Annotated in this window: 50 protein-coding genes (2 of these 50 only partly in view); 25 read left to right on the forward strand and 25 right to left on the reverse strand. The window is 74.1% G+C overall.

Annotation, left to right across the window (positions count from 1 at the left end):
• From ACH4PU_RS04110 to argC, 8 genes are all read right to left on the reverse strand, one after another.
• Positions 1–3387, reverse strand: partial view of an amino acid adenylation domain-containing protein gene (locus tag ACH4PU_RS04110; protein WP_398265627.1) — the beginning only. It extends 9384 nt beyond the left edge of the window; only the first 3387 of its 12771 coding nucleotides appear in the window; it begins with the start codon at positions 3385–3387; its stop codon lies beyond the left edge, outside the window.
• A 122-nt stretch (positions 3388–3509) separates the two neighbouring features.
• On the reverse strand, positions 3510–4505 hold the full coding sequence (locus ACH4PU_RS04115) for an ABC transporter substrate-binding protein (protein WP_398265630.1): 996 nt from the start codon (positions 4503–4505) through the stop codon (positions 3510–3512).
• Between the two features lie 154 nt (positions 4506–4659).
• Positions 4660–4899: a phosphopantetheine-binding protein gene (locus ACH4PU_RS04120; protein ID WP_398265633.1), complete on the reverse strand. Its 240-nt coding sequence runs from the start codon at positions 4897–4899 to the stop codon at positions 4660–4662.
• 35 nt (positions 4900–4934) lie between these two features.
• Positions 4935–6350, reverse strand: coding sequence for a lysine N(6)-hydroxylase/L-ornithine N(5)-oxygenase family protein (locus tag ACH4PU_RS04125; protein WP_398266935.1), 1416 nt, complete (start codon positions 6348–6350; stop codon positions 4935–4937).
• Between the two features lie 247 nt (positions 6351–6597).
• Complete coding sequence (locus ACH4PU_RS04130) at positions 6598–7722, reverse strand: acetylornithine transaminase (protein ID WP_398266938.1); 1125 nt, start codon at positions 7720–7722, stop codon at positions 6598–6600.
• A gap of 59 nt (positions 7723–7781) precedes the next feature.
• Positions 7782–8714: an acetylglutamate kinase gene (gene argB / locus ACH4PU_RS04135; protein WP_398265636.1), complete on the reverse strand. Its 933-nt coding sequence runs from the start codon at positions 8712–8714 to the stop codon at positions 7782–7784.
• Complete coding sequence (gene argJ / locus ACH4PU_RS04140) at positions 8711–9862, reverse strand: bifunctional glutamate N-acetyltransferase/amino-acid acetyltransferase ArgJ (protein WP_398265639.1); 1152 nt, start codon at positions 9860–9862, stop codon at positions 8711–8713. The genes argB and argJ overlap by 4 nt, the downstream gene beginning before the upstream one ends.
• A complete protein-coding gene (argC, locus tag ACH4PU_RS04145; RefSeq protein ID WP_398265642.1) occupies positions 9859–10884 on the reverse strand; it encodes an N-acetyl-gamma-glutamyl-phosphate reductase in 1026 nt (341 codons plus the stop codon). The genes argJ and argC overlap by 4 nt, the downstream gene beginning before the upstream one ends.
• Before the next feature lie 372 nt (positions 10885–11256).
• Here argC and ACH4PU_RS04150 point away from each other — a divergent pair, with 372 nt between their 5' ends.
• Together ACH4PU_RS04150 and ACH4PU_RS04155 are read left to right on the forward strand one after the other, a co-directional pair.
• Positions 11257–11559, forward strand: a complete 303-nt coding sequence (locus ACH4PU_RS04150; RefSeq protein ID WP_398265645.1) for a hypothetical protein — start codon at positions 11257–11259, stop codon at positions 11557–11559.
• Positions 11560–12141: 582 nt separating this feature from the next.
• The gene (locus tag ACH4PU_RS04155) at positions 12142–13371 is read left to right on the forward strand and encodes a cation:proton antiporter (RefSeq protein ID WP_398265648.1); all 1230 of its coding nucleotides are present in this window, start codon (positions 12142–12144) and stop codon (positions 13369–13371) included.
• 8 nt (positions 13372–13379) lie between these two features.
• Here the strand turns inward: ACH4PU_RS04155 and ACH4PU_RS04160 are convergent, their stop codons facing one another.
• Positions 13380–15824: a SpoIIE family protein phosphatase gene (locus tag ACH4PU_RS04160; protein ID WP_398265651.1), complete on the reverse strand. Its 2445-nt coding sequence runs from the start codon at positions 15822–15824 to the stop codon at positions 13380–13382.
• Positions 15825–16034: 210 nt separating this feature from the next.
• Here ACH4PU_RS04160 and ACH4PU_RS04165 point away from each other — a divergent pair, with 210 nt between their 5' ends.
• Positions 16035–16793 carry a class I SAM-dependent methyltransferase gene (locus ACH4PU_RS04165; RefSeq protein WP_398265654.1) on the forward strand — a complete coding sequence of 253 codons (759 nt, stop codon included), beginning with the start codon at positions 16035–16037 and terminating at the stop codon, positions 16791–16793.
• A 68-nt stretch (positions 16794–16861) separates the two neighbouring features.
• On the opposite strand, the gene ACH4PU_RS04170 is transcribed toward ACH4PU_RS04165, so the two are convergent.
• Positions 16862–17146: an FG-GAP repeat domain-containing protein gene (locus ACH4PU_RS04170; RefSeq protein ID WP_398265657.1), complete on the reverse strand. Its 285-nt coding sequence runs from the start codon at positions 17144–17146 to the stop codon at positions 16862–16864.
• A 382-nt stretch (positions 17147–17528) separates the two neighbouring features.
• Between ACH4PU_RS04170 and ACH4PU_RS04175 the strand changes: the two genes are divergently transcribed.
• Positions 17529–18938, forward strand: a complete 1410-nt coding sequence (locus tag ACH4PU_RS04175; protein ID WP_398265660.1) for a hypothetical protein — start codon at positions 17529–17531, stop codon at positions 18936–18938.
• Between the two features lie 147 nt (positions 18939–19085).
• A complete protein-coding gene (locus ACH4PU_RS04180; protein WP_398265663.1) occupies positions 19086–19898 on the forward strand; it encodes a class I SAM-dependent methyltransferase in 813 nt (270 codons plus the stop codon).
• Here the strand turns inward: ACH4PU_RS04180 and ACH4PU_RS04185 are convergent.
• The 3 genes from ACH4PU_RS04185 to ACH4PU_RS04195 form a co-directional block, all read right to left on the reverse strand.
• A complete protein-coding gene (locus tag ACH4PU_RS04185; protein ID WP_398265666.1) occupies positions 19895–21109 on the reverse strand; it encodes an SMI1/KNR4 family protein in 1215 nt (404 codons plus the stop codon). The genes ACH4PU_RS04180 and ACH4PU_RS04185 overlap by 4 nt on opposite strands.
• Positions 21110–21230: 121 nt before the next feature.
• On the reverse strand, positions 21231–21515 hold the full coding sequence (locus ACH4PU_RS04190; protein WP_398265669.1) for a hypothetical protein: 285 nt from the start codon (positions 21513–21515) through the stop codon (positions 21231–21233).
• A complete protein-coding gene (locus tag ACH4PU_RS04195) occupies positions 21467–21895 on the reverse strand; it encodes a hypothetical protein (protein WP_398265672.1) in 429 nt (142 codons plus the stop codon). The genes ACH4PU_RS04190 and ACH4PU_RS04195 overlap by 49 nt, the downstream gene beginning before the upstream one ends.
• 226 nt (positions 21896–22121) lie before the next feature.
• Between ACH4PU_RS04195 and ACH4PU_RS04200 the strand changes: the two genes are divergently transcribed.
• Both ACH4PU_RS04200 and ACH4PU_RS04205 read left to right on the forward strand, forming a co-directional pair.
• Complete coding sequence (locus ACH4PU_RS04200; protein ID WP_398265675.1) at positions 22122–22577, forward strand: hypothetical protein; 456 nt, start codon at positions 22122–22124, stop codon at positions 22575–22577.
• A gap of 106 nt (positions 22578–22683) precedes the next feature.
• Positions 22684–22944, forward strand: coding sequence for a hypothetical protein (locus ACH4PU_RS04205; RefSeq protein WP_398265677.1), 261 nt, complete (start codon positions 22684–22686; stop codon positions 22942–22944).
• Positions 22945–22995: 51 nt separating this feature from the next.
• Here the strand turns inward: ACH4PU_RS04205 and ACH4PU_RS04210 are convergent, their stop codons facing one another.
• Positions 22996–24264 carry a globin domain-containing protein gene (locus ACH4PU_RS04210; protein WP_398265680.1) on the reverse strand — a complete coding sequence of 423 codons (1269 nt, stop codon included), beginning with the start codon at positions 24262–24264 and terminating at the stop codon, positions 22996–22998.
• A gap of 505 nt (positions 24265–24769) precedes the next feature.
• Between ACH4PU_RS04210 and ACH4PU_RS04215 the strand changes: the two genes are divergently transcribed.
• Positions 24770–25303, forward strand: coding sequence for a hypothetical protein (locus ACH4PU_RS04215; RefSeq protein ID WP_398265683.1), 534 nt, complete (start codon positions 24770–24772; stop codon positions 25301–25303).
• Positions 25304–25392: 89 nt separating this feature from the next.
• Positions 25393–25584 (forward strand): hypothetical protein, encoded by a 192-nt coding sequence (locus ACH4PU_RS04220; protein ID WP_185945408.1) that lies wholly within the window; start codon positions 25393–25395, stop codon positions 25582–25584.
• A 308-nt stretch (positions 25585–25892) separates the two neighbouring features.
• Here the strand turns inward: ACH4PU_RS04220 and ACH4PU_RS04225 are convergent, their stop codons facing one another.
• A complete protein-coding gene (locus ACH4PU_RS04225; protein WP_398265687.1) occupies positions 25893–26531 on the reverse strand; it encodes a hypothetical protein in 639 nt (212 codons plus the stop codon).
• Between the two features lie 184 nt (positions 26532–26715).
• Entirely contained in the window at positions 26716–28005 is a 1290-nt protein-coding gene (locus ACH4PU_RS04230) for an MFS transporter (protein WP_398266941.1), read from the reverse strand.
• A 120-nt stretch (positions 28006–28125) separates the two neighbouring features.
• On the opposite strand from ACH4PU_RS04230, the gene ACH4PU_RS04235 reads away from it, so the two are divergent.
• Positions 28126–28680, forward strand: a complete 555-nt coding sequence (locus ACH4PU_RS04235) for a CGNR zinc finger domain-containing protein (protein ID WP_398265690.1) — start codon at positions 28126–28128, stop codon at positions 28678–28680.
• Between the two features lie 483 nt (positions 28681–29163).
• The gene (locus ACH4PU_RS04240; protein WP_398265693.1) at positions 29164–30267 is read left to right on the forward strand and encodes a DNA alkylation repair protein; all 1104 of its coding nucleotides are present in this window, start codon (positions 29164–29166) and stop codon (positions 30265–30267) included.
• A 311-nt stretch (positions 30268–30578) separates the two neighbouring features.
• On the opposite strand, the gene ACH4PU_RS04245 is transcribed toward ACH4PU_RS04240, so the two are convergent.
• Both ACH4PU_RS04245 and ACH4PU_RS04250 read right to left on the reverse strand, forming a co-directional pair.
• The gene (locus tag ACH4PU_RS04245; protein WP_398265696.1) at positions 30579–32057 is read right to left on the reverse strand and encodes an MFS transporter; all 1479 of its coding nucleotides are present in this window, start codon (positions 32055–32057) and stop codon (positions 30579–30581) included.
• 429 nt (positions 32058–32486) lie between these two features.
• A complete protein-coding gene (locus ACH4PU_RS04250) occupies positions 32487–33776 on the reverse strand; it encodes a multidrug effflux MFS transporter (RefSeq protein ID WP_398265699.1) in 1290 nt (429 codons plus the stop codon).
• Between the two features lie 47 nt (positions 33777–33823).
• Here ACH4PU_RS04250 and ACH4PU_RS04255 point away from each other — a divergent pair, with 47 nt between their 5' ends.
• Entirely contained in the window at positions 33824–34381 is a 558-nt protein-coding gene (locus tag ACH4PU_RS04255; RefSeq protein WP_398265702.1) for a MarR family winged helix-turn-helix transcriptional regulator, read from the forward strand.
• 566 nt (positions 34382–34947) lie between these two features.
• Positions 34948–35946: an ADP-ribosylglycohydrolase family protein gene (locus tag ACH4PU_RS04260; RefSeq protein ID WP_398265705.1), complete on the forward strand. Its 999-nt coding sequence runs from the start codon at positions 34948–34950 to the stop codon at positions 35944–35946.
• A 157-nt stretch (positions 35947–36103) separates the two neighbouring features.
• On the opposite strand, the gene ACH4PU_RS04265 is transcribed toward ACH4PU_RS04260, so the two are convergent.
• Together ACH4PU_RS04265 and ACH4PU_RS04270 are read right to left on the reverse strand one after the other, a co-directional pair.
• Positions 36104–36454, reverse strand: a complete 351-nt coding sequence (locus tag ACH4PU_RS04265) for a transcriptional regulator (RefSeq protein ID WP_398265708.1) — start codon at positions 36452–36454, stop codon at positions 36104–36106.
• A complete protein-coding gene (locus ACH4PU_RS04270; protein WP_398265711.1) occupies positions 36451–36864 on the reverse strand; it encodes a hypothetical protein in 414 nt (137 codons plus the stop codon). Before ACH4PU_RS04270 ends, ACH4PU_RS04265 begins: the two co-directional genes overlap by 4 nt.
• 213 nt (positions 36865–37077) lie before the next feature.
• Here ACH4PU_RS04270 and ACH4PU_RS04275 point away from each other — a divergent pair, with 213 nt between their 5' ends.
• From ACH4PU_RS04275 to ACH4PU_RS04285, 3 genes are all read left to right on the forward strand, one after another.
• Positions 37078–38271, forward strand: a complete 1194-nt coding sequence (locus ACH4PU_RS04275) for an MFS transporter (RefSeq protein WP_398265714.1) — start codon at positions 37078–37080, stop codon at positions 38269–38271.
• Positions 38272–38371: 100 nt separating this feature from the next.
• Positions 38372–38965, forward strand: coding sequence for an RNA 2'-phosphotransferase (locus ACH4PU_RS04280; protein ID WP_398265717.1), 594 nt, complete (start codon positions 38372–38374; stop codon positions 38963–38965).
• A gap of 938 nt (positions 38966–39903) precedes the next feature.
• Positions 39904–41058 carry a methyltransferase gene (locus ACH4PU_RS04285; protein ID WP_398265720.1) on the forward strand — a complete coding sequence of 385 codons (1155 nt, stop codon included), beginning with the start codon at positions 39904–39906 and terminating at the stop codon, positions 41056–41058.
• 358 nt (positions 41059–41416) lie between these two features.
• Here ACH4PU_RS04285 and ACH4PU_RS04290 read toward each other — a convergent pair whose 3' ends face one another.
• On the reverse strand, positions 41417–42277 hold the full coding sequence (locus ACH4PU_RS04290; RefSeq protein ID WP_398265723.1) for a DMT family transporter: 861 nt from the start codon (positions 42275–42277) through the stop codon (positions 41417–41419).
• 237 nt (positions 42278–42514) lie between these two features.
• Here ACH4PU_RS04290 and ACH4PU_RS04295 point away from each other — a divergent pair, with 237 nt between their 5' ends.
• On the forward strand, positions 42515–43168 hold the full coding sequence (locus ACH4PU_RS04295; protein ID WP_398265726.1) for a hypothetical protein: 654 nt from the start codon (positions 42515–42517) through the stop codon (positions 43166–43168).
• A 238-nt stretch (positions 43169–43406) separates the two neighbouring features.
• Here the strand turns inward: ACH4PU_RS04295 and ACH4PU_RS04300 are convergent, their stop codons facing one another.
• Positions 43407–44969 (reverse strand): MFS transporter, encoded by a 1563-nt coding sequence (locus ACH4PU_RS04300; RefSeq protein WP_398266944.1) that lies wholly within the window; start codon positions 44967–44969, stop codon positions 43407–43409.
• 131 nt (positions 44970–45100) lie between these two features.
• On the opposite strand from ACH4PU_RS04300, the gene ACH4PU_RS04305 reads away from it, so the two are divergent.
• From ACH4PU_RS04305 to ACH4PU_RS04315, 3 genes are all read left to right on the forward strand, one after another.
• On the forward strand, positions 45101–46135 hold the full coding sequence (locus ACH4PU_RS04305) for an Lrp/AsnC family transcriptional regulator (RefSeq protein ID WP_398265728.1): 1035 nt from the start codon (positions 45101–45103) through the stop codon (positions 46133–46135).
• Positions 46136–46419: 284 nt separating this feature from the next.
• Positions 46420–46815, forward strand: a complete 396-nt coding sequence (locus tag ACH4PU_RS04310) for a roadblock/LC7 domain-containing protein (protein ID WP_051072525.1) — start codon at positions 46420–46422, stop codon at positions 46813–46815.
• A 95-nt stretch (positions 46816–46910) separates the two neighbouring features.
• On the forward strand, positions 46911–47285 hold the full coding sequence (locus tag ACH4PU_RS04315) for a hypothetical protein (protein ID WP_398265732.1): 375 nt from the start codon (positions 46911–46913) through the stop codon (positions 47283–47285).
• An 11-nt stretch (positions 47286–47296) separates the two neighbouring features.
• Here ACH4PU_RS04315 and ACH4PU_RS04320 read toward each other — a convergent pair whose 3' ends face one another.
• Together ACH4PU_RS04320 and ACH4PU_RS04325 are read right to left on the reverse strand one after the other, a co-directional pair.
• Positions 47297–48136, reverse strand: a complete 840-nt coding sequence (locus ACH4PU_RS04320; protein WP_398265735.1) for an alpha/beta fold hydrolase — start codon at positions 48134–48136, stop codon at positions 47297–47299.
• A 47-nt stretch (positions 48137–48183) separates the two neighbouring features.
• Entirely contained in the window at positions 48184–48966 is a 783-nt protein-coding gene (locus ACH4PU_RS04325) for an alpha/beta fold hydrolase (RefSeq protein WP_398265738.1), read from the reverse strand.
• A 149-nt stretch (positions 48967–49115) separates the two neighbouring features.
• On the opposite strand from ACH4PU_RS04325, the gene ACH4PU_RS04330 reads away from it, so the two are divergent.
• The gene (locus ACH4PU_RS04330; protein ID WP_398265741.1) at positions 49116–50000 is read left to right on the forward strand and encodes a LysR substrate-binding domain-containing protein; all 885 of its coding nucleotides are present in this window, start codon (positions 49116–49118) and stop codon (positions 49998–50000) included.
• Between the two features lie 85 nt (positions 50001–50085).
• The gene (locus ACH4PU_RS04335) at positions 50086–50643 is read left to right on the forward strand and encodes an NUDIX domain-containing protein (protein ID WP_398265744.1); all 558 of its coding nucleotides are present in this window, start codon (positions 50086–50088) and stop codon (positions 50641–50643) included.
• Positions 50644–51096: 453 nt separating this feature from the next.
• Here ACH4PU_RS04335 and ACH4PU_RS04340 read toward each other — a convergent pair whose 3' ends face one another.
• Entirely contained in the window at positions 51097–52110 is a 1014-nt protein-coding gene (locus ACH4PU_RS04340; RefSeq protein WP_398265747.1) for a DMT family transporter, read from the reverse strand.
• A 404-nt stretch (positions 52111–52514) separates the two neighbouring features.
• Between ACH4PU_RS04340 and ACH4PU_RS04345 the strand changes: the two genes are divergently transcribed.
• From ACH4PU_RS04345 to ACH4PU_RS04355, 3 genes are all read left to right on the forward strand, one after another.
• Positions 52515–53639 (forward strand): hypothetical protein, encoded by a 1125-nt coding sequence (locus ACH4PU_RS04345; protein ID WP_398265750.1) that lies wholly within the window; start codon positions 52515–52517, stop codon positions 53637–53639.
• A 56-nt stretch (positions 53640–53695) separates the two neighbouring features.
• The gene (locus ACH4PU_RS04350) at positions 53696–54241 is read left to right on the forward strand and encodes a type 1 glutamine amidotransferase domain-containing protein (RefSeq protein WP_398265753.1); all 546 of its coding nucleotides are present in this window, start codon (positions 53696–53698) and stop codon (positions 54239–54241) included.
• A 127-nt stretch (positions 54242–54368) separates the two neighbouring features.
• Positions 54369–55885 carry the 5' portion of an FUSC family protein gene (locus ACH4PU_RS04355; RefSeq protein WP_398265756.1) on the forward strand. 658 nt of this gene lie beyond the right edge of the window, so the window shows 1517 of its 2175 coding nt (coding positions 1–1517); its start codon is at positions 54369–54371; the stop codon falls past the right edge of the window.

Genomic DNA, 55885 nt, shown 5'->3' on the forward strand with positions numbered 1-55885 from the left:
GTACCCGCCGGACTCGGTGCCGACGGCACCGCCGGGCATCAGCCGTATCCGCAGCGCATCATGATAGTGCGTCAGCTTTTCCAGCGCCGCCGTGAGCCGCTCCGGGTCCAGGCCCGCGGGGACGGTGATGACGGTCGTCTGGGCGAAGCGCCGTACCGGGCCGCCGCGTTCGCGGAGCCACTCGGCGATGGGGGTCGCGGGGAGAGGGCCGGTCGCGTCCTCGCGGCGGTCTTCGGCCGCGGCGTCGTCGCCGGGCAGGCGTTCCGCGACGGCCGCGACGGCGGCGATCGTCTTGCGTTCGAAGACGGTCCGGGGCGTGATGCCCCAGCCCGCCCGGCGGGCGCGGCTGCCGAGCTGGATGGCGGAGATGCTGTCGCCGCCGAGGGAGAAGAAGTTGTCGTCGGCGCCGACGGCGTCCAGGCCGAGGACGTCGGCGGCGACCTCGGCGAGCACCCGCTCGGCCTCGGTGCGCGGTGCGCGGGACGTGGGCGCGGCGGCGGGGGCCGGGTCGGGCAGGGCCTTGCGGTCGAGCTTGCCGTTGAGGCTGAGCGGCAGGGCGTCGAGGAGGACGACGGCCGGCGGGACCATGTGCTCGGGCAGCGTGGCGGCGAGCCCGGCCCGCAGGTCCTCGGGGTCGAGGGTCCGGCCGGCGGCGGGCACGGCGTAGCCGACGAGGCGGCGGGTGCCGCCGGGGGTGGCCGCGCGGGCGGTGACGGCGGCCGCGGCGACGCCGGGCAGCGCCTCCAACGCGGCCTCGATCTCGCCGAGTTCGATGCGGAAGCCGCGCACCTTGACCTGGTCGTCGGTGCGGCCGAGGTATTCGACGACGCCGTCGCCGTGCTCGTCGACGGCCCACCGGACGAGGTCGCCGGTGCGGTACATGCGCGTACCGTCCGGGCGGTACGGGTCGGCGACGAAGCGGGAGGCGGTCAGGCCGGGGCGGTCTAGGTAGCCGCGGGCGAGCTGGACGCCGGCGAGGTACAGCTCGCCGGGGACGCCGACCGGGACCGGGCGCAGCTCGGCGTCCAGCACGTACAGGCGGGTGTTCCACACCGGCCGGCCGATCGGGACGACGCCGGCGCCGGGCCGGGTGCGGTGGTACGTGACGTCGACGGCGGCCTCGGTGGGCCCGTACAGGTTGTGCAGCGGCACCTCGGGCAGCGCGTCGTACCAGCGCTCGACGACGTCGCCGGGGAGGGCCTCGCCGGAGCAGAAGGCGCGGCGCAGTCCGGCGCAGGAGCGGGCGGCGGACGGCTCCTCGAGGAAGGCGCGGAGCATGGAGGGCACGAAGTGCAGGGTGGTGACGTGCCGTTCGGCGATGAGCCGGGCCAGGTAGGCGGGGTCCTTGTGGCCCTCGGGGCGGGCGAGGACGACGGTGGCGCCCTCGCACAGCGCCCAGAAGAACTCCCAGACGGAGACGTCGAAGCTGGCGGGGGTCTTCTGGAGCACCCGGTCGTCGGCGCGCAGCCGGTAGGCGTGCTGCATCCAGGCGAGGCGGTTGACGATGGCGCGGTGGGTGACGACGACGCCCTTGGGGCGGCCGGTGGAGCCGGAGGTGTAGATGACGTACGCGGCGTCGTCGGGGCCGGGGCGGGTGGCGGGCGCGTCATCGCCGTCGGCGGGGTCGTCGAGCAGGAGGGCGTTCTCACGGACGGCGGCCGGGAGCCGGTCCAGGACCGCGCGGACGGTGACGACGCGGACCGGGCGGGCGTCCTCGGCCATGGCGGCGAGCCGGTCGGCCGGGTAGTCGGTGTCGAGCGGCAGGTAGGCGGCGCCGGACTTGAGGACGCCGAGCAGGGCGGTCATCAGCTCGGCGGAGCGCGGCACGGCGACGGCGACGACCGTGTCGGGTCCGGCCCCGGCGGCGGCGAGCCGGCGGGCCAGGGCCTCGGCGCGGGCGTCGAGTTCGCGGTAGCTGAGGAGGGTGTCCTCGAAGACGACGGCGGTGGCGTCGGGGGTGGCGGCGGTCCGTTCGGCGATGCGCTCGACGAGGGTGGTGGCGGCGAGGGGCCGCTCGGTGGCGTTCCAGGTGCGCAGGACCGCCTCCCGCTCGCCGTCGGCGAGGAGTTCGGCGCGGTCGAGGGTGAGGTCGGGGTCGGCGGCGAGCCGGGCCATGAGGTCGGCGCAGCGCTCGGCGTGGCCGGCGAGCGTCGCGGCGTCGTACAGGGCCGGGTTGGCGTCGAATTCGAGGTGCAGCAGGCCGTCGGGGCTCTTGGTGACCGCCACCGACAGGTCCTCGACCGGGCCGGAGGCGAGGTTGACGGTGTGCCCGGGGACGCCCGCGAAGTCGAGGTCGAGGTCGAAGGGCTTGATGTTGAGCATGGGACCGTACAGCCGCGCCTCGCCGCCGACGAGGCCCAGGTCGCGGCGGATGTCCTCGCCGCGGTAGTGCTGGTGGCGGCGGGCGTCCTTGAGTTCTCCCGCGGCGCGCCGGACCAGGTCGGGGAAGGTGTCGGTGCCGGCGACGGACAGCCGGACGGGCAGCACGTTGACGGCCATGCCGGGGACGCGGAGCGTGCCGGGGGCGCTGCGGGCCATGAAGTGCATGCCGAGGACGGCGTCGGGGGTGCCGGTCATCCGGTGCAGGTACGCGGCGACGCCGGCGGTGGCGGCCTCGGCCCAGGTGGCGCGGACGCCGTCGGCGCGGGCCAGGACGGCGGCGGAGCGCTCGGCGCCGAGGGTGACGCGGTGCCGGAGGAAGGTGGAGGACGCCTGGGCGGTCTGCTCGGTGAGGCCGGTGGCGGCCGGGCGGCCGGTGTGCCGGCCGGCCCAGTAGGCGCGGTCGGCGGCGGGCCGGTCGGAGGCGAGGTAGGCGCGGTCGGCCTCGACGAGCCGGGCGACGGGTTCGAACGGCGAGGCGGGGACCGGCCCGCCGTGCACGAGGGCGGTGTAGACGGCGGCGACGCGGCGGGTGAACAGGGCGACGCTGTAGCCGTCGACGACCAGGTGGTGGAAGTACTGGAACCACAGGTGGTGGTCGGGGGCGACGGTGACCAGCAGGGAGCCGGTGAGCGCCGGGGGCTCACCGTCGGCGGCGTCGAGGCGGGGCGGGCAGGAGAGCTGGGCGCGGACCAGTTCGACGGCGGCGTCGACCGGGGAGGCGGCGCCGGTGGTGTCCAGCCGGGGCAGGTGCCAGGCGGCGGCGTCGAAGGGGACGGGGACCTGTACGGTGCGGCCGTCGCGCTCGGCGAGCCGGATGTGCAGGCCGTCGGCCTCGGCGAGGGTGCGGCGGAGGGCTTCCTCCAGGGCTGGGACGTCCAGCGGGCCCTTGAGTTCCACGTACTGGCCGACGTTGTAGCCGGGGTTGTCCGGGTCGATCCGCTGCGCCGAGAGCACGCCCTCCTGGGCTCGCGTGAGCTCCAGGGTCCGTCCTGCGTCGCTGGTCACCTCTGGCATGGCGCCTTCCGGGTCGTTCGTGGAGGGTGGGGAGGTACGGGTTCCGGGGCCCGCCGGCCGGACCGCCGGCGGGCCCCGGTGCGGGGTGGCCAGGGGGGTGAGCCCCCGTCGGCCTACAGGCCCTTGAGGATCTTGTCGATCTGGTCGAGGACGTCGATCGAGGTGCCGTAGCGGTCGCTGGTGGCGTAGGTGACGGGCAGCACGTGGTCGTCCTTGGCCGCCTTCAGCAGCTTCCAGGAGGGCTTGTCCTGGAGCTCCTTGGTCTCCTTGGGCACCTCGCCGGTGGCGGCCATGCGCGGGACGAGGATGACGTCGGCGTCGGAGAGGACGTCGATCTTCTCCTGGGAGTAGGTGACCTCGTGCTCCTTGCCCTCGGCGGACGCCTTGGAGAAGTTCGCGCCGACGTCGGCGAGGATGCGGCCCACCCAGGAGGTGCGGGTGTCCACGAGGAACTCGCCGTTGCCGTAGGAGGAGGCGAGGGACCACTTCACGGACTTGAGCTTGTCGGCGTAGGTCGACTTGATCTTGTCGGCCTTCTCCTTGTAGGTCGCCTTCAGCTTGCCGAGGGCGTCCTCCTTGCCGACGGCCTGGGCGATCTTCTCCTGGGCGTCGTAGAGGTCGCCGGGGGTCTTGATGCCGAAGTAGAGCGTGGGGGCGATGCCCTTGAGCCGGTTGATCTTCCAGTCGAACGCGGCGGCGCCCTCGACGATGATCAGGTCGGGCTTGAGCGAGGCGACCTTCTCGATGTTGGTCTCGATGCCGGAGCCGATCGAGGTGATCTTCTTGCCCTGTTCCTTCTGCGAAGGCAGCAGTTCCATCGGGTTGTTCTCGTCGATGGCACTGGTGCCGACCGGCTCGACGCCGAGGTCGAGCAGGGCGCCCGTGGCGTAGGAGACGCTGACGATGCGCTCGGCCTTCGCGGGGACCGTCACCTTGCCGTCGCTCGTCTCGATCACCCGCTTCCCGCCGTCGCCCGCCGCGGACTTGGCGTCGTCGGACGAGTCGTCGCTGCCGCAGGCGCTCACGGTGAGCAGGGCGGCCGCGGCGAGGACGGCCGCGACGCGGCTGCGGCCGGCCTTGCGGCCGCTACGGACGGGACGGGTGTTCATGGTTCTCCTTGAGCGGGTGCGGTACGGGCTCGGCGGGCGCTTGCCCGGCGTGGCGCAAAGGGCCCGACGTGGCGGGAAGGGCTCGACGTGGCGGGAAGGGCTCGAAGCGGTGCGAATGGCCCGGTGTGGTGCGAAGGGAGTGAGGCGGGGGGTGTCAGACGCCGGCGGTGAGGAGGGCGTGCCAGCCGCGCAGGGTGGGGTCGGCCTCGGCGAGTTCCATGAAGTCGGCGGCCAGGCCGCGGGCCCGCCAGCGTTCCACCAGGCTCATCAGCCGGATCGAGTCGAGGCCCAGGTCGCGCAGATCCTCGTCGTCCGGCAGGTCGGCGGGGTCCTCCCCGAGGACGTCGGCCACGTCGAGCCGGAGGGTGTCGATCGGGACGGGGGTCGCGGGCATACGGAGTCCTTAGGGGGCTTGGCGTGGAAGGGAGTTCAGCCGACGGGCGCGGCGACGGTACCCGCGGTGTCGGCGGACTCGGCGGTGCCGGCGGCGTCGGCCTGTCCCCCGGCCCGGCCCGCCAGGACGTCCCGCTCGGTGCGGCGCAGCAGCAGCGAGTCGCAGATCTCGCCGGAGCGGACGGCCAGGGTGGAGAGCAGGGAGGAGGTGATGCCGTGGGTGTGCTCGGTGCCGCCCTGGAGGTAGATGCCGACGCGGACGCGGTCGGTGGTCAGGACCCGGTGGTCCCGGTCCACGCGCAGCCGGCCCTGCTCGTCGGTGAGGCATTCGGCGGCGAGGTCGCCGAGGAGTTCGCGGGGGTCGGCCGAGTGGTAGCCGGTGGCGAACACCACGGCGTCGCAGTCCAGCGTGAACGTTTCCCCGGAGGTCAGCGAGCGGATCACCGCGCGGGCGCCGTCCGGCAGGTCCTCGACGGCGGTGAGCCGGCTGGTGTTGAGGATCCGCAGCCGCTCGCGGCCCTGGACCTTCTCCTGGTAGGCGGTGCGGTAGAGCTGCTCGATGAGCTCGCCGTCGACCACGGAGTAGTTGGTGTTGCGGTGGTAGCCCAGCAGCGTCCGCTTGACGTCCTCGGGGGCGTCGTAGAAGTGGTCGACGGCGGCCGGGTCGAAGATGCGGTTGGCGAAGGGGCTGTCGTCGGCCGGGCTGTAGCCGTAGCGGGAGAAGACCGCGCAGACCTCGGCGTCGGGGAAGGTGCGGTGCAGGTAGTCGGCGCTCTCGGCGGCGGACTGGCCGGCGCCCACGACCACGAACCGGCGGTGCCGGCGGGCGGCCGGCTCGGCGGCACGGAACAGCAGGTCGCGATTGTGCCAGAGGTGCGGCCCGAGGGCGACGCCTTCGGGGAGGCGGGGGGTGAGGCCGGTGCCGACGGAGAGGTTGCGGGTGCGCCGCACGGTCTCGTCGGCCGGGTCCCCGACGGACCGTGAGACGACGTCCACGGTCTCCACCGTGCCGCCGTCCCCGGCCGCGCGCACGGCGGTCGCGGTGCGGCCGTACTCCACGGCGGAGCCGAACTCGGCGGCGCACCACTCCAGGTAGTCGTGGAACTCGATGCGGGTGGGGAAGAACGTCTTCTGGTTGATGAAGTCGGCGAGCCGGCCGCGGTCCCGCAGGTAGCACAGGAAGGAGAAGCGGCTGCCGGGGTCCCGCATGGTGACCAGGTCCTTCAGGAAGGACACCTGCATGGTGGCGCCTTCGAGGAGCATCCCGCGGTGCCAGCCGAAGCGCTCCTGGCGCTCCAGGAAGCCCGCGCGGATCGCGCTGTCCGGGTCCCGGCGGTTGTGGTCGTCGATCGCGATGGCGAGGGCCAGGTTGGCGGGACCGAAGCCTATGCCGACCAGATCCTCGATGGGGGCGCCCGCCGTGTTCGCGCTGTCCCCGCGCCGTGCCGACATGCTCATCCTCTCGTCGTACCGCCCGTTCCCGGCCTTGACGGCCGTGTCGGCCGGGCATGGATCGGGAAGGGCAACCCGCGCAATCATTGATTAGGTATGCCTAACCTAACTTTCCCAGCAGGTCAGGTGTCAAGTCCACCGTCAGATCTCGCCTCCCGGAGGCCCCTTGGCGAGCGGCGCCCGGACGGCGAACGGGCCGGGAGGCACGCGTCACCGCGTCCCTCCCGGCCCGCCTTTCCCGGAGAGCTCAGACGTCCAGCATCCGGGGCAACGCCCGGACGAACGCGTCGACTTGCTCCCGCTCGATCACGAGCGGCGGCGCCAGCCGGACGACGTCCGGGCCCGTCGCGTTCACCAGGAAGCCCGCGTCCAGGGCCGCCCGCTGCACGTGTGCGGCCACCGGCCGGTCCAGGACGAGCCCGAGCAGCAGCCCGGCCCCGCGCACCGCGCGCAGCAGCGGATGACCGGACGCCCGGGCTCCGGCCGTCAACCGCTCCCCCATGCGCCGGACATGGGCGAGGACGTCCTCCTTCTCCAGCGTGTCGAGCACCGCGAGGGCGGCGGCGCAGGACACCGGGTTGCCGCCGAACGTCGAGCCGTGCTGACCGGGCGACAGCAGCCCGGCCGCGTCGCCGAAGGCCACGGTGGCCCCGATCGGCAGCCCGCCGCCCAGCCCCTTGGCCAGCGTCATCACATCGGGCACCACGCCGTCTGCCTGGTGAGCGAACCAGTAGCCGGTGCGGCCGATGCCCGTCTGGATCTCGTCCAGCACCAGCAGGGCGCCGGCCGCGTCGGTGATCTCGCGGGCCGCGGCGAGGTAGCCGGGCGGTGGGACGACGACGCCGTTCTCGCCCTGGACGGGTTCGAGGACGACCGCGGCGGTCCGCTCCGTCACGGCGGCGCGGAGGGCGTCGGTGTCGCCGTACGGGACGTGGGTGACGCCGCCGGGCAGCGGGAGGAAGGGTTCCTGTTTGGCCGGCTGGCCGGTGAGCGCGAGTGCGCCCATCGTCCGGCCGTGGAACCCGCCCTGGGCGGCGACGATGTGCGGCCGCCCGGTCCGCCGGGCGATCTTGAACGCGGCCTCGACCGCCTCCGCCCCGGAGTTGCAGAAGAACACCCGGCCGTCACGGCCGGCCAGCCCCAGCAGCCGCTCGGCCAGGGCCACCGGGGGCTCGGCCACGTAGAGGTTGGACACATGCCCGAGCGCGGCGATCTGCTCGGAGACCGCGCGGACGACGGCCGGGTGGGCGTGGCCGAGCGCGTTGACCGCGATGCCGCCGACGAAGTCGACGTACGTCCGCCCGTCGGCGTCCCGGACCGTCGCCCCCTCCCCGCTCACCAGCGCCAGCGGGGGCGTGCCGTAGGTGTCCATGAGCGCGCCCCGCCAGCGCTCGGCCAGCCGCTCGCCCGGCGTACGGGTGCCGTCCCCGGTCACGCGGTCACCTCCGCGAGCGCGTCCGGCACGCCCGGCGGCGGATCGGGCACCACGGTCGTCCCGACCGCCTCGTCCGTGAACACCTCCAGCAGCAGCGAGTGCGGCACCCGGCCGTCCAGCACGTGCGCCGCGCCCACCCCGCCCCGGACGGCCCGCAGGCAGCCCTCCATCTTGGGGACCATGCCGCTCGACAGTTCCGGGAGCAGCGCTTCCAGTTCGCCGGCGGTGAGGCGGCTGATGACGTCGTCGCTGTGCGGCCAGTCCGCGTAGAGGCCCTCGACGTCGGTGAGGACGACCAGCTTCTCGGCGCCCAGCGCCCCGGCGAGCGCGGCGGCGGCCAGGTCGGCGTTGACGTTGTACACCTCGCCGTCCGCGCCCCGGGCGACCGGCGAGACGACGGGGATCCTGCCGCGGTCGAGCAGCGCCTCCACCGTGCTCGGGTCGACGGCGACGACGTCACCGACGAGGCCGATGTCGACCGGCTCGCCGTCGACCTCGGCCTGCCGCCGGACGGCGGTCATGGTGTGCGCGTCCTCGCCGGTCAGACCGACGGCGAACGGGCCGTGCCGGTTGATCAGCCCGACCAGCTCGCGCTGGACCTGCCCGGCGAGGACCATCCGGACGACGTCCATCGCCTCGGGCGTGGTCACCCGCAGGCCGGCCGTGAACTCCGAGGCGATGCCGAGCCGGTCGAGCATCCCGCTGATCTGCGGCCCGCCGCCGTGCACGACGACCGGCCGCACTCCGGCGTACCGGAGCGACACCATGTCCTCGGCGAACGCGGCCTTCAACTCCTCGTCCACCATGGCGTTCCCGCCGAACTTGACGACGACCGTCTTGCCGTGGAGGCGGCGCAGCCACGGCAGCGCCTCGATGACGGTACGGGCTTTGGGCGCGGCTGCGCGCCGCGAGGGAAGGGTGGGGTTCATGAGGAGTAGGCGCTGTTCTCGTGGACGTAGTCGGCGGTGAGGTCGTTGGACCGGATGACGGCGGATTCGGCGCCCTCGGCCAGGTCGGCGGTGATGCGGACCTCACGGGGCCGCATGTCGACGAGGTCGCGGTCGTCACCGACGGAGCCGTTGCGGCACACCCACACGTCGTTGATCGCCACGTTGAGCCTGTCGGGGTCGAAGGCGGCGGAGGTGGTGCCGATCGCCGAGAGCACCCGGCCCCAGTTGGGATCCTCGCCGTGCAACGCGCACTTGAGGAGGTTGTTACGGGCGATGGACCGACCCACCTCCACCGCATCCTCCTCGCTGGCGGCGTTGATCACCTCGATGCGGATGTCCTTGCTCGCCCCCTCCGCGTCCCCGATCAGCTGCCGCGCCAGGTCGTCACACACCTCGCGCACGGCATCGGTGAACGCGGCGACGTCCGGCGCGACGCCCGAGGCGGCGGAGGACAGGAGCAGAACGGTGTCGTTGGTGGACATGCAGCCGTCGGAGTCGACCCGGTCGAAAGTGGTCCGGACGGCGGCACGCAGCGCGTCATCCAGACCGGGAGCGTCCACGTCGGCATCGGTGGTCAGGACGACGAGCATCGTGGCCAGCCCCGGAGCGAGCATCCCCGCACCCTTGGCCATACCCCCGACCACCCAGCCGTCCCGCTCCACCACCGCCGTCTTGTGCACGGTGTCCGTCGTCTTGATCGCGACGGCGGCCTTCTCGCCGCCGTGCGCCGACAGGCTCGCCGCGGCCTTCTCCACGCCCGGCAGCAGCTTGTCCATGGGCAGCCGGACGCCGATCAGCCCGGTGGAGGCCACCGCCACCCCGCCGGCGCCGCAGCCGAGCGCTTCCGCCGCCTTCTCCGCCGTCGCGTGGGTGTCCTGGAAACCCTCCGGGCCGGTGCAGGCGTTGGCGCCACCGGAGTTGAGGACGACCGCCACCACCTCCCCCGCCTTCAGCACCTGCTGCGACCACAGCACCGGAGCCGCCTTGACCCGGTTGGAGGTGAACACCCCCGCCGCCGCCCGACCCGGACCCTGGTTCACCACCAGCGCCACATCCGGCGCACCACTGTCCTTCAGCCCGGCAGCCACACCGGCCGCCACGAAGCCCTTCGCCGCCGTCACACTCACGGAGCCACCCCTGTCGTGGAAAGTCCCAGCTCCTCGGCCAGCCCGAGGGCGATGTTCATGCTCTGCACCGCACCACCGGCAGTGCCCTTCGTCAGGTTGTCGATCGCGCTCACCGCGATCACGCGGCCCGCCGCGTCGTCCACCGTCACCTGCACCTGCACCGCGTTGGAGCCCAGGACGGCCGCGGTCGACGGCCACCTCCCCGGCGGCAGCAGCCGCACGAACGGCTCGCCCGCGTACGCCTTTTCATACGCGGCGCGTACCGTCTCCTCCGAGGCCCCGTCCGCGACGCGTGCCGAGCACGTGGCGAGGATGCCGCGGGGCATGGGCGCGAGCGTCGGGGTGAAGGAGACACTCACCGGCCCCCCGGCGACGGCGGCCAGGTTCTGCGCGATCTCCGGCGTATGCCGGTGCCCGCCCCCGACCCCGTACGGACTCATCGACCCCATCACCTCACTGCCCAGCAGATGCGGCTTGACGGCCTTCCCCGCACCGGACGTCCCCGACGCCGCCACGACCACCGCCTCCCTCTCCACCAGCCCCGCCGCGAACACCGGCCACAACGCCAACGACACCGCCGTCGGATAACACCCCGGCACCGCCACCCGCCTCGCCCCCCGCAACGCCTCCCGCACCCCCGGCAACTCCGGCAACCCATACGGCCACGTCCCCGCATGCGGCGACCCGTAGAACCGCACCCACTCCCCCGCGTCCCGCAGCCGGAAATCCGCACCACAGTCGATGAGGAGGGTGCCGGGGTCCAGTTCGCTCGCCAGCGCGGCGGACGCGCCGTGCGGGAGGGCGAGAAAGACCACGTCGTGTCCCGCGAGCGCCTCGGGGGTCGTCTTCTCCAACACCTGTTCCGCCAGCGGGGCGAGGTGGGGCTGCACCTCGCCCACCGTCCGTCCGGCGTTGGAGTCGGCGGTCAGCGCGCCGATGTCGACGTGGGGGTGCCGCAGGAGCAGACGCAGCAGTTCACCGCCCGCGTATCCACTCGCGCCCGCCACAGCTATGCGCACCATGTCTGGTCCTCGGATCCGTTCCTTGCTCGTGGGTGGGGGCCGGCCGCCGTGCGCGGGAAGGCGCGGCACGCTGCCGGAGGAGCGGGGCAACGGGGCGGGCGGTCCCACCGGGTCTTTCCTGCCACCCGGACGGAGCTTAGCTTAGGCTACCCTTACCGCCTTCTGTCGACAGGGGGAGACTCCCCGCGGCCCCGGAAGCCCCGCCCCGGCACCCTCCCGGCGGCATCACCCGCGCGAGTGAGGTCTCCTCGCCGTTTGCCCAGAACAGGGCCGTTACGCGTCAACTCTTCCTGGTGAGGCGTCCGTTACTTCTGGTAGACAGCTCCCCGTCTCTCAAGGACGGCCGCCCCGCCGCCCGACGGAAAGGGAAGCATGGACGAGGAAGAAGACCGCCGCCTGTACGCGATCGCGCCCGAGATCAGCCGGGTGACGGTCGGCTTGCTGCGGACGGTGGTCGGCCTGGAGCCGGCCGAGCGGGTGCCGGAGGAGGCCCTGAGGGTGGCCGACGACGTGCTGGCCCGGCTCGGCACGGACGGACTCCGGTCGCTCGTCATGAGCCTGGCCGGGTGGGCAGCGGTGGGCATGGAGAACGTCGCCCAGCTGACCGGCAAGACATACGAGGCGCTCGTCGACGAGATCGAGCTGACCTGCCTCGAGGCCAACCCCGAGGGCTGACGGGGCGGGGCCCGCCCGCGCCCCCGGTCGGCGCCGGAAGGCGCGCATCCGCCGCTCCCGCCCCGAGCGGGCCCGGCTCCGACGCCGGCATTCCCCTGGCACACACAGCCGGAATCCGGGCCTCTGCCGCCCGAGACCGTCGCTCCCCTTCGGTTCCGCGAGGAATCCGACGCGGCCCGGACGCCCGCGTGGCGCGCCGCCGCACGCTTCCGGGCGCCCATAGCAGCCGACTCCCCCTCACGGTAGGGCGGTCGGCCCGCGCCCGGAGGAAAAAGGGGGCGCACAGCGCAACTCCCCAGAAACCCGATAGGACTATTGCATTCTCCGCTAAGATGCTCCATCGAGCGATGCCATCGATCCGATGAGCGGCCCGACCCGGGCCGTGCGGGTTCTACGACGGGGACCGACTGCGCGTCAGCTCACCGGCCGGGCCGCGGCACGTGCCCCCCACGCGCACCTGCCGCCCCGCACCTCCTGTGCCGTCCGACCCGTTTTCCGTCGCCAGTTCCAGGACCAGGACCTCTTCCGCATTCGCGCAGGCACAGCCGCCGCAGCCCCTCGACCGCCGGAGGACAGCCGCCCATGCACCAGACCACCACGCTGCTCATCGAACTCGGCGCCGTCATTCTCGCCCTGGGTCTCCTCAGCCGGCTCGCCGGCCTGATCGGTTTCTCTCCCATACCCCTCTATCTCCTGGCGGGCCTCGCCTTCGGCCGCGGGGGCATCCGTCCGCTGGGCGCGAGCGAGGGGTTCGTCGCCACGGGGGCGGAGGTGGGCGTCGTCCTGCTGCTGCTCCTGCTGGGGCTGGAGTACAGCGCCTCCGAGCTGATGAGCAGTCTCCGCGCCCAATCCCCGTCCGGGGCGGTGGACTTCCTGCTCAACGCCCTGCCGGGGGCCGCCGCGGGGCTCCTGCTGGGCTGGGGTGCGGTGGCCTGTGTGGCGCTGGCGGGCGTCACCTGGGTCTCGTCCTCCGGGGTCATCGCCAAGGTGCTCGCGGACCTCGGCCGGCTGGGCGCCGAGGAGACGCCGGCCGTGCTCGGCGTCCTCGTCATCGAGGACCTCGCGATGGCCGGCTACCTCCCGCTGCTGACCGCCCTCCAGGCGGGGCTGAGCATCCGGGCGGGCGGGCTGATCCTGCTGACGTCCCTGGGCACGGTCACCGCCGTGCTCTACGTGGCGCTGCGCCACGGGCACGTCATCAGCCGGGCCGTGTCCTCGGACAACCCGGAGCGGATGCTGCTGGTGGTGCTCGGGCTGACGCTGTCGTTCGCGGGGGTGGCGCAGGAGCTGCACGTGTCGGCGGCGGTGGGGGCGTTCCTCATCGGCATCGCGCTGTCGGACGAGGTGGCGGAGGACGCCCGGGCGCTGCTGTCGCCGCTGCGGGACCTGTTCGCCGCCGTCTTCTTCCTCTTCTTCGGGCTGAGCACCGATCCGGCGTCCGTGCCCCCGGTGCTGGGCCCGGCGCTGGCGCTGGCCGGGGTCACGGTCCTCACCAAGGTGGGGACGGGCTGGTACGCGGCCCGCCGGGCGGGTGCCCCGCCCGCGGGGCGCTGGCGGGCCGGCGGAACGCTGGTCGCCCGGGGCGAGTTCTCCATCGTGATCGCCGGTCTGGCGGTGGGTGTGGAACCGCGCGTGGGGCCGCTGGCCACGGCCTACGTCCTGGTGCTGGTGGTGCTGGGGCCGCTCGCGGCGCGGTGGACGGAACCGCTGGTGCGCCGGGTGACCCGGCGGCGCGCCGGCACGCCCGTACCGGCGCAGTCCGGGCCGGTACGGGCGGCGGCGCCCGCCGTGGAGCACGCGGACACCCGCTGAGCGGAGTCTCAGAGGCGGTGTCCGGGCGGCAGCGGCTGTTCCGTCCAGACGGTCTTGCCTTCCCGCTCGTAGCGGGTCCCCCACCGCTCGGTGAGCTGGGCGACCAGGAACAGGCCGCGCCCGCCCTCGTCGGTGCTGCGGGCCCGGCGCAGGTGCGGCGAGGTGTTGCTGGTGTCGGTCACCTCGCAGATGAGGCTGTGGCCGCGGATGAGCCGCAGGGTCACCTGCCCCTTCGCGTACCGGTAGGCGTTGGTCACCAGTTCGCTGACGACCAGTTCCGTCGCGAAGACCAGGTCCTCCAGGCCCCACTTGGTGAGCTGTTCGGCCGCCAGCCGGCGGGCGCCGGCGGCGGTCTGTTCGTCGCCGGGCAGGGTCCAGGTGGCCACGCGCTCGGGGCCCAGGACGCGGGTGCGGGCGAGCAGCAGGGCGACGTCGTCGTGCGGCCGGGCGGGGAGCAGGGCGTCCACCACGGCCTTGGTCGTCTCGGTCAACGACCGGTCGGCCACGGCCAGTTGACGGCCCAGTTCGGCGAGCGCGGAGTCGACGTCGCCGCCGGGCGACTGGATGAGCCCGTTGGTGAAGAGGGCCAGCAGGCTTCCCTCGGGGAGCTCCAGTTCGGCCGCCTCGAAGGGCAGGCCTCCCAGGCCGAGCGGGGGTCCCGGCGGCAGGTCGGGCAGGGTCGCCCGGCCGTCCGGGGTGACCACCGCGGGCGGCGGGTGGCCGGCGCGGGCCAGGGAGCAGCGGCGGGAGACCGGGTCGTAGACGGCGTAGAGGCAGCTGGCGCCGGTGACCTGGTCGTGGGGGAAGTCACGGGTGTTGACCTCCTGTTCGGCGGCCAGCCGGTGTACGAGGTCGTCGAGGTGGGACAGCACTTCCTCGGGTTCCAGGTCGAGTTCGGCGAGGGTGTGGACGGCGGTGCGCAGCCGGCCCATGGTGGCGGCGGCGTCGATGCCGTGGCCGATGACGTCGCCGACGACGAGGGCGGCGCGGGCGCCGGAGAGCGGGATGATGTCGAACCAGTCGCCGCCGACGCCTTCCGCGGCGCCGGCCGGGATGTACCGGTGGGCGACCTCGACGGCGGGCAGGTCGGGCACCTCGCCGGGGAGCAGCCGGCACTGGAGAGTGAGGGCGGCCTGGTGCTGCCGGGTGTAGCGGCGGGCGTTGTCGATGCAGACGGCGGCGCGGGCGGCGAACTCGGTGGCGAGCGTGAGGTCGTCGTCCTCGAACGGCTCGGGGCGGCGGGCGCGCCAGAGGACGACGAGGCCGAGGACGAGGCCGCGGGCGACGAGCGGCACCGTCATGACGGAGTGCACGCCGAGTCCGGCCGCGCGTTCGGCCCGTTCCTGGGCGACGGCCCGCAGCCCGGCGGGTCCCCGGCCGTCCTGGACCAGCACCGGACTCTTCTCGGCGAGGCAGCGCGCCTGGGGGCTGTCCGGGGGGAAGACGATGCGGTGGCCGACCGGGTGGAGGGCCGCTTCCGCCTCGTCGACCACGGAGGCGGCGGCGGCCCGGCAGACGGCGCCGGTGCCGTCCTGCGAGGGTTCCTCGCCGCGGCTGACGGGTTCGAGGAGGTCGACGGAGACCCAGTCGGCGAGCTCGGGGACGAGGACGTCGGCCAGTTCGCGGGCGGTGGTGTCGACGTCGAGGGAGGTGCCGATGCGCCGGCCGGCCTCGTCGAGGAGGGCGAGCCGCACCCGGGCGCGGTGGCGTTCGGTGACGTCCTCGACCAACTGGGTGACGCCGAGCACCCGTCCGGCCGAGTCGGTCGTCCGGAACGCCGAGACGGAGACGAACCGTTCCTCCGCCGGGGCGGCGCGGAGCCGGCAGGGCTGCTCGGTGAAGATCATGGGCCGTCCGGTCTCCAGCACCTGCCGCAGCCGGTTCTCGACGGTGTCGGCGTCGTCGGTGATGAGGAAGTCGCCGGTGCGGCGGCCCGCGGCCTGCTCGGGGCGGATGCCGCCGATGTGGGCGACGGCCCTGTTGACGCGGAGGATGCTCAGGTCCGGGGCGTGCACGACCAGTCCGATGGGCGAGCGCCGGAACAGCCCGTCGAGCACGGACCGGTCGGTCTCCCACTGGACGATATCGTCGGCGGGGGCGCCGACCAGGAACCACTCCGGCGGGGCGTCCGGCCGGACGACGCGCCGGGCCCGGACCCCGACGTGGATCCGGGTGCCGTCGCCCCGGACCACCGGCAGCACCCCGAACCAGCCGCCCTCCCGGACGCAGGTCCTGGCCGTCTCGACGACGGTGGCGCGGTCGCGGGGCGCGAGGAGGACGTCGGCGGCGGGCCTGCCGGTCACGTCCTCGGCCCGGCGGCCCAGCAGCGCCGTGGTCTGCTCGCCCCAGCCGACGACCGTGCCCCGGTGGTCGAGCACCATCGTGGCCGCGCGGGCGAGCGAGAACGGGTCGTCCGGACTCTCGCTGACGGGCGTCGGGGCTCCGTCCGCCATGGGCTGCCTCCTTCCGCGCGGGGCCGGCCGGCCGCGCTCGCGCCGGGACACCTCCACCCGGGACATCTTCCACAGTGACGGGTGTCCGGCCCGCACGCCCTTCGGGCGCATCCGGCCCGGCGGAGGCGGGGGTCGGGCGATTCCGCACAGCTCCTCTCAGGACGGCAAATTGCTTTGCTCCCTCATCGATTTATGGTGATGATTCGGGTTATGAACCGTGGATTCGATGATCTGGTGACCGAGGCGGCCTCCGTTTCCGTGGACGGCTGGGATTTCTCCTGGCTGGACGGCCGGGCCACCGAGGAGCGCCCGTCGTGGGGCTACCAGAAGCTGATGGCGCGGCGGCTGGCCGGGGCGTCGGCGGCGCTGGACGTCCAGACCGGGGGCGGTGAGGTGCTGGCGGGCGCCTCGGTACTCCCGCCGACGATGGTGGCCACCGAGTCCTGGCCGCCGAACGTCGCCAAGGCCACCGCGCTGCTGCACCCGCGCGGCGCGGTCGTGGTGGCGGCGCCGGACGAGCCGCCGCTGCCCTTCGCGGACGCGGCGTTCGACCTGGTGACCAGCCGGCATCCGGCGACGGTGTGGTGGTCGGAGCTCGCCCGGGTGCTGCGGCCCGGTGGTACGTACTTCGCGCAGCACGTCGGACCGGCCAGTGTGTTCGAGCTCGTGGAGTTCTTCCTCGGCCCGCAGCCCGAGGCCCGCCGGAAGCGGCATCCGGACGACGAGGGCGCCGCGGCCCGGGCCGCGGGGCTGGAGGTGGTGGACGTCCGGTCGGAGCGGCTGCGGATGGAGTTCTTCGACGTCGGCGCGGTGGTGTACTTCCTGCGGAAGGTGCTCTGGACCGTTCCCGGGTTCACCGTCGACCTCTACCGGGACCGGCTGCGCGAACTGGACGAGCGGATCCGGGCGGAGGGCCCGTTCGTCGCCCACTCGTCCCGGGTGCTGTTCGAGGCCCGCAAGCCCGCCTGAGCCGGCGGCCGGCCGGCCGTCCCGTTCCTCCCGGCGGGCGTCCTGCGGGGAAGGAACGGGACGCGGGCTCAGCCGAGGACGTGCACCCCGGCGCTGTGGGCGCGCGTTCCGCTCTTCTTCACCGCGATCAGGTCAGGGCGGCCGTCGCGGTTCCAGTCGGCGACGGAGAACTCGAAGGTCCGGCCGGTCTCGTGCGGGGCGGTGCCGGTCCGCGGCGGGAAGGCGCCGAGCTCCGGCGCCGCGGCGGCCCGGGTGCCGTGATGCGGGCCGTCGGCCGAGGCGGCCGCCGGGAGAGCGAGGACCGTCCCGAGGGCGATCGGGACGCGTGCGGCTGCGGCCTTCTCGGTGCGCACAGCAATGCCTCTCTGACACATGCTCCCGAGAAGCTCCCGGAAGGCGCGACCGATGCCAGGGCCGATGGACGACGGGAATCCCCGCCGTCCGTCGTGACGTCCGGAACCCCTGACTGAGAAACAGATCCCCGCTGGGGAACAGCGGCCGTCGACCCCAACACCCTGAAGAATCAGACCGCTTCGGCACTTCGGGCCGAGCGCACTCCCGTCCCGCGCTTGTCACTGCTCCCGCCTTCCCCCCGCGCGTCGGCCCCTCTATGCTGCCCGGGGAACACTGTGGTCCAGACCAACGGTGTGGAAGCAATGGGGAGTTGCGACCGCGTCCGACCGGTCCGCGCTGTTCCGCCGAGGGGGGTGCAGTCCCCACGCCTGCGGAGGAACCATGACGCTCTCTCCCACCGTCCGCCATGCCGTCGTCGCCTCAGGAACCGTTCTCTGTCTGCTGACGGGAACGGCCGCCGCCCTGCCCGCCGGCGCGGCACCGTCCCCCGGGGCGCGCGTCGCCGCGCCCGCCGCCGTCGGCCCGCTCGGTGCCGAACTGCTGTCCGCCTCCGACAAGGTCGGCCTGACCTGGACGGGCGACCAGTCCGGGAGCAAGGACCAGGACTGGGGCAACGGCGGCACCTACCACTACGTGCTGAAGCCCGTCAGCGGGCAGGCCACCCCGGACGTCGACTGGAAGGTGCGGTTCACCCTGCCCGAGGGCCAGGCGTTCGACAGCGAGTACCAGCAGGACCAGGTCGCCGTCGCCGGCTCGACGCTGACCGTGGCGCCGTCCCAGGACTGGCGCAGAAAGGTTCCGCAGAACGGGCTGGAGATCATCATCGCCTGGAAGGAGGACCCGTCCCCCATAGCGGCCGTCCCCGGGAAGCCCGACGCTCCCGCCACCTGGGCCCCGTACGTCGATACCAGTCTCTACCCCGAGCCCGACCTGCCGAAGATGGCGGAGGTCAGCGGAGCCCGGCAGTTCACCACGGCGTTCGTCGTCTCGGACGCCCAGGACCGCAGGACGCCGGTGTGGGGCGGCCAGCACGCGCACCCCGTCTCGGGCAACTACGGGGTCCCGCGGATCAACGCCCTGCGGCGGGCCGGCGGTGACGTGGTCGTCTCCTTCGGCGGCGCCAACAACAACGAGCTCGCCCAGGACATCACCGACGTCGGCGCCCTCACGGAGGCGTACGGCAGCGTCGTCGAGCGGCTCAAGGCGTACAAGCTGGACTTCGACGTCGAGGGCACCGCCGTGGTCGACAAGGCGGCCAACACCCGCCGGGCCAAGGCGCTCGCGGCGCTCCAGCAGCGGTACGCGGCCAAGGGCACGCCCCTGCACATCTCGTACACGCTGCCGGTCCTGGCGAGCGGTCTCACCCCGGACGGCCTGGAGGTCGTCCGCGACGCGCTGCGGAACGGGCTGGCCGTGGAGACGTGGAACGTGATGGCCATGGACTACGGCCCGCCGGTCCAGGACATGGGCCAGGCCGCCATCGACGCGGGCACCAACCTGCACGACCAGCTCGCGTCCGTCTACCCCGGCACCCCGGACGGGGCGGTGTGGAAGATGATCGGCATCACCCCGATGATCGGCGTCAACGACAGCCCCGGGGAGACCTTCCGGCTGGAGGACGCGCGCCGGCTCGCCGCCTGGGCGTCGCAGAAGCACATCGGCCGGCTGTCCATGTGGTCGGCCACCCGCGACCACCCGTGCGACAAGCCGACCGCCGGCCCCGTCTGCTCCGGCATCCCCGGCCAGCAGGAGTACGAGTACAGCAAGGTGCTCGGGACGTTCACCGGCTGACCTCCCGCACGGGTGCGCGACGGTACGGGGGCTTCCGTCCCCGTACCGGGTGGTCGGCGGCCGGGCCCGGGGTACGGGCGCCCCGGGACCGGTACCGTCGGTTCCGGCAGCGCCGGGGCTCCGGACCACGACGACTCCGAGGACGGTATGACCACGACTCCTCCGCTCGGCTACGCGTTCGACAACGACAGTGAGCACGCCACGGAGCAACACCGTTGCCTCGCCGCGGCGTACGACGGCTTCAGCACCCACCGGCTCGCCCGGCTCCCGGTCGCCCCGGGGGCGCACTGCCTGGAGGTGGGCGCGGGCGGCGGGAGCGTCGCGCGGTGGCTCGCGGCCCGGGTGGCGCCGACGGGTTCCGTGCTGGCCACGGACGTCAAACCACAGCATTCCCCGGCCGCGCCCGGCCTGCGCGTCCTCGTCCACGACGCGCGGTGCGACCCGCTGCCCGAGGGCGCGTTCGACGTCGTCCACGCCCGGCTGGTGCTGATGCACCTGCCCGAGCGCGACGAGGTGCTGCGGCGGCTGGTCGGCGCGCTCCGGCCCGGAGGCTGGCTCCAGCTCGACGAGTTCGACGAGACCACCTACGGCCCGCTGGTGCCGGTGGGCGGGTGCGACGACGCCGCGGCGGCGGCCTACCGCGACTACCTCGACGCCAAGCTCCGCCTACTGCGGGCGGCGGGGGTCGACCTGGCGTGGGGGCGGCGGGCCGCGACCGCCATGCACCGGGCCGGGCTCGTCCGCATCGACGCGGAACCCGCCGTCCAGCAGTGGCGCGCCCACTCCCCCGGCACGGCCCTGCAGATCCACAACACCCACCACCTCAGGGACCGGTTCCGCTCCGCCGGCCTGACGGACGACGGACTGCGGGCGGCCCGCGAGGTCATGAGCCACCCGGACTTCCTGGCCACCTCCTGCCTGATGTACTCGGTCCAGGGCCAACGGCCCCTCGCTTTCTAGCCCTTCGCGCGGCCGCCGCCCCGGGGAACGGTGAGGAGCTCCCGCCCGCGCTCCGGAGTGATCAGCCCGGCCAGGACGGGGTCGGCGAGGAGGACGACCGGGGCGAGGTGGTCGTCGTTCAGCGGGCGCCACCGCCGGAGGGCGTCCTTGAGCTCCGGCCAGAGGGTGTCCTCCAGGCGGCGGCGCGCCTCCTCGTCCTCCGGTGCGTCGGCGAGCCGCGCGGTGACGCGCCGCACCGCCGCGTCGAACTCCGGATTGCCGTAAGGGAACGGAAATCCGGGCTCCCGCAGGCGCCGCCGGTGGTCGGCCACGAGCGCTCGCACGGACTCCGGCCCGCTCTCCTCCAGGGAGGTCAGCGCCGGGTTCGGCCGCCCCCAGGGGCCACGCGCGTTCTCCGTGAAGAGGAGCGGCAGCAGTTCGGGGCCGAAGAGGGGTTCGTTCCCGGCGTCGACGTACGACGATATGAGCGTGTACGGGGAAAGGGTGTGCCAGTCGCCCAGCAGCACGAGCAACTGGAAGCGGAGCAGCTGCGCCCGCCGGCGTCCGTACTCCGCTGCCTCGGCCAGCACCGCCAGGGGTTCGTCGACGGCACCGCCGAGCGCGGCCCCGCGGGCCTCCTCGACCCGGGCGTCCCAGTGGTCGCGGGTGGTGCCCGGTGGTTGCCGCAGGGCGTGGAAGGAGGCGAACTGCCCGCGCATCAGGGAGTGGAAGGAGTCGTGCCGTTCGGGCCCCGTGCCCGACCAGGAGGACAGCCAGTAGGCGGCCCACTCCCCGCGCTCGTCGACGTCCTCCGGGTCGAGCAGCATGACGCAGGCGTCGCCCTCCAGGGAGAGCCGCAGCGACCGGGCGAGGACGGCCCCTACGTCCGGCTCGCCTTCCTCGACGTCGTCCCACGAGTACGCGTCGATCCACCAGGCCTCGTCGGAGTCGGCCAGCCAGTCGAGCCCGCGCGTCCCCGCGAGCCGGTAGACGAACGGCCCCGCGTCCCGCCACCCGTCGGTGACCAGCAGGAACTCCCGGAGCGACGGCGGCAGCCGGCGGCCGAGCCGGGCCTCGGCCGCGGCCACGTCCGCGTCGCTCGCCGGGGCGAAGCCGAGCCAGCCGTCGCGCACCACCTCTTCGTCCAGGGGGTGGTCCCGCTCCGGATCGTGCCCGGCGATCCACTCCTCGCTCCAGCGCTTCAGGAACGGCCGCCACTGCTCGCGGTCCATCGGGGGACTCCTCCGGGTCGGGATCCCCGCGTCGTCGGGATCACTGCGTCCATCACAGCACGGGGGTACGACATCGGGTCCCGGGCGGCTTCCCGGCCAGCAGACCGGGAAGCCGCCGGGGTCACGCCGAGCGCCCGGCCTCGGGGGTGGCCTCAGGGGCGGGTTGGGCGGCCGATTCGGCAGCGGGTTGGCCGGCCGGTTCCGTCCCGCGGGTGGTGCGGCGGACCGCGGTGCGCAGGCCGGCGGCGATGCCGAGGAGGGCGCAGGCGGCGGCGAGGTAGATGAGGCCGAGCCCCCGGCCGTCGCCCCAGCCGTGGGAGGAGCCGTAGGCGGTGACGGCCGTGCCCACACCGGTCATCACGGCCACGGAGAGCGTCTCGCACAGCTGGAGCCCCGAACTGGCCACCCTTTTCCGCTCCTTGGGGCCAGGGAGAGGACGATGGTGGTGACGGCGGGATAGACGAAGCCCATGCCGAGTCCGGCGGCGGCCCAGCCGCCCACGGCGAGCGCGACGCTCTCCGGTGAGGTGCCCACGGCCGGCGCGATCATGCCGTCCCCGGCCACCAGCAGCACGAAGCCGAGCACCACCCGCGCGTGCCGGCCGGACCCCCCGCCCCGGGTGTCCAGCCTGGCCTGGAGCCACGCGTCGGTGACCCAGGTCAGGGCGCCCGCGGAGAGCGCGAGGCCGGAGCCGAGGGTGTCCAGCCCCATGACCCGGGTCATGCTGAGCGGGAAGAAGGACTCGCCGCCGTAGTACGCGGCGCTGACCAGGCCGCGCACGATCATTCCGGCGGTCAGGCCGCGCCGGGCGGCCGCAAGGGCGTGCGGATCTGCTACTCGGTACGGCCGGAGGCGCTGCACCGGCTCCACGAGGTGCTCACCGCGATCCAGCCGCCCCGCCTGGCCGCGGCGGGCTGATCCCTCCGCGTCCGCCCGCCCGCGGCCGCCCATCATGCGGACCCGCGCGCACCCCGCCCCGCACCGCGCCCGCGCGGGCCTGCATGATGGGCCGATGACCAGCACCGACCCCCACCTCAGCACGGAAGCCGTCGTCACCGCCGTCCGCGAGGTCGCGGCGGAGTACGGGCGCACGGTGACCGCCGTCGCGCACGACATCGGTGCCGACCAGGTGGCCCGCCGCACCTCGGCCCCGCTCTTCGCGGTCACCGACCCCGACGGCTCGCTGCCGCACGAGGCGTTCGTGGAACTGGCCGGCCCGCCGCACGTCGAGCTGACGGTCCATCCGGAGGGCGACACCCGCGTCGTCGTGGACGGCGTGGACTTCCCGGACGTGGCGCACGAGCACGTGGCGCACTTCCTGCGCGCCCTGTTCTCCGGAACCGCCCACATCGTCAGCCGCTTCTTCCCGCCGGCCACCACCCTCGTCGTCCCGCTGCCGGGCGATGTGACGTACAAGGAGCACGTGGGCGTGCCCCTCTCCCCCTGGCTGACGGCCCGGCGGCGCTGAGCCCCGGCCGCCCGTCACGGAAGTTGATCTTGCCGGGGTAGGGTGACCGCCCGGTGCCCGTCAGAGGGTCCGCCGGACCCGGCACCAGCAGCAAGGAGAGACAGCAATGCGTCGTATGTCCACCCTCGTCGTGACCGCCGCGATGGCCGCGGGCGTCGTCTTCACGGCCCTGCCCGCGCAGTCCGCCGCCGCGGCCGGGGTCACCTGCAACGTGCCGGAGATGCACCAGCAGGTCGCCCGGCTCCGGGACCGCGCCAACAGCCTGGACCACTCCGGCTACCACGACGCCGCGCGGAACACCCGGTCGGAGGCCGACGCCCTCCAGCGGCGGATGCAGTGGTGCATCGACGCCGAGAACAACCTCTGATCCGGCGCCTCCGGGCGCGGGCCGGGGCAGCGCGACGCCCCGGCCCCGGCGTCAGCGGGCGGTGAGCTCCGACATGCCGCGCACGGCCGGCAGCGGGTCGTGCCGCACCCGCCCGGCGGGCAGGCCCGCCGCCGCGAGCCCCGCCGTCATCGCCCGGACGAGGGCGGGCGGACCGGCGACGAACGCCGTGCGCCGGGACCAGTCGGCGTGCCGCAGCACCGCGTCGGCGACCGCCTCCCAGCGGCCGGGCCCCGGCCCGTCCTCGAGCACCGGCACCACCCGCAGCCAGGGCCGGCGCCGGGCCAGGGTCGCCGGGGTCTCGGCGTCGTAGAGGTCGGAGAGACTCCGCGCCCCCAGGAAGAGGTGCACCCCGTGCTGCCCCGCGCGGCCCGAGGAGAGCTCCTCCAACAACGCCTTCGCGGGGGCCCAGCCGGTGTCCCCGGCCACCAGCAGGACGTCGCCGGCGAGGTCGTCGTCCAGCGTCATCGTGCCGCTCGCCGGTCCCAGGCGCAGCGTGTCGCCGACGCGGGTGTCCGCCACCAGCGCCTCGCTCACTCCCCCGCCGCCGGCCAGCCGGACGTGGAACTCCAGCTCCCCGTCCGGGCGCGGGGCGTTGGCGAACGAGTAATAACGCCACGCCTGCGGGAGCCGCGGCGACTGGACGGCCGCGTACTGGCCGGCGCGGTAGGCGTACGGTTCGCCGGTGCGCACCCGGAGCACCGCCACGTCCCGGCGGAGCCGCTCGTGCGCGGTCACCTCGGCCTGCCAGGCGGGCGGTTCGCCGAGGGCGGCCTCGGCGCCCTCGACCATCGCGGCCACGGCGAAGCGCAGCATGCGCAGCCACGCCGTCTCCATGGCGTCCGTCCAGCGTGAGCCCGCGGTGCGGCGCAGCGCCTCGCGCAGAGCGGCCTCGAACGCCTCGTAGTGCGCGGGCCGGACGCCCAGCTTGCGGTGGTCGCGGCCGAGGCGCCTGAAGGTGACGGTCACCTCGTCCGGGTCGTGCAGGTGCTCGATGAGGTAGTGGAAGATGTGCGCCAGGTGGCGGCGCTGGAACTCCATGGACTCCGGGAACAGCGACCGCAAATAGGGCCACCGCTGGAAGAGTTCGTCGTAGAGCTCGGCTATCAGCTCGTCGAAGGGTGACACGAGGTCGAGTCCGCGCAGGATCTCCCGCTGGTCGGCCGCGCCGTCGTAGGGGGCCGCGGTCCGGCGCGGTGCGGCGGGGGCTCGCCGCTCGCCCTGGGAGAGCAGCGTGCGGCGGAGCCGCATCGCGTCGTGGCGGGCCAGCAGGCCGTGGTACTCGTCGCCAACGGGGCTCATGTCAGCACCCCGCCGGACGGTCGCCGCGGCGCGCGTGGCGGCCGTGCGGGGGATGGGCCCGCGCGCGCCGTCCGGACGCGGGGACGTGCGGGCGGGTGGCGGGGGCGCTCCAGTCGTGGCGTGACACGGTGCGGGGACTCCTGTCGGAGGGGTGGTAGGGGCCGGCTGCCTGCTGCGGCCGGTCCCGGCCGTCCGCGTGGGCGGCGCGCGCCAGTATGGCACCCGGCACCTGTGCCCGAGGGGCCCCGTCCACCAGGGCCGTTCGGCCCTTCCGGAGCGTCGGCACCGGTGTTCTGACGGTGCGTCATGCTGTGGCGTGACGGTGCGTCAGGGGACTCTTGGACCACGTCGGGTCCGTTCGGCCCAGCGTCCGGCCGGGGCCGGGCCGCCGATCCTGGACGCGGGCCGGGAGGAGCCGCCGACCTGTGGCGACCCCGGCTCCTCCCGGTTCCGCGCGTCGTCGGGGCCCGCGCTGCGACCAGGCTCCGCTCCGAGGAGGAACGTCATGTCCCACGCAGTCCTGGCGCTCGGCGTCGTGGTGCTGTGCGCGTCCGGCTGCGTCTGGTACCTGCCGGCCGTCACGGACGTCCGGGCGGGCGGCGACCGGCCCAGATCGCGCCGGCTCGCGGCCGGCGCCTGCCTGACGGGCTGGGGGACGACGGCCCTGCTGGCGCCGCTGCTGCTGGCCGGGGCGGGCTGGCCGACGATCGGCGGCGTCGCCGCGGCGGGCGGCGCGATCTGCGCGGCGCTGCGCTCGCGCGCCCTCGTCGAACGGGGGCGCGAACGGCGGGAGACCGATCGGCACTGGGCGGTGCTCGGCGGCCCCGTCCCCGGCGAACCGGCCCGCCCCCGGCGGGCGTTCACGGGCTGGCTGCTCGTCGGGCTGGCGGCGGCGGTGGCGGTCTTCGCGGCGGTGCTGGCCGGGGGGACGACGAGCGGCGCCCGGCTCGCGGGCGCGGTCGTCGCCGGTGCGGCCGTCACCCTCGTCTTCCTGGGGCTGGCCGGGGTACGGGCGCACACGACGGCGCGGCGGGGCTGACGGGACCCGGGGAGACTCCCCGTTCGCCGGACAGCGCGGCCGCCCGCGGGGGACCATGGGGCGACGGGCGCAGACAGAGAGGTGACGATATGACTTCCCGCATCGGCAACTCCAAGACCATCGACGCACGGGCCCGCGCGCATCTGGGGTCGAAGGGGCTGCTCCGGTGCCGCACCTGCAACAGTTCGAAGGTGTCGGTCCACGATCAGGGCACGCTGGGAGTCCTGGTGATGTGCCAGGTGGACGGCTGCCTCGGGGTGCACACCGTCTTCCAGAGCTGAGGGGCGCGGATGAACTGCCCCGCCTGCGGCAGCGCCAATACGACGATCTTCCCCCGGGACGACGGGTCGGCCTACGGCGAGTGCGGGGACTGCGACGTCTCGTTCACGATCAATCCCTGAGACGGATCAGTTCTTGGGGCGGATCAGCCCTTGAGGCGGATCAGCCCCGGAGACGGATCGGTCCCGGAGACGAGAGCGGCCCCTGAGACGAGGGCGGCCCCGCCGGTACCGGCGGGGCCTTCTCGTTGGTGCGGGTGCGGGAGTGCGGGGTACGGAGTGCGGGCGGGCCCGTGCCCGTCCGGCGGAGGTCAGTGACGGATCGCCGCCACGTGCCGCCGCTGCTCCAGCAGCTGCTGCGCGGTGACCAGGTCCGCCGCCTTGACGGCCTTGTCCGCCGTGGCCTCGGCCCTCGCCCCGGCCGCCGGAGCGGGCGGCGTGGCGCAGGCGACGTCCGTGCCCGTCGTGTAGACGCCGTCCTTCTTGGCCTGGCCGCCCTGGTACTCGTAGTAGACGTACGAGTAGAGGTCGATCCGCCTGCTGGGGCCGCAGGCCGAGTCGGCGGCGATGTCGTAGGTCAACTTGACCGTGCGGGTGGCGCCCGGGACGACGGGCACGTTGTAGCGGACGACGCCGGTCTGCTTGTTGACGTCGCACTGGACGGCCTCACCGGTGCAGGACTTGAAGGTGTACTTCAGCCCGGGGTCCTGCGAGGTGGTCCAGGTCGGCTGGATCGACTGGTACACGAACTGGGTGTTCGTGGTCTGGTCGTTGGTGAAGGTCATGGTGAGGGTGACCGTGGAGCCGGGGGTCGCCGACGGCTTGTCGGCGGTGATGGTCATGGGCGGCGCGGCGGCCGCCGAGGCCGGCTGCTGGACCAGGCCGGGCAGGCCGATGCCGAGGGCGAGGAGACCGGAGAGACCGAGGCGTCTGCGTGTTGTAGGGCGCATGGCGGAGGAGAGTAGACAGCCGTGTTTCCCGTGACTGCACCGCCCGAAAGGGATCGGCCACGCTCCGGCGGAGGCGTGTGACTCGCGGTGCTGGTGCAGCGCCGAATGCCTCGCGTGGACAGGTGTGCGAGTTGGCCGGGAAATGACGGGTGAAGGGGGGCGGGGAGGGGCGGAACGGGCCGTTTCACCTCACCTTCCGCAGCCGTTCCGCCGTCGCCGTGCGCAGGAACGGCGGGACGGTCAGGACGACAGCCGCCGCGAAGACCAGGAAGGCGGTCCGCTCCCCGAAGCCCTGGGCCAGCAGCCCCGCCACGCCCGCGCCGAGGGGCATCGCGCCCCAGCTGAGCAGCCGGTGGGCGCCGCTGTAGCGGCCCATCATCGCGTCCGGGACGAGATGCTGGCCGATCAGGCGGGCGTTGACGGTCCACAGGGTGCCGCCCAGTCCGCCGAGGAACGCCGCGCCGGCCACGGCCCACGGACTGCCCGTCAGCCCCGGTACGGCCACCATCAGGAAGGTGGTGACCAGGTCCGCGAGGAGGGCCCGGCGCCGGCCGAGCAGCCGGTTGACGCGGGCGACGGTGAGGGCTCCGGTCAGCCCGCCGAGCCCGAGGGCGCTGACCATGATCCCGTAGTCGCCGGCCGACAGACCCATGCGGCCGGTGGCGACCACCGGCATCAGGGCCGTCCAGGCGCCCCAGCTCGCGCAGAGCACCGTGAGGGTGAGGGACATGGTCCGCAGCAGCGGCTCCCGCCACAGGAACCGCAGTCCGTCCCGGATCTCCCGGTGCACGTCCGGCCGCGGCCCGCCGGCGGGGCCGGACGGTACGGGCCGGAACCGGCCGGCGAGCAACAGGAGCAGGCCGCTGCCGGCCGCGTAGACGACCCAGACGGAGCCGAGGGCGATGCCCGTGCCGGCGGCCAGCAGGAGGCCTCCGACGAACGGGCCGCCGAACTCGTTGGCGGCCGTCTCCGCCCCGGCGATCCACGCGTTCACCCGCTCCCGGCGGGGCGGGGGCACCAGGGCGGGGACGAGCGCCGCCGCGGCCGTGAGCGCGACGACCTCGGCGACGCCCAGCACGAGGGCGGCCCCGAGGAGGACGGCGATGCCCGCCCGGCCCGTCGTCACCGTCGCGGCGAGCCCGCCGACGGCGAGCAGCCGCATGCCGTCCGCGAGCCACAGCAGCTTCCGCCGGTCGGCACGGTCCGCCAGGACGCCGATGTGCAGGGCGGTCAGCAGCCACGGCAGCGTCAGCGCGAGGGAGACGGCCGAGACGAGCGCGGGGGACGTCGTCAGCCGGGTCGCCAGCAGCGGCAGGACGACCTTGGTGACGCCGTCCGCGAGGTTGGTGACGACGGTGAACACCGGCAGCACGACGGAGTTGCGGGTTCCGGCGGACGGCCCGTCCGCGGCCCGCTCCCCCGCGGCCTGTTCCTCCGCCGCCCGCCCTCCGGTGGCGACGGCGTCTCCCGCGATGCTCACGGTTAACCCCCTAATGCGGATGACGGGTTAGCGGGACGGGAGCCTGACACGGGGAGCAATCACCCGTCAACCGGTAACCGCGATAGCCGGTTAAGCTGTGCGGGGAGGTACGAGATGCGTGAAGCACCGCCGGCGGCCCTGCTGGTCGAGGCGTTCGTCAACACCGTCGACGTCGAGCAGGGGACCGACGACCTGCCCGGCCCGGCCGAACTGGCCGCCTGGTTCCGCGAGCACGGGCTCCCGGCCGGGGACCCGGCGCCCGGCGCCGAGGACCACCGCCTCGCCCTGGCCCTGCGCGCCGGACTCCGCGAGGAACTGGGCATCCACGTCGGCGACTCCGCCGACCCCCGGCACGTCGAGGCCGCCGAGGCGGCGCTGGCGGCCCTGCCGCTGCGGGCCGTCCTGCGCCCCGGCACCACCGGTGCCGCCCTGGTCCCCGACCCCGAGGCACCCCCGGCGCGGCGCGCGCTGGGCGCCCTGGCCGTCGCCTGGAGCGAACTGGCCGTCACCGGCGAGGCGGCCCGCCTCAAGCGCTGCGCGGAGCACGGCTGCGCCTGGGTCTTCTGGGACACGTCCAAGAACCGCAGCCGCCGCTGGTGTTCGATGCGGGTCTGCGGCAACCGCGCCAAGGCCCGCCGCTACGCGGCCCGGCAGACCGCCGGCTCGTGAGAGCCGCTTCCCCGGCCGCCGTTGGACACCTCACGAGGCCAAGGCGTCAAGCTGCGGTCGCGAGGGGGGACGGGGAAGGTTGTTCCGTCATCGAACAGCACCCGCTTCCGAACGGTGGTGTCCGGCAGGCTCTGCCAAGGCGGGCGGAGCGATACCTTACGGCCGTCGACCGAGAGGAGATTTCGTGAGGCATCGCGGTCGGCGAGAACCGGTGGACGGCGACGACCTCGTCTTCCAGGTCCGATGCATGGCCGTCCATGCCCCGAAGCTGCTTGAGGCGGGATGTCGTCGCAGCTCAGAGTGGTTGAGGCCCGGGCCGTGTGTCAGTGGTCCGTGGCAGACTCGAGACCATGACATCCCGGTCGAAATTCCCGCCGCTCCCGAACGAACAGAGGGAGAGCATCGAGCCCGTTCTTCCGTCGGCCGGGGGCCGTACAGGGCGAGCGGCCGGGGGCCTCGACGTGACCATTGGCGGGCGTTGAGATGGCCGATTTCAAGGGCGAACTGTCGCCGGAGCTCATCGGGCGTCTCGCGGGTGACTTCGCGGGTGCCTCGGCGTCGTTCGATCGGACGGCGTTCGAGCAGCTCGCGGGCGCCGGTATCGGTGAACTGGAATTGAAGGCCCGTATCGACCAGATCGCCCGTGCCCTCTCGGCGACGATGCCGGCGTCCCCCGAAGAGGCTGACCGGGTGATCCGTGGCGCCCTCGCCGGCGGGGGCCTCACGGGATGGGCTTCCATGCCCGTCAACGCCTACGTCGCCTCGGCGCTGCTGGACCGGCCCGACATCGCGCTGCCGCTGCTGGCCGCGCTCACTCCCCGCCACACTGCCGAGTTCGCGATCCGCCCGTTCGTCGACGCCCACTACGAGGTGACGATGGACCGGCTCAGGGCGTGGACCACCGACCCGGACGAACACGTTCGGCGGCTTGTCTCGGAGGGCACGCGCCCGCGCCTGCCCTGGGCACAGCGGCTCTCCCGGTTCGTCGCCGATCCCGCTCCCGCGCTGGCGCTGCTGGAGGCTCTCGTCGACGACGAGTCCCTCTACGTGCGCCGTTCCGTGGCGAACCACCTGAACGACATCAGCAAGGATCACCCCGACCTCGTCCTCGACACCGCACGGCGATGGTCCCGCAACAGTACGCAGGGCGATTTCGTCGTGCGCCACGGTCTGCGGACGCTCGTCAAACGAGGGCACCCGGAAGCTCTCGCGGTTCTCGGGTTCGACCACCAGGCCCCGATCAGCATCACCAACCTCGCCTGCTCACCGTCCGCCATCTCCATCGGGGAGGCGACCAGCGTCACCTTCACGCTGCACGCCACCGAGGCGACGACGGCGGCGATCGATTACCTGGTCCACTACCAAGGCGTCCGCGGTCCCAAGGCGGGCAAGGTGTTCAAGCTGACCGTCCGGGACCTCCCCGCGGGCGAAGCGGTCCACTTCTCACGCCGGCACCGCTTCGCGAGCCTGTCGGTCCGCACGATCCGCCCCGGCCCTCACCGCATCGAGGTCCAGGCCAACGGACGCATCCTCGGTGCGACCGAGGTCTTCGTCACCGCTGCCGAGACACCGCAAGGCATAGCCTGAGGTTGCTGGGCTGAACGTCCAGCGCTCCGGGATGCGCTCAGGCGGTCACCTGCGCCCCGGTCTCGACGGCCCCAAGAGGGCCGCCGTCCTTGGCGCCCCGGTCTGCAGCCATGCCACTTCACTTGCCGAGACCGCTGTCGCGTTTCTGCAACCACGTTGCCGTGACTTGCCCGATATGCCTCAGCCAGCCCACATCTGACGAACGCGTGGCACCCGTTCCCCTCCGCCCGAGATTTCGGCCCTCGTGGTGGTGTGAGGTGTTCGGGGAGAGGCGGCGGCACCGGGAGGTGCCGCCGCCTTGGGAACCCGGTTTACCCGGCCCGGTTCTTCGTGGGCTTGGGCAGGCAGAACATCAGGGCCCACATCAGGGCGAGGAGGCTGCCGACCCACCACAGCACGGTGATGAACGCGTCGCGGTGGAGTGCGGCGTCGGGCGAGCCGCCGGTGGTGGCGAAGAACACCAGGGCGGTCAGCGCGGTGCCGAGGGCGATGCCCAGGTGCATGACGGTGTTGAACAGGCCCGAGGCGGACCCGGCGTCCTCGTGCGGCACCCTGGCCAGCGACATGTCGGCGAGCGGGCCGCTGACCATGCCGAGGCCAAACCCGATCAGCACCACCGGAGCGGTCATCGCCGGCAGGGTCAGGCCCCCCTGGCCCGCGTCGATCTGGAGCCCGTAGGCAGCCATCGCGGCAAGCGTGATGAGGACTCCGGCCTGCGGCAGCCGGCGGGCGAAGCGTCCGCCGCTCTTCGCGGTGATGGTCGCACCGGCCAGCTCTCCTACGGAGAGCAGCACGAAGGCCAGGGCGGCGTGGAAGGGACTCATGCCCAGTCCGCGCTGGAGGTAGAGGGTCCAGGTCATGAAGAACAGCCCGCACAGCAGGCCGTGCATCAGCTGCGCGGCCATGCCGCCGGAGAACTGCCTGCCCCGGAAGAGGGACAGTGCCACCAGGGGGGCGTTGTTCTGCTTGCGCCGCTGCTGGCGCAGGAAGGCGCCGAGGGCGAGGAGACCGGTGGCGAGCAGGGCGAAGCACCACAGCGGCCAGTGATGGAGGTGCCCCTCGGTGAGCGGGAAGACGATCAGGACGATGGCCAGGGCGGACAGCAGCATGCCGGTCAGGTCCAGCCGGGCGGCCTTCTTCACGGCCGACTCGGGGATAAACCGGCGTCCCAGGAGGAGCACGGCGAGGCCGACGGGCACGTTGACCAGGAAGATCGGCCGCCAGGACAGTCCGAACAGGTCGGCCTCGGTGAGCAGGCCCCCCATCACCGGGCCCAGGACATTGGCGAGCGACATGACGGCCCCGTAGAGACCGAATACTTTGCTGCGGTTGTGCCCGTCGAAGGTGACGTGGAGGGTGGCCAGGATCTGCGGGATCATGATGGCCACGCTCACGCCCTGGAGGGCGCGGGCGCCGATCAGCACGCCCGGCCCGGCAGCCAGGCCGCACAGCAGCGAGGCCGCGGTGAACACGACGGTGCCGATCAGGAGGACCTTTCGCCGGCCGTAGAGGTCGCCGAGGCGCCCGCCGGTGATCAGCCCGACGGCGACGGGCAGGGAATAGCCGGTGGTCAGCCACTGCACCGCGTCCGGTCCGGCGCCGGTCGACTCCTGGATCGCGGGCAGGGCGGTCAGGACCACCGACTGGTCGATCATGTCCATCAGCTCGGCGCCCAGCAGCGCCAGGAGGGCGATCCAGGCGGCCAGGCCCATCCTCGACAGTCCGGGTGCGGGGTGGTGTGGGGGCTCGGTGGTGTGCTGCGGCTCGTTGTCGAGCGCGGGGGAAGGCACTGCGGGGGCTCCTGATCCAAGGAGCCGGGGAGCCCTGCCGTCAGCCGCACCGGGGCCGGAAAACACGAAACCCGGGGCAGACGGCAGAGCTGCACCCGGAAAATGACAGGGAAACGCGGGGGTGGGTGACGCAACTCAGGCCAGTGCGACGTCCGCCCCCGGACACGTTCGAACGATCAGAACGTGGGGGAACTGCGGACGGCGACGCGGCCTGGGAGATAAGTCGTCACCTCGAAACACAGCGCCGGGCCCCGGAATGGGCACCAAGCGGAACTCGAACAGGGTAAAGGCCGCTCCGGCGTCCATGCAACGCGCTTCCTCGCACCCCTCACTGCGGGGCGTCACCCCGCTCCGGACCCGGCATCCCGGGGTGGGCGGCGCACCACGACTCTGCCGCGCGGCCGGGCTCCCGCCGGGTCCGCGGCCGCGTCAGCGGGCTCCTGCGGCCACTTCGCCGTGGGCCTGCCGGGGACGGACCAGGAAGAGCAGCGCCAGGACGGCCAGTGCGAGGGAGGCGAGCATGATGGCGGCCATCGGCAGGGAGCTGTCCTCGCCGAAGACGCCGACCAGCGGGGAAGCGATGGCGCCGCAGAGGAATTGCAGGCCGCCGAGGAGGGCGGAGGCGGCTCCCGGCGTGGCGCGGCCCAGGTTCTGGCCGAGGCTCATGGCCGCGGGGAAGATCATGCCGATGCCGCACAGGACGACGCAGAGGGTGATCCACGACCCGGCGAAGGTCTCGCCGATGGCGAGTGTGACGATCACCTGGGCCAGCGCTCCGGCGGCCGCGGTGGCGACGCCGGCGGCGAGCAGCGTGTTCAGCCGGACCCGCCGGGCGAGCCGGGCGAAGACGGTGCCGGCGAGCAGCATGCCGACGGCGTTGAGGGCGAAGATGAGCGAGTAGGTGCCGGCGGAGACGCCATGGATGTGCTCGAAGACGAAGCTGGATCCGCTGATGTAGGCGAACAGGGCCGCCGCGGCCGTGCCGAGGACGAGGACGTAGCCCATGAAGGGGCGATTGCCCATCAGACGTCCCATGGCCCGGAACGTGCCGGAGAGCCCGCCGCCCTGGCGGCGCTCCGGTGGCAGTGATTCCGGGACCTTGGTCAGTACTCCGAGCAGCAGCAGGACACCGATCAAGGTCAGCACCCCGAAGACCGCCCGCCAGGTGGAGACGGCCAGGATCGCCCCGCCGAGAACGGGGGCGGCGACCGGGGCCACGCCGAGGATCTGGGAGAGCACCGCGAAGTAGCGGGGGATGTCCGGCCCGGCGAAGCGGTCGGTGATCACGGCCCGGGCGAGCACCATGCCGACCGCACCCGCCACGCCCTGCAGGAAGCGCGCGGCGACCAGCAGGTACACGTTCGGTGCGACCGCGCAGAGCAGGGAGAACACGACGAACGCGGTGGCGCCGGCCAGCAGCGGCCTGCGTCGTCCCAGGCTGTCGCTGAGCGGGCCCAGGAGGAGCTGGCCGACGACCAGGCCCACCAGGAAGGCCGTCATGGTCAGCTGAATCGCGGAACTGCCGGTGTGCAGGGCGGAACCCATCGTCGGGAAGCCCGGCACGTACATGTCGGTGGCCAGCGGGGCGACCGCCGTCAGCGCGCCGAGCACGACCAGCAGCCCGCCGGTGCGCGCGGAAGGGGCGGGCGGACGGGCGGGCGAACGGGCGGCGCCGACCGGCTTCCGGTTGTCCGAGGTGGAGGTGGAACTCGATATCATGGACATAACGATAACCAGTGGTTCACCGGTTTACAAAGGTGGTTCCTGTGCTCCCTTCCGCATCCTCCGTCCACGCCCGATGGGCCGCTCACGGCCCGGGGCTCGACACCTCGCCCATGGAGGTCGTCGGTCTCCTGAAAAGGATCATGGCGCTGCGTGACGGCGTCGTGGAGCCGCTGTACGAAGGAGCGCCGCTGACCGCGCCCGAGGTCGACCTGCTGGTGCCGCTGCGGCATCTGGACGAGCCGGTCATCGCGCGCCGCATCGCCGAGCACCGGGGGATGTCCCGGGCGGGCGTCAGCAAGGCGCTGGCGAAGCTGGAGAAGCGCGGCTTTGTCGAACGCACGTCCCACCCCGCCGACCGGCGCGCCACTTTGGTGAGCGTCACGGAAGCGGGCAAGGCCGCGATGGACGCGCTGTTCCCTCGCCAGCTGGAGGTCGAGGCCCGGCTGCTGGAAGCACTCGGTGAGCACCGCGAGGAGGTGCTCCAAGCACTGGAGCGTCTGGCCGAGGCCATGGAGCGCGGCCTTGCCGCCGCCACAGCGGCCGCGGAGCACGGCGGGGCCGAGAGGCCGACCGGGACGGGCGGTCACCCGACCGGCTGAGCACCGCCGAAGCGGGGGCCGAGGGCGGCGCGCCGCCCGGTGCGCCGGCCACCGCCCTGCTTGACGACGGGAGCGGTTCGCAGGCTTCCTCGGGCCGCCACAGGTCCAGGACGAGGGGCCGGCTGTCGTCGGGTGCGGCTTACAACCTGATCCCGGGCCTCGACCTCACCAGGTCGGGCCGACACCTCACCAGCCGTTCGCGGCACCAGCGCACCACGCGGGCCTCGGTCTGTGCGGGAGCTCGGCAGCTCGGGCGTAACGAGAGGTCTCGTGCAGTGGGCTCGCATCACGAAGGTCAACGAGCGGAACCAGCAGCAGGTGGCGGCAATCGCGAGGACGCCAGGCGTCACCGGATCTCCAAGCGAGGCATCGTGAGCCGCGTGAGGCATAGGCATCCGCCCGGCGCCCACGCGACCGCCGTCACCGCGAGAGGCAGGACCGTGCACCGGTCTGACGGAATGCATCCCTTGGCAGGGTGGCCGGAGGCGTCACGGTCCCACTACTCGAGCAGTACGGTGGGACATTGCCCCGCCTGGTCTGTCATAACAAGAGATTAGGGTGGCCGGGTGAAAGCGACAGGAGCACTGACCGGGCTGGCCGTCGGGGACGCGATGGGCTTCCCCACCGAATTCAACGACGTGGCGTCGATCCTCGCGAAGTGCGGGCCCTGGCGAACCATGGACCTGCCGCGCCCCGCGTTCATCACGGACGACACGCAGATGACCCTCGCCGTCGCACGGGCGCTCCGCACGGCCCTGGAGCAGGGCCCGCTCGAGGCACGCCACCTGGCGCCGGCGCTGCGGGCGGAGTTCATCGCCTGGTGGCGGTCCCCGGACAACGACCGCGCCCCCGGCCGCACCTGCCTCACCGCGTGCGAGCGCCTCGCCGCGGACGACGGCCCCTGGCAGGCCGCCTGCGACCCGCACTCCAAGGGGTGCGGGGCGAACATGCGGGTGACCCCCCTCGGTCTCGCGCCCGGCCTCTCCCCCGAACAACGCGCCGGAGCCGCCCAGTTGCAGTCCGGTCTCACCCACGGGCACCCCGCGGCCCTCGCGGCGAGCGACCTGACCGCCTACGCGGTACACGTGCTGGCGCAGGGCGCCCGGCCGGCGGAACTGTGCGGGCTGCTGCGCTCGTACGCCGACGAGAGTCGCACCCGCTACCACGAGCGGTGGCTCGGCGATCTCTGGCAGTACGCTCACGACCCCTCCCCCGAGGCGTTCATCACCCGCGGCTGGGACACCTGCCGCGCCGCGCTCGACCGGCTGGAGGAGGCCCTGCGCACCCCCGACCCGGAGGCCGACCCGTGCCTGGCCACGGGCGCGGGCTGGATCGCCGAAGAGGCCCTGGCCACGGGGCTGTTCTGCTTCCTCCTCTTCCCCGACGAGCCGCTCACGGCCGTACGCCGGGCCGCGTGCAGCTCGGGCGACTCCGACTCCATCGCCTGCCTCGCCGGCGCGTTCGCCGGCGCCCACCTCGGCGCCGCAGCCTGGCCCGAGGAGTGGATCGACCGCCTGGAACACCGGGACGAACTGCTGGCTTTCGGCGCCGCGTGGGGCGGCTGAGCCGCCCCGGGGCGCGTAGGGGCCGGCCTGGCAGGTCCGGCCTGGCGGGCCGGTGGGTTGGACGAGTCCGGTCGGTCGCAGGCGAGTTCAGGCGGGCTGGTGTCGGTGTCGGTGTCGGTGTCGACTTAGGTAATCCGTGTCGGCTGGGCTATCGGCGTCAGTCGGGGTCCGGCAAGCCCGCGATGGCTCGTAGCGCGGTCAGGTGCCGCCGATAGCCGGACCGTCCCTCGCCGGTGAGGGAGAGCCAGGTACGGGCCCGCCGGCCCACGCGCCCCTTGGCCACCGCGACCCAGCCGGCCTCTTCCAGGGCCGCGGCCTGCTTCGAGAGCACCGAGTCGGTGATCTCCACCAGGTCGCGCACATAGCCGAACTCGGCCTTGTCGACGGGCGCGAGGGCCGCCACGATCGACAGCCGCACCGGCGACGAGAGCAGCGGCGCCAGCGCGTGCCGCGGGTGCCGGCCCCGGGCGGCGGGGCGCGCAGAACTCTCAGAGCTCTCAAGGCTCACCGTCGTATCCCCCGCAGGGCGCCGACGGCCGGTGGCAGGGCGCAGGCCACGGCCGCCGAGACGGCGAGCGGGACGCTGCCCGTCAAGACGGTGGCACTGAGAATCACCGTGCCGGTGTACAGAGCGGCCCAGGTGCCGATGACGGTCAGGTGCGTGCGCGCGAAGTGCCGGGGGACGACCGGCTGCCGCCCGGCGTACCACGAAAGGACGCCGATGAGCGCCGCGTTGAGGGCACTGACCACGGCCGCCGCGGCCGGTCCGCGCCACAGGACGACCGCGGGCACGAGGAGTGGCTGCCAGCCCGCGAAGATCCAGAGGTAGGCGGCGTACCACCCGCCGCGCCGCCGAGCGGCCGTCTCGAAACGCTGGACGCCGAGCAATCGGGCGGCGGCTTGGGTGTGTTCGGACATGGTCCCCCCTTGTCGGTCCGGCCGGACGGGCCATCGCACCCGATCCGTTGCTTGCCAGCATGGCAGATACTTTCCACTATGGAAAGTGATAAACGCGGCCCGGCCGGCAATCCGCCACGGCCGCCTGACGCGGTGTTGATCGCCCCTCCCCTACGCTGAACGGCACGTCGGCGCCGCGCCGTTCACCGGCGTCTCGAGGAGGGGAGAAGCGGAATGACCAGCGCCGTACAGCCGGCTCTCTGGCGGCGGGTGGGGGTGGTGGCGGCCCTGATGGTCGCCGCGTTCACCTTCAACACGGTGGAGAACCTGCCGATCGGACTGCTCACGCTCCTCTCGGACGACCTGGGCACCTCGCTCGGGGCCGTCGGGATCCTGGTCACCGGCTACGGCGTGACGGTGGCCGTCGCCTCCCTCCCCCTGGCCCACGTCACGCGGTCCGTCCCCCGCCGCCACCTGCTCACCGCGCTGCTCGCGGCGCTGGCGGTGGCGAACGTGGCGGCCGCGGCCGTCGCCTCCTACGCGTTGATGTTCGTCGCACGCGTGGTGACGGCGCTCGCCCAGGCGCTGTTCTGGGCGGTGATGGGACCGGTGGCCGTGGGGTTGTTCCCCGAGCGGGTGCGGGGTCGGGTGCTCGGCGTACTGTCCGTGGCCGGCTCACTCGCCATGGTGCTGGGCGTTCCGGCCGGGACCTGGCTGGGCCGGCACCACGGCCGCGAGGCGCCGTTCGCCGTCCTGGCGGGAGCGGCGGCGGTCTCCATGATCCTGATCGCCGCCCTGCTGCCCGCCACCCGGCCCGAGGAAGGGCACGGCTCGCGCGGCACGCGCCCGGACCGGCGCCGCTTCGCGGTCGTCCTGGCCACCACGGCCCTGTCCGTGACGGGCGCCTTCGCCGGATACACCTACGTGGTCGAGTTCCTGGGCGAGGTCGGCGGCTTCTCCGACGACTCCGTCAGCGCCCTGCTCACCGTGCCGGGCGTGGCGGGCGTCGTCGGGGTCTCCGTCGCCGGCCCGCTGCTCGACCGCTTTCCGCGCGCCACCCTGGCCGTCCCGGTCGGCACGCAGGCGGCCGGGATGCTGGGGCTGTACGCGTTCGGCGACCGGCAGGCGGCGGCCGTTGCCTTCCTGGCGGTGCTCGGCGCCTCGCTGGGACCGGTGTTCATGGCGACGCAGGCCCGGGTCCTGGAGTCCGCGCCCGGCCGTACGGAGGTCGCCCTGGCCGCGAACTCCGGTGCGTTCAACGCGGGGGTGGCCGTCGGGGCCCTGCTCGGCGGCGCGCTGCTGCCCGCGGCGGGCGTGCGCGGCACGTTCCTCGTGGGCGGCCTGCTGACCCTGGCGGCGCTGACGGCGCTGCTCGGCGAGCGGCTGCTGCCGGCCACCGCACCGCGCGGTCCGGCGATCTCGTCCTGAACGGCCGGGCACCGGGCGGTCCCGGAGCGACGCGGAACCGGGCGTTCCCGGGACGGAAAACGAGATGCCCGCGCCGGCTCCGCCGAGCGAGACTGGCGGCATGCGCGACGACAGAACGGTACGGATCTCCAAATACCTCTCGAAACACCTGCGCCACGATCCCGGACGCATCGGCATCCGGCTCGACGCGGCGGGCTGGGTGCGGGTCGACGAGCTCCTGGCCGCTGCCGCCGCCCACGGCTTCCCCTTCACCCGCGAGGAGTTGGACCACGTCGTGGCCGTCAACGACAAGCGGCGGTTCGCCGTGGACGGGGAACGGATCCGGGCCCGGCAGGGGCACTCGGTGCCGGTGGACCTGGCCCTGCCGCCCGCCGAGCCGCCGCCGTACCTGTACCACGGCACCGTCGCGCGCTTCCTGCCCGCGATCCGCGCCGAGGGCCTGCGCCCCATGAACCGCCACCACGTGCACCTCTCACCGGACCGCGAGACCGCCGGCCGGGTGGGCGCCCGGCGCGGCAGCCCGGTCGTCCTGGCCGTCGACACCGGCGCCATGCACGCCGACGGGCACGTCTTCCACGTCACCGACAACGGCGTATGGCTGACGGCCGCGGTCCCCGCCCGCTACGTGCGCTTCCGCTCCGGCGGCGGACCGGACGACAGGGAGGGCGGGACGGGGGCGACCGGGCGGTCGTGAAGCCGGCCCTTCCGCAATGGACGGCGCGTACCCCCTCCCGTACAACGACCGCACGGGACACAGCGGCTACCGGACGTTCGAGGGGGACGAGGCCGAAGCGCCGTACGAGCGCTCGGGCCGGCGTCAAGGCGGCCCGGTGGCCCGATGGGCACAGGAATGTGAGCGCGTGCTCGGTCGGGACGTCATCGCGCCGGCAACAGCCGGTGTCGGAGGACCGGTCGGAGCGGCAGCCGCGTGAGCGCGTCGCTCCCGCCCGGGCCGCCACTCGCCGCATGGCCGTTTCCGCGAACGAGGCGGCCGCGCCGCGTGGTTGCTCCTGGTCATGGGCCCGGCCGCGCACGATCCCCCGGTGCGGCAGGACAGGTCCGCGGGCCGTCGCAGGCCGTCACGGGCCGGAGCCGCGTCCGGCCGCGCAGGAAAATACCAGCGCGCGCGGGCCCGACGGGTCCAGGATGAACTCCGGGCGCCCGGCACGGGGGTGCGGGCGCCGCCGAGGCCCGACGGCCCGGCCGGGGCGGCGCACGTTCCCCGGCCGGCCCGCGGTGGCGATGACGGACGGACGCGCCTGCGGCAGCTCCGCGCCGTCGCCCCGACGCGTCGTCTCGTGGGGGCGGGGGATGCGCGGCGTCCGCCCGCGCGTTCCCCACGAGCAGCCGGCGGCTCGGCGACCGGAGAGCCGTTCGCCGCACCACGGGCGTCACACTCACTCACCGCGCGTACCGGGCCGGCCGAAGCGCGGCCGGGAAGTGCGGCCGGACCGGCGGACGCGGCTGCCGGCCGGCGGACCGGCTGCCACGACCGGGCGCGCGCGACGGGACCGACCGCGTACGTCGCTCCATGAGCACGCGGCCGTCGGCGACCGGGCGGCCGTCGCGGGCGGCGGGCCCGCCGTGCTGATTGGGGGCCGCGGGGGCCGCTCCGCTAGCCTGAGCGGCACGATGAAGCGTTTTTCCACGTCATGGGGCACGTTCGACCTCACCCGCTTTCCGGAGGACCCGCGCGACCGGCTGTTCGCCTGGGACGCCGCCGACGAGTACCTGCTGCGGCACCTCGCGGACGGGGACGACGGTCCGGTGGACCTGTCGGGCGACGTGGTCGTCGTCGGCGACCGCTGGGGCGCGCTGGTCACGGCCCTCGCCGCGCACCGCCCCGCGCAGATCACGGACTCCTTCCTGACCCAGCAGGCGACCCGGGCCAATCTGGCCCGCAACGGCGTCCCGGCGGAGTCCGTGCGGCTGCTGTCCACGCGGGACGCCCCGCCGGAGCGGATCGACGTCCTGCTCGTCCGGGTGCCCAAGAGCCTGGCCCTGCTGGAGGACCAGCTGCGCCGGCTGGCGCCCGCCGTGCACGCGGGGACGACGGTCGTCGGTACGGGCAAGGTCACCGAGATCCACACGTCGACGCTGAAGCTGTTCGAGGACGTCCTCGGCCCCACGCGGACGTCGCTGGCGGTCAAGAAGGCCCGGCTGATCTTCTGCTCGCCGGACCCGGAGCGCGCCCGGCGGCCCAGCCCCTGGCCGATCGAGCACACCCTGGGCCCGGACGCCGGTCCGGCCGCCGGACTGACCGTGGTCAACCACGCGGGCGTGTTCTGCGCGGACCGCCTCGACATCGGCACCCGCTTCTTCCTCAACCACCTCCCGCGGCGGCGGGGCGGCGGGCGCGTGGTGGACCTCGGCTGCGGCAACGGCGTGCTGGGCACGGCCGCCGCGGTGGCCGCCCCGGACGCCGAGGTGTTGTTCACGGACGAGTCACACCAGGCCGTCGCCTCCGCGCGGGCCACCTTCCGGGCGAACGCGGGGGCGGCCCGGACGGCCGAGTTCGTCGTGGGCGACGCCCTGTCGGCGGTGGCCCCGGGCTCGGTGGACCTGGTGCTCAACAACCCGCCGTTCCACTCGCACCAGGCGACCACCGACACCACGGCCTGGCGCATGTTCACCGGCGCCCGCCGGGCCCTGCGCCCGGGCGGGGAGCTGTGGGTCGTCGGCAACCGGCATCTCGGGTACCACGTCAAGCTGCGCAAGATCTTCGGCAACTGCGACGTGGTCGCGAGCGATCCCAAGTTCGTGGTGCTGCGGGCCGTGAAGCGGTAGCGCCTGGCGGCGCGGTCGGGGCGGACGACCGGGCGCCGCCGTGCCGGGCGCCGGCGTTCGGTCTCGGCCCGGCCGTCGGCCGCCCCTGCGGGGGTGCGCCCCGCTCCCGCCCTTTCACCGTTTCCTGCGGGAGGGCCCGCGCCCCCGTGCAAGCGGCTTCGCCGCTTGTCCTCGAACGCCGGACGGGCTGAAGCCGACGCTCGCCCACCACGGCGGCCGGTGACCCGGCCCCGGCCGTCCGTCGCCCCTCCGGGAATGCGCCCCCGCCCCGCCCTTTCACCGTTTCCCGTAGGAAGGCCCGCGCCCCGCGCAAGCCGCTTCGCCGCTTGTCCTCAAACGCCGGACGGGCTGGAAAGGGTCAGCTCGGCAGCGCTACCGCCTCCACCCTCGGCAGGATCAGCGCACCGGCGACGATCATGAGGGCTCCGACGGCCTCCGGGATCAGCCACCACCCGGTGCGTACGTGCTCCTCGTACACCATGAGTCCCAGCGTGAGGCTGACGAGCGCGTCCCCGAGGGTGAGGGCGGGCTGGGAGGCGAGCAGCGGTCCCGACTCCATGGCGTTCGAGAGCAGGAAGAGGGAGGCCGCCCCGGCGGCGGCGAAGGCGTACGTCTGCCAGCAGGTGAAGAAGGCGCCCGCGCCGTGCCGGGCGAAGGCCGTCGCGGCGTCCTTCATCAGCGCGGCGGTCAGCGCGTAGCCGACGGCCGCCGCCGCGCCGAAGAGGGCGGCTCGCGCCTTGCCCCGGGGGCGCGGCAGGGCGGCCACGACGCAGGCCGCCATCGCCGCCGCGGCGGCGGTCAGGGCGGCCAGCCAGCGGGCGGTGCCGACGTGGACGTGTTCCCCGCCCGGCGCGGCGGCGGCCAGGGCCAGCCCCAGCCCGGCGGCGACCAGCAGAATCGCCGCCCAGCCGTACGCCGGCAGCCGGCGGCGGAAGACCATGCCGGCGATCAGCAGCGCGAACGGAAGCTCGCTGACGAAGATGGGCTGCACCAGGGAGAGGGAGCCCAGGGAGAGCGCGAGCGCCTGGAAGACCGCGGCGCAGACGACGGCGGCGATCCCGCCGAACCAGGCGGGGTGCCGCAGCAGGTCGCGGACCAGGCGGAGGCTGAAGGCGTCGGCCTTCGGGACGGTGCGCGCCGCCATCCGCTGGAGCACCACGGCGGTGGCGTTGCTGACGGCGGCCAATACGGCGAACAGCAGCGTGAGGACGTCTGCCACGTATCGCTCCCCTCCTGTCCGGGCGGCGGGCGGTCGCTTGCGTCACGGTGGCAGAGCGCGCCGCCCCACCGGCCCCGCGGCGCCGCCCGGGAACCCGGCCGTCACACGATCAGACGATCAGACGATCCGACGCATGCCCCAGGACGACCGGTTGCGCGCTTGTGCCCGGCGCGGCCCGCGCGGAAGGTGGCGGTGCCGGGCGTACCGGCCCGGCCGGTGCTTGCCGAGGAGGGCAGTGTGATCCACATCAGTGAGACCCTGGCGCTCCAGACGATCGAGGACTTCCTGGACGCGGAGGAGCGGGCGCGGCTGGCCAAGTTCGTGGACACCGACCCCGTCGCGTCCCGCCGTCCGGTGCGGCAGGCGGAGGTCGTGCCCGCCCCGGCCGGGGCCGAGGAGATCCTCCGCAAGGCGACGGAACGGGCGCTGCCCGCGATCCGGCGCGCGCTCCCGTCGGTGCGGGAGGCGGGCCCCTGGGGCTACACGGAGCTCTGGCCGGGGGACGCCGTCCCCACGCACCTCGACGGCATCCCGTCCCCCGGTACCGCCCCGCGCCGGATCGGCCGGATCGGGGTGTCGGTCGCCGACGCGGACGAGGGCGGGCTGTTCTACGTGGAGACGACGTCCAGCGGCGTGCCCTGGACGGGCGCGGTGGCCGGCGAGGCGGAGGGCTTCGCCCCGGGCACGCCCCTCACCCGCTGCCTGCCCCACCAGCCGGTCGACGGCGCGCACGCGGCGGAGCCGACCTGGCTGTCACGGACCCCCACGACCCGCTGGACGACGGCCGCTCCGGTGGGCGTGGCGGTCGCCTACGGCTCCCAGCTGATCCACGGAGTCACGCCGGTGCTGCGTGGCCGCCTCAGGAAGTTCGTCGCGGACCTGATCGCGTAGGCCGGCCCACCACGCCGCCCGCCGTCAACCTCCGGTGGAATCCGGCGTGCCCTGGCCGCCGCCGGATGGCGGCCCGTGGCCGGCATCCTCGTCACCTGCGGGCCGGCGGTGCGCTGCCGGTCGCTCTTGGACAGACCCGTGGCGCGCCCGGCCCGCAGGTGGGCGATCTCGCGCCCCGCGCCGCGCCCGGTCGGAGACCGCGGCGCGGCGGAGCGAGGATCGTGCGTGGCGACCCCGGTCAAGCCCGCGCCGCGGCCTCCCGGGCGGGCTCCGTGTCGCCGAAAGCCGTCGGAGCCGGGGGCTGCGGCGGGGTGGGGCGGACGAGGGCCAGGGTGAGGAGGCCGCCCAGGACCGCGGCGGCGGCGGACCAGAGGAAGACGGACTGGAGGCCGTCGGCGAAGGCGCGGTGGACCAGCTCCTCGGCCGCGGACCGGTGCGCCTCCGGCGCGGCGGCGACGAGGCGCCGGGCCTGGCCGCCGGCGAGAGCGGACGCGGCGCCGTGCGCGTCGGGGACGGCACCGGAGAGGTCGGCGCGGGCGGCGTGGGTGAAGACGGCGCCGAGGACGGCGATGGCGAGGCTGGTGCCGAGCTGACGGAAAGTGTTGACCGCGCCGGCCGCCATGCCCATGCGCTGCGGCGGCACGCTGCCCGTCGCGGCCGAGACCAGCACCGGCGTCGCCAGGCCGACGCCGACGCCCGCGACGGCCAGCCCGAGCACCAGGGCCGAGCGGCCGGCGTCGGCGGACATCGCCGTGTACAGCAGGTACATGCCGAGGGCGACGAGCAGCAGGCCGACGCCGATGGGCAGCCGCGGCGCGATCCGCTGGGTGTACCGGCCGGCGAGCGCGGCCACCAGGAAGGAGGCCACGGCCATCGGCGTCAGGGCGAGGCCGCTCTCCACCGGGCCGAGGCCGAGCACGGACTGCAGCCATATGGAGACGAGGACGAGGCCGCCGAACGCGCCGCCCTGGAACAGCAGCGCGCCGCCCATCAGGCCGGCGAACGACGGCCGGCGGAGCAGGGCGAGGTCGAGCATGGGCACCTCGCCCCGGCGCCCGGCGCGGGTCTCGGCGAGGACGAACCCGACGAGGGCGGCGGCCGCGACGGCGAACGAGGTGAGGACGGTGGCCGAGGTCCAGCCGGACTCGGCGCTGCGGATGAACCCGTAGGTCAGGGCCGCCGCGGCGAGGGTGAAGGTGACGGCGCCGGGGATGTCCACCCGGGTGCGCCGGGCGCCGGCGGCACGCGGCCGGTCGGCGCGGACGACGCGGAGGGTGAGCAGCACGGCCGCCGCGGCGATCGGCAGGTTGACGAGGAAGATCGCCTCCCAGCCGATGTGCTCGGTGAGCAGTCCGCCGAGGATCGGCCCGGCCGCCGCGGCGGCGCCGTTGACGGCGCCCCAGATGCCGAACGCCGTGCCCCGGTCCCGGCCCTGGTAGGTGGCGCCGAGCAGGGCGGCCGAGGTGGCGAACATCGCGGCGCCGCCGGCGCCCTGCACCGCGCGGGCGGCGATCAGGACGCCGGCGTTGGGGGCGAGTCCGCAGCCCAGGGAGGCCAGGGCGAACAGCGTCAGGCCGATGACGTAGAGCCGGCGGTGGCCGAACAGGTCGGCCAGCGAGCCCGCGACGAGCAGCAGCGCGGCCAGGGACAGGGCGTAGGCGTCGACCACCCACTGGAGGGACGAGAAGGTGGCGTCGAGGTCGTCCCCCATGTCCGGCAGGGCGACGTTCACGATGGTGACGTCCACCAGCAGGATGAAGGCGCCCAGGCTCACCGCCACCAAGGGCCACCACTTGCGCATGATCACTCCGTTTCCTCCGGGCCGCGGAGCGGTCTCCGCGTCACCCGCGCCGCAACCATCCGCCGGAACGCCCTCCTCGCACAGCCAGGACCACGTCGAGCGCGGAATCCGACAGCATTTACCGTGGGACGGTGAATCTCGACACCGTGCCCGACGACCGGCGAACGGTTCTGCCGCCGCTCGACACCTCCGACCAGGCCCTCGTCCACGCCCTCCAGATCGACGGCCGGGCGCCGTTCCGCCGGATCGCCGAGGTGCTCGGCGTCTCCGACCAGACGGTCGCCCGCCGCTACACGCGGCTGCGGTCGGCCGGCGTCCTGCGGGTGCTTGGGCTGACCGAGCCGCTGCGCCTGGGCCAGGCGCCGTGGATCGTCCGGATCCGCTGCGCGCCGGGCGCGTCCGCGCAGATCTCCGCGGCGCTGGCCCGGCGCAGGGACACCACCTGGATCAATCTGACGGCGGGCGGCACCGAGATCGCCTGTCTGGTGCGGCCGGAACAGCCCGGGGAGGACGTGACGCTGCTGGAGAAGCTGCCGGGCACGCCCCGCGTGGTGGACGTCGCGGCCCACTCGCTGCTGCACGTCTTCTTCGGGCAGGAGCGCAGCCTGCTGACCAAGTCGGGCCCGCTCTCCGCCGACCAGGTGGCCGCGCTGTCCCCCCGGGACGCCCCGGAGTCCCCGCCCGCCGACCCCGGCCCGGCCTTCCCGGTCGAGGCGGCGGACCACCGGATGTTCGACGTCCTGGCCCTGGACGGCCGGGCCTCCGTCGGGGAGCTCGCGGCGGCCACCGGCTGGTCGCAGACCACGGTGCGGCGCCGGATGGCGGAACTGCGGGCGGCCGGGGTGCTGTACTTCGACGTCGACTACCACCCGCGGGTGCTCCAGCGGCACTTCCGCTCCCTGCTGTGGCTGAACGTCGAGCCGTCCCGGATCGAGGAGGTCGGCAGGGCGCTCTCGGCCCATCCGGAGGTGGCGTTCGCGGCGGCGATCACGGGGGACGCCAACGTGCACGTCAGCATCACGACGCCGGACGTCACGGCGTTCTACCGCTACCTCACCGGCCCGGTGGCGGCGCTGCCCGGCATCCTGGGCACCGGCTCGGCGCCCGTCCACCGCACGGTGAAGGGGGCCGGGCCGCTGTGGACGCCGCAGTGGGGGCAGTGGTGAGCCGCCGAGCGCAAGGGGCCCGGTGGGCAGTTGTGGTCCGGACCAATCGAAACGTCGATTTCCGGACCTCTCCCCTCTTGTGCCTCAGAGGAATGTGACGGGGGAAATTGCCGAAACCCTCCCGCCGCCTCACTCCTTTCGCATACCTTCCGTCGCAACGGACACGCCACCGGTAATCGCCCGAGGGCGGGAGAGGATTGTGTGACCGTGCCGTGCACCCGCCCGACTCCACCGAATCCATCATGAGGCGCGCCTTGAGGCAGTTCGCCGGAAGGAGGCAGTCGATGACCGCCGCACCACCCGAAGTGCTCGCCGAGTTACAGGAGTTACGGGTCAGGGTTCCGTATCTGACCGGTGCGATGGTGGCGAGCACGGACGGCCTGGTGATCGCCCATCTGCTCGCCAACGCGGAACCCGACGGGGTGGCCGCGCTGACCGCCGCGGCGCTGGGCGTGGGAGCCCGGCTGACGGACGCCGTGGGCCACGGCGGCTTCCGCGAACTGCTGGTCAACGGCGAGTTCGGCTACGTGGCCACCTACGCGGCGGGCACCGCCAGCGTCCTGACGCTGCTGGCCACCGCCGACGCGAACGTCGGCCGGCTCAACATCGAGGCCCGCCGGGCCTGCCCCCGCCTCGGCGCCCTGATCGACGGCGCCCTCCAGCGGCAGCGGCAGCCGTAGCGGCACGCCCCCGACGACTCACGGGGGCGGACTCCGATCCCTGAAGCGCCCCCGTACGCCCCGCATCCCTTACCGACACCGAAAGCGGAACTCTCATGGCCAACACCGAAATGGCACTCAAGGACGCGATGAACTCCATCGAGGGGGCCATCGGCGTCGCGCTCGTCGACTACGGCAGCGGCATGGCGCTCGGCACCCTGGGCGGCAACCAGTCGATCGACCTCAATGTGGCCGCGGCGGCCAACACCGACGTCGTCCGGGCCAAACTGCGCGCCATGGAGATGCTGAACCTCCAGGACCGCATCGAGGACATCCTCATCACCCTCGGCACCCAGTACCACCTGATCCGGCTGCTCACCGGCCGCGGCGGCAACGGCCTGTTCCTGTACCTCGTCCTGGACGCCAAGCGGGCCAACCTGGCGATGGCCCGCCACCAGCTCAAGCGCATAGAGAGCGACCTGGAGGTCTGAGCGCCGGGCGGTCAGCGCAGGCCCGCGGGCTCGCGCTCGGCGGCCGCGCGCTCGTCGAGGAAGGCCGCGAGCTTCCCGGCGAAGCCCTCCGGGTCCTCCCCCGGAGCGCCGTGCCCGGCGTCGATCTCCGCGTACCGGCTGTCCGCGATGCCGGACAGCAGCGCCTGCTGCTGGCCCGCGTCGATGATCCGGTCGTGCGCGCTGGCCAGCACCAGGGTGGGCGCGGTGATCCGGCCCAGCAGCGGGCCCAGGTCGACCGTCAGATCTGCCTCGGTCTGCCGGTCGGTGCCGTGGGCGATCGTCCCGGAGAGCGCGCCGACCAGGGCCTCGTAGGAGGTCTCATCGGTGTGCTCCCAGTACCGCGGGCCGAAGGCCATCAGCGGCAGCATCCGGACGAACAGGTCCGTGCCGTGCAGGGCGTCGGTCCGCAGCAGGGCGAGCCAGTAGCGGAACTCCGCGGCCATCCGGGAGTCCGTGCGCACCCACGCGGCGTGCAGCGCCAGTGAACGGACCCGGCCGGGGTGCGTCGCCGCGAGGTGCGCGGCCACGACGGCGCCCAGCGAGTGGCCTGCCAGGTGGAAGGTGGCGAGCCCGGCGTCGTCGGCGGCGGCGAGGACCTCGGCGGCGAGGTCGGCGACGGTGAGGGGGCCGCCGTGGTCGGTGGTGGCGCCGGACCCGGAGAGGTCGGGCGCGACCACGGTGAAGCGGTCGGCGACGGCCCCGGTCAGGGGCTGCCACTGCTCCTTCGTGGCGCCCGTGCCGTGGACGAGGACCAGGCCGGGGCCGGACCCGGTGCGGTCGTAGGCGACGGTGGCCTCGCCGTGGGACAGAGTGGCGGTGGTGCTGGGCATGGGTGTCCGTTTCTCGTGTGAAGCGTGAGGTGTGAAGGGGGATGTGGTTACGCGGGGACGCCGGCCCGGATGGCGGTGAGCAGGCCCCGCAGCGCTTCGTTGAAGGCGGCGGGCCGCTCCTGGTGCGCCATGTGGGCGGCGCCGGCGATGACGCGGACCTCGGCGCCGGGGGTGAGCCCGGCGCACTCCCGGGAGATCGCGACGGGGATGTGGCTGAGCTCGCCGTGGATGTAATGGACCGGCACGCGCAGTTCCGGCAGCGCCGGGCGCGGGTCGTATGCGAGGGCCCGGTCGAACTGCCTGTCGATGAAGACGCCCGAGTCCAGGATCTGGCGGATCGTCCAGTCGGCCAGCGCCGGCGAGGCGTCCGGCCCGAACCAGCCGGGGACCCAGCCCGCCACGGTGCCCGCCCGGTCCTCGCGCAGGCCGTCGAGGAGGTCCGTGGGCAGCGGTTCGAGCGTCGGCCAGTGGGCGGACCCGTCCACCGAGACCGCCCCGGCGACGAGTTCGGGGTGGTGCAGGGCGAGTTCGAGGGCGAAGACGGCGCCGATGGACGAGCCGACGACCACGGGCCGGTCCAGCCCCAGGGCGCCGATCAGTTCGGCGGTGTCGCGGACCACGCCGTCGATGTCGTTGCCGGCGGCGGGCCGGTCCGACCGGCCGCAGCCGCGCCAGTCGACGGTGACGACGCGGTGGTCCGGGACGAACGCGGGGAGCTGGGCGCCCCACACCCGTCCGCTGGTCCCCCAGCCGTGCAGGAACAGCAGGGCCGGTCCGGTGCCCTCGTCCTCGTAGTAGAGCGTGGTGCCGTTGACGTTCGCGTACGGCATGGCGGGCTCCTCCCCGGGCGGTCGGGCCGGCGCTGGATGCCGGTCCGTCGATGACCCCACTCCATCGCGCCGCCCGCCCGTGACCAAGGCGCGAAGTGCGCCTACACTCATCACGAATCGAGATCGGTGCAGGTGGGGAGCAGGCGAACGTGGAACTCCGACAGCTGGAGTACTTCCTGGCGGTGGCGGAGGAGCTGCACTTCGGGCGGGCCGCCGAGCGGCTGCACATCGTGCAGTCGGCCGTGAGCCAGCAGGTGCGCCGGCTGGAGCGGGAGCTGGGGATGCCGCTGTTCGACCGGACGACCCGGGCCGTCGGGCTGACGGAGGCCGGACGCCGGCTGCTGCCGCACGCCCGTGAGGTGCTGGCCGCGCGGGAACGGGCCCGGGCCGCCGTCGACGAACTGCGCACCGAGCGCGCCGCCACCCTGCGGCTCGGCACCAGCTCGGGTCTGGGCGCCCGGCTGGAGGCGATCCTCGACGGCTTCGCCCGGCTCGCCCCCTCGGCCCAGCTGGAACTCGTCACCGCCGCCACGGACGACCGGCTGCGCCGCGTCCGCTCCGGCGAGCTGGACGCGACCCTGCTGCGCGGCGACCGGCCGGTCCCCGGGCTGGAGTTGCTGCCGCTGTGGGAGGACGACGTCATGGTCGCGCTGCCCGCCCGGCACGATCTCGCGGTACGCGACACGATCGACATGGCCGACCTGGCCGGGCTCCCGCTGCGGCTGTCCGGCCCCGAGCGCAACCCCGCGCTGTACGACCTGGTGCTGCGCTCGTGCGAGGAGGCCGGTTTCACCCCGGAGCTCGGCCCGGAGTTCACCACGGCCCAGGACACCCTGGCGTCCATCGGATACGGAAAGCCGTCCTGGACGGTCTTCTACGCGCCGCACGCCGACCAACTACCCGTGCCGGGCGTGGTCTTCCGGCGGCTGCGCGCCCCCGCGCCGGTCATGCGGGCGTACCTGGCGGTGCGCCCGGACCCGCCGCGGGCCGAGCTGCGGGCGCTGATCGAGGCGTGCCACCACGCGGCGGCCTGATCCCGGCCGGGCGGGCGGACGGGCGGAAGTGCCGGGCGGGATAATTCCGTTGGAGCGCGGCCGGCCGCTCCCTAGGATGCGGCACATGATCACCTCCTCCGCGTCCGTCCCGGACCTCCTGAACCGCCACCGCCCCGCCGACGACCGGGAGCGCGCCGACGTCGAGCGCGTGCGCGCCCTGCTCGCCGCAGACGGCGACCCCTGGCAGCGCGTCCTGCCCCTGCACCTCACCGCGACCGCGGTGATCGTCCACCCGGAGAGCCGCCGGGTGCTGCTCCGCCGCCACCCGCGTCTCGGTTCCTGGCTGCTGGTGGGCGGGCACGGCGATCCCGGGGAGTCCGACCCGCTGGCCGTGGTGGTGCGGGAGGGGCGGGAGGAGACGGCGCTGACGGACCTGGCGCCGTGGCCGGACGGGGAGTTGGCGCACGTCGTGGTGGTGCCGGTGCCCGCATCCGACCGCGAGCCGGCCCACGACCACGCCGACCTCCGGTTCGTCCTGGCGACCAAGACTCCGGAGGCGGTCCACCCCGAGCACCCGGGGGCGGAGCTCTCCTGGGCGGGCGTGGACGAGGCGTTGGGGATGGTGGTCGAGGAGAACGTGCGCGAGACGCTGTCCCGGGTACGGCCGCTGCTGGAGCTCTGACGCGGGGCACCTGCGCGCGGCGGGGGCGTTGCGGGGGCCTGGCGCGGGAGCGCCCGGCGTGACGCGGGGCCGGCGTGAGGCAGGGCTGAGGTGACGCGGGGCCGGCATGTGCGGCCTGGCGCGACGGCCCGCCGGGCGCGGGCCCGGCAGTCGCGAGCATGAGCGCGAGGGGCCCGGCGGACGCCGGCCCGGCGCGACGCCGGCCTGGTTGCGCGGGGCGGCAGGATGCGAGTCCATCGTGCGGAGCCTGCGCGACGCGGGCCCATCGTGCGAGGTCTGCGCGACGCGAGCCCGACGTGCGAGGCCCGGCACCCCGCAGGCCCGGTGCGCCGCAAACCCTGCGCTTACGCCACCGGCACGGCCGGCTCGGCGCAGGGCAACCGGCCCGGCAGGCGGCCCGCACGGGCAGCGTGCCGCACGGCAAGCCGCCGGCTCAGCGGCCGGCAGCCGGGCTCAGCGTCCCGCGGCCACCGCGTGATGTCCGCGCGCCCGTTCGCCGTCGGCCGCCGGCGTATCGGCCGCCGGCGCGTCCGCCGCCGTACGGCCGCGGCCGCTCGACGCGATCGGCTCGGTGCCGCCGGTCTTTTGCCGGGGCGGCGTGCGACGCGTCGCGGCGACGGCCACGCCGAGCAGCACGATCAGCCCGCCGACGCCGGCCAGCGGCGCGGGGACGTTGCCGAACAGGGCGGCGTCCAGGGCCAGGGCCGCGACGGGCACGGCGTAGAGCACCAGCGAGCTGGTGGCCGCCGTCGCGGCGCGCAGGACGCGCGACCAGGTACAGAAGGCGAGGACGGTGCAGCCGAGGCCGAGCCAGCCGACGGCCGTCCCCTGCCGCCAGCCGACCGCGGCCGACTGCCGTACGGCGTCGGGGACCGCGAACAGCAGCGGCAGCAGGCCGAAGAGGCTGCCGTAGAAGATGCAGTCCAGCCCCGAGTAGCGGCGCAGCAGCGGCTTCTGGAGGACGAACGAGGTGGCCTGCGCGGCCGCGGCGACGACGATCATCGCCATGGCGGTGTGCGAACCGCCGCCCGCGCCGCCGGCGATGGCGACGAGGAGGGCTCCGCCCAGCGCGACCAGCAGGCCGACGATGCCCCGGGAGCCGGGCCGTTCCTTCAGGACGAGCATGCCGAGGAGCGTGGCGAAGACGGGCGAGGTGGCCACCAGCATGGCGGCGGTGCCGCCCTCGACGTGCCGTTCGCCCGCGTACAGCAGGAGTTGGTAGGCGGTCATGCCGGTGAGGCCGAAGCCCGCCATCCGCAGGGCGTCCGCCCGGCGGAGCCGGCTGATCCGGCCGGTGAGCGCGCAGGGGACGAGGATCGCCGCGGCGCAGACGAGGCGCAGGATGGCGATGGACGTCGGGGAGTAGCCGTCGAGGGCGACGCGGATCGCGGGGAAGGCGGACCCCCAGAGGATCGCCGTCGCGGCCATGAACGTCCAGGGGGACGTCGTTCGGCGCTCGGCCGTCATGGGAGGTCACCGCCCATCGGTAGGGGACGTGCAGAAGGGCCGTGGGAAGCGGTTGTTCGCTGTTTCCGGGCCGCTTTCGACGCTAGCGGCATTCCATCCATAAGTCGAATAATGAATTCCGTTACGAAATCCAAGGATGCCTTTGAGAGATGTTCGGGAGGCGTGCCGCACGCGCGGGCACGACAAGGGGGCCGGGGTCGCGCCGGACGCCCTCCCCTCCTCGGGGCGCCGACCCTTCCCCGGCCCGCTCAACTCCCATGATTCCAGAGCGCATTCGTTCAGTCACGACCTGTAACCGGACGGCCGGGGTGCGGCTCCCGGCCTCGCGCCCCGGCGTGCGCCGTTGTGCCCCATCTGCTCAGCTGGATGAGTGGGCGCAAACCGCCCCGGGAGGAGGAGTCCACATGGCTATGGCCACTCGGGATGCCACCCTGACCGGCACCGGGACCCTGCGCGAGCTGCTGGCCGCGCCGGGCCCGTTCGCGTCGGTCTATTTCGACCTCGAAGCACGCCCCGAGCGGGCGGAGGAGGCCGGGGCCCGCTGGCGCGAACTGGCCGCCCGGCTCGCCCGCGAGGGCGCCGACGCGGCCACCGTGGACGCGCTCACGGCCCGCGTCATGGACGCGCTGCCGGGCACCGGCGTCCTCGCCCTCTTCGCCTCGCACGGCGAGGTGCGCCACGTCGCCGGGCTGCCCGGCGGACACCACGGCGACGTCGCCGAATTCGCCGCCGTACCGCACCTGTTGCCGCTGCTGGAGTGGCGGCAGGAGCACCCCGCGCACGTCGTCGCCGTCGTCGACCGCACCGGCGCCGACCTCCTCGTCCACCCCGAGGGCGGCACCGAGGCCCGGCGGCGTACGGTCCAGGGGACCGACGACGAGATCCTGCGCACCTCGGGCCTGCCGAACATGCGCTTCCAGCACCGCGCCGAGGACTCCTGGGAGCGGAACGCGAAGGTCGTCGCCGAGGCCGTGGACGAGGCGCTCGCCGAGGTCTCGGCGTCCCTGCTGCTGGTCGCGGGCGACGTCCGGGCCCGGCAGTACCTGACCAAGCACCTGCCCGCGCGGGTCCGCCGGGACGTGACCGTCGGGCACATCAGCGGCAGCCGGTCGGCGGACGGATCGGCGGCGGTGCGGACGTCCCGCACCGAGACCGAGGTGGCCCGGGCGGGCCACGCCCGGACCTCGGAACTGCTGCGCACGCTGGAGCATGAGCTCGCGCCCGGTGGGCACGCGGTCGAAGGGGTCCGCGCCACGCTCGACGCGCTCGCCGTCGGCCGGGTGGGGACCCTGACGGTCACCGACGACCCGCGGGACCAGCGGACCGCCTGGTTCGGCGACTCGCCGGCCGAGCTCGCCGAGCGCCGCGACGACCTGCCGCCGGACGGCGGCGGGGAGCCGCACGAGGGGCGCCTCGCCGACGTGGCGGTCCGGGCGGCCCTGCTGACCGGCGCCGACGTACGGGTGCTGGAGCCGGGCGAGGCCCGGACCCCGGCCCAGGGCACGGGAGGCATCTGCCGCTACCCGTGACGGCCGTCACCGCCGAAACAAGCCGATCGAGACGAGCAGGACAAGGAGAACACCGCATGAAGGTGGCATTTCTCGTGGCCCCGGAAGGCATCGAACAGGTCGAGCTGACCGACCCGTGGCAGGCGGTCCTGAACGCCGGCGGCACCCCGCGCCTCGTCTCCACCGAGCCGGGCAGCGTGCAGGCGTTCCACCACCTCGACAAGGCCGACACCTTCCCCGTCGACGACGTGGTGGACCAGGTGTCCGTCCAGGAGTACGACGGGCTGGTGCTCCCCGGCGGCGTGGCCAATCCGGACGCGCTGCGGATGCACGAGGGCGCCGTGTCCTTCGTCAAGTCCTTCTTCGCGGCGGGCAAGCCGGTCGCCGCGATCTGCCACGCCCCGTGGACGCTGGTGGAGGCCGACGTGGTGCGCGACCGGACCCTGACCTCGTGGCCCAGCCTGCGCACCGACGTCCGCAACGCGGGCGGCACCTGGGTGGACGAGCAGGTGAAGGTGTGCACCGGCGGCCCCAACACCCTGATCACCAGCCGGAAGCCGGGCGATCTGCCGGCCTTCTGCTCGGCGTTCGTGAAGGAGTTCCGCAACACCGCGAAGGGCTGACCGCGAACGTCCTCGACCGCGCGGGCCGACGGCACCCCACCCCGTCACGACGGGACGGGAACGGCCGCCGTCGGCCGTTCGGCCGCCCTTGAGTTGCGGCGGAGGACGGTTCTCCTAGCGTGGCACTGTGATCGGCGCTCCGGACCACCGCCCCGGTACGGGCGGACCGCTCCGCCGGCTCCTGCGCGCTCCGGGCGTCGCGGAGCACCTGCGGCGCGCCGCGTGGGTGACCGTGGCCGGTTGCGCGGGCTTCTACACGTTCGCCTACGCTTTCGGCCGGCGCGACATGGCGCTCTTCGCCATGTTCGGCGCGCTGCCCCTGATCCTGTTCTGCTCGATCCCGGGACCGCCCCGGCGGCGTACCGGGACCGTGCTGCTGACGCTGCCCGCCGGCTGGGTGCTGGTCACCGCCGGCACCCTGCTCGCCGTCCGCCACTGGGCGGCGGCGCTGGGGATGCTGGTCGTGGGCTTCCTCGTCTCCCTGCTCGCGAACGGGGGGCCGCGGACGGCCGGTCCGGCGCCCGCCCTCCAGCTCTACTACGTGCTGCCCTGCTTCCCTCCCTACGCGCCGGACGCCCTGCCCGCCCGTCTGGCCGGCCTCACCGTCGGCATCCTGCTCACCGCCCTCGTGGACCGGCTGCTGTGGCGCGATCCGCCGGCCGTCCCGTACCGGACGCTGCTCGCCGACGCCACGGAGGCCACGGCCGGCTACTGCGCCGCCGTCGGGCGTCTCCTGGCGGGCGACGGCACCGCCGAGGACGTCCGGGGCGCGCGGGAAGCGGCCCACCGGGCCCTGACGGCGACGCTGCTGCCCGAGGTGCCGCCGACCGAACGCCCCACCTCCGCGACGCTCGGTGACCGGTCCCTCGTCCACACCGGCGCCGCGGTGCGGCACGTGCGCGACCTCTTGGACGGCATCGTCGACGACCACGGCGGGCCCGTGCCCGGCGCGCACGGTCTGCTGCGGCAGTGCGCGGACTCCCTGCGGCGCACCGCCGCGTCCCTGCGCCCCGATGCCCCGGGCCCGGGTGGCGAGGACGCCCTGCCCGCCGTACTGGCCGCGTTCGACGAGGAGCGGGCCCGGGGGCTCGCTCGGGCCACACCCGGACGGCTGCGGCAGGACGCCGTGGTCCGCCGGGTGGCGGAAGGGACGCTCGTGGCGGCCGAGGCGGGGCATCTCGCGGCCGGCGGGCGGTTGTCCGCCGCCTGGGACTACCCCGGCAGCCCCTTCGTGTACGCCGGCGTCGGCACCGCCGCGTGGTGGTGGCACCGGCTGGTCGTACGTCTGACGCCGAGGTCCGTCCTGTTCCGGAACGCCCTCCGGCTCTCCCTCGCCCTGGCCTGCGCCCGGCTCGTGGTCGGCGCCCTGGAACTGCCGCACGGCTTCTGGGCGCTGCTGGCGGTCCTCAGCCTCATGCGCACCTCCGCGGCCGACACCCGGGCCGCGCTGGTGCCCGGCGTCGTCGGGACGGTCGTGGGCGGCGCCCTCGCCACCGGGATGCTGCTCGCCGCCGACGGCACGACCGCCTTCTACGCGGCCTTCACGCCCCTCTTCCTGCTCGTGGGCCTGACGGTGGGTCCGGTGCTCGGCCCCGCCTGGACGCAGGGCGTGGTGACCGTCATCCTTGTGCTGGTCTTCGGCCA

Source organism: Streptomyces sp. NPDC021100 (assembly GCF_044333095.1).
Classification (GTDB): domain Bacteria; phylum Actinomycetota; class Actinomycetes; order Streptomycetales; family Streptomycetaceae; genus Streptomyces.

Excerpts from the sequence above, each read along its gene's own strand:
- ACH4PU_RS04120 (WP_398265633.1), bottom strand. The coding sequence starts at position 4,899 with ATGCCCGCGACCCCCGTCCCGATCGACACCCTCCGGCTCGACGTGGCC.
- ACH4PU_RS04270 (WP_398265711.1), bottom strand. The coding sequence starts at position 36,864 with ATGTCCGAACACACCCAAGCCGCCGCCCGATTGCTCGGCGTCCAGCGT.
- ACH4PU_RS04300 (WP_398266944.1), bottom strand. The coding sequence starts at position 44,969 with ATGCGCAAGTGGTGGCCCTTGGTGGCGGTGAGCCTGGGCGCCTTCATC.
- argB (WP_398265636.1), bottom strand. The coding sequence starts at position 8,714 with ATGAACCCCACCCTTCCCTCGCGGCGCGCAGCCGCGCCCAAAGCCCGT.
- ACH4PU_RS04210 (WP_398265680.1), bottom strand. The coding sequence starts at position 24,264 with ATGAGCCCCGTTGGCGACGAGTACCACGGCCTGCTGGCCCGCCACGAC.
- ACH4PU_RS04215 (WP_398265683.1), top strand. The coding sequence starts at position 24,770 with ATGTCCCACGCAGTCCTGGCGCTCGGCGTCGTGGTGCTGTGCGCGTCC.
- ACH4PU_RS04130 (WP_398266938.1), bottom strand. The coding sequence starts at position 7,722 with ATGGACACCTACGGCACGCCCCCGCTGGCGCTGGTGAGCGGGGAGGGG.
- ACH4PU_RS04220 (WP_185945408.1), top strand. The coding sequence starts at position 25,393 with ATGACTTCCCGCATCGGCAACTCCAAGACCATCGACGCACGGGCCCGC.
- ACH4PU_RS04235 (WP_398265690.1), top strand. The coding sequence starts at position 28,126 with ATGCGTGAAGCACCGCCGGCGGCCCTGCTGGTCGAGGCGTTCGTCAAC.
- ACH4PU_RS04275 (WP_398265714.1), top strand. The coding sequence starts at position 37,078 with ATGACCAGCGCCGTACAGCCGGCTCTCTGGCGGCGGGTGGGGGTGGTG.
- ACH4PU_RS04285 (WP_398265720.1), top strand. The coding sequence starts at position 39,904 with ATGAAGCGTTTTTCCACGTCATGGGGCACGTTCGACCTCACCCGCTTT.
- ACH4PU_RS04160 (WP_398265651.1), bottom strand. The coding sequence starts at position 15,824 with ATGGCGGACGGAGCCCCGACGCCCGTCAGCGAGAGTCCGGACGACCCG.
- ACH4PU_RS04195 (WP_398265672.1), bottom strand. The coding sequence starts at position 21,895 with ATGATCGTGCGCGGCCTGGTCAGCGCCGCGTACTACGGCGGCGAGTCC.
- ACH4PU_RS04205 (WP_398265677.1), top strand. The coding sequence starts at position 22,684 with ATGCGTCGTATGTCCACCCTCGTCGTGACCGCCGCGATGGCCGCGGGC.
- ACH4PU_RS04150 (WP_398265645.1), top strand. The coding sequence starts at position 11,257 with ATGGACGAGGAAGAAGACCGCCGCCTGTACGCGATCGCGCCCGAGATC.
- ACH4PU_RS04240 (WP_398265693.1), top strand. The coding sequence starts at position 29,164 with ATGGCCGATTTCAAGGGCGAACTGTCGCCGGAGCTCATCGGGCGTCTC.
- ACH4PU_RS04325 (WP_398265738.1), bottom strand. The coding sequence starts at position 48,966 with ATGCCGTACGCGAACGTCAACGGCACCACGCTCTACTACGAGGACGAG.
- ACH4PU_RS04175 (WP_398265660.1), top strand. The coding sequence starts at position 17,529 with ATGACGCTCTCTCCCACCGTCCGCCATGCCGTCGTCGCCTCAGGAACC.
- ACH4PU_RS04250 (WP_398265699.1), bottom strand. The coding sequence starts at position 33,776 with ATGATATCGAGTTCCACCTCCACCTCGGACAACCGGAAGCCGGTCGGC.
- ACH4PU_RS04345 (WP_398265750.1), top strand. The coding sequence starts at position 52,515 with ATGGCTATGGCCACTCGGGATGCCACCCTGACCGGCACCGGGACCCTG.
- ACH4PU_RS04280 (WP_398265717.1), top strand. The coding sequence starts at position 38,372 with ATGCGCGACGACAGAACGGTACGGATCTCCAAATACCTCTCGAAACAC.
- ACH4PU_RS04335 (WP_398265744.1), top strand. The coding sequence starts at position 50,086 with ATGATCACCTCCTCCGCGTCCGTCCCGGACCTCCTGAACCGCCACCGC.
- ACH4PU_RS04320 (WP_398265735.1), bottom strand. The coding sequence starts at position 48,136 with ATGCCCAGCACCACCGCCACTCTGTCCCACGGCGAGGCCACCGTCGCC.
- ACH4PU_RS04200 (WP_398265675.1), top strand. The coding sequence starts at position 22,122 with ATGACCAGCACCGACCCCCACCTCAGCACGGAAGCCGTCGTCACCGCC.
- ACH4PU_RS04315 (WP_398265732.1), top strand. The coding sequence starts at position 46,911 with ATGGCCAACACCGAAATGGCACTCAAGGACGCGATGAACTCCATCGAG.
- ACH4PU_RS04165 (WP_398265654.1), top strand. The coding sequence starts at position 16,035 with ATGAACCGTGGATTCGATGATCTGGTGACCGAGGCGGCCTCCGTTTCC.
- ACH4PU_RS04155 (WP_398265648.1), top strand. The coding sequence starts at position 12,142 with ATGCACCAGACCACCACGCTGCTCATCGAACTCGGCGCCGTCATTCTC.
- ACH4PU_RS04225 (WP_398265687.1), bottom strand. The coding sequence starts at position 26,531 with ATGCGCCCTACAACACGCAGACGCCTCGGTCTCTCCGGTCTCCTCGCC.
- ACH4PU_RS04310 (WP_051072525.1), top strand. The coding sequence starts at position 46,420 with ATGACCGCCGCACCACCCGAAGTGCTCGCCGAGTTACAGGAGTTACGG.
- ACH4PU_RS04180 (WP_398265663.1), top strand. The coding sequence starts at position 19,086 with ATGACCACGACTCCTCCGCTCGGCTACGCGTTCGACAACGACAGTGAG.
- ACH4PU_RS04115 (WP_398265630.1), bottom strand. The coding sequence starts at position 4,505 with ATGAACACCCGTCCCGTCCGTAGCGGCCGCAAGGCCGGCCGCAGCCGC.
- ACH4PU_RS04125 (WP_398266935.1), bottom strand. The coding sequence starts at position 6,350 with ATGTCGGCACGGCGCGGGGACAGCGCGAACACGGCGGGCGCCCCCATC.
- ACH4PU_RS04350 (WP_398265753.1), top strand. The coding sequence starts at position 53,696 with ATGAAGGTGGCATTTCTCGTGGCCCCGGAAGGCATCGAACAGGTCGAG.
- ACH4PU_RS04185 (WP_398265666.1), bottom strand. The coding sequence starts at position 21,109 with ATGGACCGCGAGCAGTGGCGGCCGTTCCTGAAGCGCTGGAGCGAGGAG.
- argC (WP_398265642.1), bottom strand. The coding sequence starts at position 10,884 with ATGGTGCGCATAGCTGTGGCGGGCGCGAGTGGATACGCGGGCGGTGAA.
- ACH4PU_RS04340 (WP_398265747.1), bottom strand. The coding sequence starts at position 52,110 with ATGACGGCCGAGCGCCGAACGACGTCCCCCTGGACGTTCATGGCCGCG.